This window comes from Brachybacterium sp. AOP43-C2-M15 (assembly GCF_052446295.1).
GTDB lineage: Bacteria > Actinomycetota > Actinomycetes > Actinomycetales > Dermabacteraceae > Brachybacterium.
On record NZ_JBQSWB010000009.1, the window covers coordinates 55,801 to 111,575 of the forward strand.

At 71.6% G+C, this 55,775-nt stretch carries 49 protein-coding genes and 2 tRNA genes; 26 read left to right on the plus strand and 25 right to left on the minus strand.

Annotated features, from left to right (window positions below):
* Window positions 1-12: 12 nt before the first annotated feature.
* Entirely contained in the window at window positions 13-1,449 is a 1,437-nt protein-coding gene (locus ACT3SP_RS11335; RefSeq protein ID WP_444587396.1) for a tagaturonate epimerase family protein, read from the minus strand.
* Window positions 1,450-1,692: 243 nt separating this feature from the next.
* On the opposite strand from ACT3SP_RS11335, the gene ACT3SP_RS11340 reads away from it, so the two are divergent.
* The 3 genes from ACT3SP_RS11340 to ACT3SP_RS11350 all read left to right on the plus strand — a co-directional run bounded on the left by ACT3SP_RS11340 (window position 1,693) and on the right by ACT3SP_RS11350 (window position 3,163).
* Window positions 1,693-2,382, plus strand: a complete 690-nt coding sequence (locus ACT3SP_RS11340) for a DUF1801 domain-containing protein (RefSeq protein WP_444587397.1) — start codon at window positions 1,693-1,695, stop codon at window positions 2,380-2,382.
* 76 nt (window positions 2,383-2,458) lie between these two features.
* On the plus strand, window positions 2,459-2,935 hold the full coding sequence (locus tag ACT3SP_RS11345; RefSeq protein WP_444587398.1) for a peroxiredoxin: 477 nt from the start codon (window positions 2,459-2,461) through the stop codon (window positions 2,933-2,935).
* 139 nt (window positions 2,936-3,074) lie between these two features.
* Window positions 3,075-3,163 (plus strand) — tRNA-Ser (locus tag ACT3SP_RS11350).
* A gap of 204 nt (window positions 3,164-3,367) precedes the next feature.
* Here ACT3SP_RS11350 and ACT3SP_RS11355 read toward each other — a convergent pair.
* Window positions 3,368-5,263, minus strand: coding sequence for an ABC transporter ATP-binding protein (locus ACT3SP_RS11355; protein ID WP_444587399.1), 1,896 nt, complete (start codon window positions 5,261-5,263; stop codon window positions 3,368-3,370).
* A gap of 239 nt (window positions 5,264-5,502) precedes the next feature.
* Between ACT3SP_RS11355 and soxR the strand changes: the two genes are divergently transcribed.
* The gene (soxR, locus tag ACT3SP_RS11360) at window positions 5,503-5,952 is read left to right on the plus strand and encodes a redox-sensitive transcriptional activator SoxR (protein ID WP_444587400.1); all 450 of its coding nucleotides are present in this window, start codon (window positions 5,503-5,505) and stop codon (window positions 5,950-5,952) included.
* Window positions 5,953-6,085: 133 nt separating this feature from the next.
* Here soxR and ACT3SP_RS11365 read toward each other — a convergent pair whose 3' ends face one another.
* The gene (locus tag ACT3SP_RS11365; protein ID WP_444587401.1) at window positions 6,086-6,655 is read right to left on the minus strand and encodes a TetR/AcrR family transcriptional regulator; all 570 of its coding nucleotides are present in this window, start codon (window positions 6,653-6,655) and stop codon (window positions 6,086-6,088) included.
* Window positions 6,656-6,751: 96 nt separating this feature from the next.
* On the opposite strand from ACT3SP_RS11365, the gene ACT3SP_RS11370 reads away from it, so the two are divergent.
* The 3 genes from ACT3SP_RS11370 to ACT3SP_RS11380 all read left to right on the plus strand — a co-directional run bounded on the left by ACT3SP_RS11370 (window position 6,752) and on the right by ACT3SP_RS11380 (window position 9,792).
* Window positions 6,752-7,807, plus strand: coding sequence for an ABC transporter permease (locus ACT3SP_RS11370; RefSeq protein WP_444587402.1), 1,056 nt, complete (start codon window positions 6,752-6,754; stop codon window positions 7,805-7,807).
* 161 nt (window positions 7,808-7,968) lie between these two features.
* Window positions 7,969-9,120, plus strand: a complete 1,152-nt coding sequence (locus ACT3SP_RS11375) for a macrolide family glycosyltransferase (RefSeq protein WP_444587403.1) — start codon at window positions 7,969-7,971, stop codon at window positions 9,118-9,120.
* Between the two features lie 198 nt (window positions 9,121-9,318).
* The gene (locus tag ACT3SP_RS11380; protein WP_444587404.1) at window positions 9,319-9,792 is read left to right on the plus strand and encodes a DUF6069 family protein; all 474 of its coding nucleotides are present in this window, start codon (window positions 9,319-9,321) and stop codon (window positions 9,790-9,792) included.
* A 314-nt stretch (window positions 9,793-10,106) separates the two neighbouring features.
* Here ACT3SP_RS11380 and ACT3SP_RS11385 read toward each other — a convergent pair whose 3' ends face one another.
* Window positions 10,107-10,907, minus strand: coding sequence for a GntR family transcriptional regulator (locus ACT3SP_RS11385; protein WP_444587405.1), 801 nt, complete (start codon window positions 10,905-10,907; stop codon window positions 10,107-10,109).
* A 335-nt stretch (window positions 10,908-11,242) separates the two neighbouring features.
* On the opposite strand from ACT3SP_RS11385, the gene ACT3SP_RS11390 reads away from it, so the two are divergent.
* The 5 genes from ACT3SP_RS11390 (at window position 11,243) to ppc (ending at window position 17,471) form a co-directional block, all read left to right on the plus strand.
* On the plus strand, window positions 11,243-12,160 hold the full coding sequence (locus ACT3SP_RS11390; protein WP_444587406.1) for a transporter substrate-binding domain-containing protein: 918 nt from the start codon (window positions 11,243-11,245) through the stop codon (window positions 12,158-12,160).
* A gap of 84 nt (window positions 12,161-12,244) precedes the next feature.
* Window positions 12,245-13,024 (plus strand): ectoine/hydroxyectoine ABC transporter permease subunit EhuC, encoded by a 780-nt coding sequence (ehuC, locus tag ACT3SP_RS11395; protein WP_444587407.1) that lies wholly within the window; start codon window positions 12,245-12,247, stop codon window positions 13,022-13,024.
* Window positions 13,021-13,680, plus strand: a complete 660-nt coding sequence (ehuD, locus tag ACT3SP_RS11400) for an ectoine/hydroxyectoine ABC transporter permease subunit EhuD (RefSeq protein ID WP_444587408.1) — start codon at window positions 13,021-13,023, stop codon at window positions 13,678-13,680. Before ehuC ends, ehuD begins: the two co-directional genes overlap by 4 nt.
* A complete protein-coding gene (gene ehuA / locus ACT3SP_RS11405; protein ID WP_444587409.1) occupies window positions 13,673-14,461 on the plus strand; it encodes an ectoine/hydroxyectoine ABC transporter ATP-binding protein EhuA in 789 nt (262 codons plus the stop codon). Before ehuD ends, ehuA begins: the two co-directional genes overlap by 8 nt.
* 181 nt (window positions 14,462-14,642) lie before the next feature.
* A complete protein-coding gene (ppc, locus tag ACT3SP_RS11410) occupies window positions 14,643-17,471 on the plus strand; it encodes a phosphoenolpyruvate carboxylase (RefSeq protein WP_444587410.1) in 2,829 nt (942 codons plus the stop codon).
* 236 nt (window positions 17,472-17,707) lie between these two features.
* Here the strand turns inward: ppc and ACT3SP_RS11415 are convergent, their stop codons facing one another.
* Genes ACT3SP_RS11415 through ACT3SP_RS11425 form a run of 3 tightly spaced genes read right to left on the minus strand, consistent with a single transcriptional unit; the run spans window position 17,708 to window position 19,890 of the window.
* A complete protein-coding gene (locus ACT3SP_RS11415; RefSeq protein WP_444587411.1) occupies window positions 17,708-18,295 on the minus strand; it encodes a GNAT family N-acetyltransferase in 588 nt (195 codons plus the stop codon).
* Window positions 18,292-19,398 (minus strand): App1 family protein, encoded by a 1,107-nt coding sequence (locus ACT3SP_RS11420; RefSeq protein ID WP_444587412.1) that lies wholly within the window; start codon window positions 19,396-19,398, stop codon window positions 18,292-18,294. Before ACT3SP_RS11420 ends, ACT3SP_RS11415 begins: the two co-directional genes overlap by 4 nt.
* Before the next feature lie 6 nt (window positions 19,399-19,404).
* Window positions 19,405-19,890 (minus strand): GNAT family N-acetyltransferase, encoded by a 486-nt coding sequence (locus tag ACT3SP_RS11425; RefSeq protein WP_444587413.1) that lies wholly within the window; start codon window positions 19,888-19,890, stop codon window positions 19,405-19,407.
* Between the two features lie 156 nt (window positions 19,891-20,046).
* Between ACT3SP_RS11425 and ACT3SP_RS11430 the strand changes: the two genes are divergently transcribed.
* Window positions 20,047-20,565, plus strand: coding sequence for an arsenate reductase/protein-tyrosine-phosphatase family protein (locus ACT3SP_RS11430; RefSeq protein ID WP_444587414.1), 519 nt, complete (start codon window positions 20,047-20,049; stop codon window positions 20,563-20,565).
* 87 nt (window positions 20,566-20,652) lie between these two features.
* Here the strand turns inward: ACT3SP_RS11430 and ACT3SP_RS11435 are convergent, their stop codons facing one another.
* From ACT3SP_RS11435 to ACT3SP_RS11460, 6 genes are all read right to left on the minus strand, one after another.
* Entirely contained in the window at window positions 20,653-21,639 is a 987-nt protein-coding gene (locus ACT3SP_RS11435) for a hypothetical protein (protein WP_444587415.1), read from the minus strand.
* A 536-nt stretch (window positions 21,640-22,175) separates the two neighbouring features.
* Window positions 22,176-23,813 (minus strand): phosphoglucomutase (alpha-D-glucose-1,6-bisphosphate-dependent), encoded by a 1,638-nt coding sequence (pgm, locus tag ACT3SP_RS11440; RefSeq protein ID WP_444587416.1) that lies wholly within the window; start codon window positions 23,811-23,813, stop codon window positions 22,176-22,178.
* Window positions 23,814-23,931: 118 nt separating this feature from the next.
* The gene (locus ACT3SP_RS11445; protein WP_444587417.1) at window positions 23,932-24,786 is read right to left on the minus strand and encodes a hypothetical protein; all 855 of its coding nucleotides are present in this window, start codon (window positions 24,784-24,786) and stop codon (window positions 23,932-23,934) included.
* Window positions 24,787-24,934: 148 nt separating this feature from the next.
* Window positions 24,935-25,963 carry an anion permease gene (locus ACT3SP_RS11450; protein ID WP_444587418.1) on the minus strand — a complete coding sequence of 343 codons (1,029 nt, stop codon included), beginning with the start codon at window positions 25,961-25,963 and terminating at the stop codon, window positions 24,935-24,937.
* Window positions 25,964-26,599: a DUF47 domain-containing protein gene (locus ACT3SP_RS11455; protein WP_444587419.1), complete on the minus strand. Its 636-nt coding sequence runs from the start codon at window positions 26,597-26,599 to the stop codon at window positions 25,964-25,966.
* Window positions 26,600-26,878: 279 nt separating this feature from the next.
* Complete coding sequence (locus ACT3SP_RS11460; protein WP_444587420.1) at window positions 26,879-27,505, minus strand: hypothetical protein; 627 nt, start codon at window positions 27,503-27,505, stop codon at window positions 26,879-26,881.
* A gap of 96 nt (window positions 27,506-27,601) precedes the next feature.
* Between ACT3SP_RS11460 and ACT3SP_RS11465 the strand changes: the two genes are divergently transcribed.
* Window positions 27,602-28,258 (plus strand): PH domain-containing protein, encoded by a 657-nt coding sequence (locus tag ACT3SP_RS11465; RefSeq protein WP_444587421.1) that lies wholly within the window; start codon window positions 27,602-27,604, stop codon window positions 28,256-28,258.
* A 31-nt stretch (window positions 28,259-28,289) separates the two neighbouring features.
* On the opposite strand, the gene ACT3SP_RS11470 is transcribed toward ACT3SP_RS11465, so the two are convergent.
* Window positions 28,290-28,976, minus strand: coding sequence for a hypothetical protein (locus tag ACT3SP_RS11470; RefSeq protein ID WP_444587422.1), 687 nt, complete (start codon window positions 28,974-28,976; stop codon window positions 28,290-28,292).
* Between the two features lie 211 nt (window positions 28,977-29,187).
* Here ACT3SP_RS11470 and ACT3SP_RS11475 point away from each other — a divergent pair, with 211 nt between their 5' ends.
* From ACT3SP_RS11475 to ACT3SP_RS11490, 4 genes are all read left to right on the plus strand, one after another.
* Complete coding sequence (locus ACT3SP_RS11475; RefSeq protein ID WP_444587423.1) at window positions 29,188-30,210, plus strand: LacI family DNA-binding transcriptional regulator; 1,023 nt, start codon at window positions 29,188-29,190, stop codon at window positions 30,208-30,210.
* A 107-nt stretch (window positions 30,211-30,317) separates the two neighbouring features.
* Complete coding sequence (locus tag ACT3SP_RS11480; protein ID WP_444587424.1) at window positions 30,318-31,112, plus strand: 6-phosphogluconolactonase; 795 nt, start codon at window positions 30,318-30,320, stop codon at window positions 31,110-31,112.
* Window positions 31,113-31,115: 3 nt separating this feature from the next.
* On the plus strand, window positions 31,116-32,165 hold the full coding sequence (locus ACT3SP_RS11485) for an N-acetylglucosamine-6-phosphate deacetylase (RefSeq protein WP_444587425.1): 1,050 nt from the start codon (window positions 31,116-31,118) through the stop codon (window positions 32,163-32,165).
* A gap of 35 nt (window positions 32,166-32,200) precedes the next feature.
* Complete coding sequence (locus tag ACT3SP_RS11490; RefSeq protein ID WP_444587426.1) at window positions 32,201-33,364, plus strand: ROK family protein; 1,164 nt, start codon at window positions 32,201-32,203, stop codon at window positions 33,362-33,364.
* A gap of 150 nt (window positions 33,365-33,514) precedes the next feature.
* Here the strand turns inward: ACT3SP_RS11490 and ACT3SP_RS11495 are convergent, their stop codons facing one another.
* From ACT3SP_RS11495 to ACT3SP_RS11510, 4 genes are read right to left on the minus strand one after another with little or no spacing between them, the layout of a single operon-like run.
* Window positions 33,515-34,903 (minus strand): ABC transporter substrate-binding protein, encoded by a 1,389-nt coding sequence (locus ACT3SP_RS11495; RefSeq protein ID WP_444587427.1) that lies wholly within the window; start codon window positions 34,901-34,903, stop codon window positions 33,515-33,517.
* 10 nt (window positions 34,904-34,913) lie between these two features.
* Window positions 34,914-35,870 carry a carbohydrate ABC transporter permease gene (locus ACT3SP_RS11500; protein ID WP_444587428.1) on the minus strand — a complete coding sequence of 319 codons (957 nt, stop codon included), beginning with the start codon at window positions 35,868-35,870 and terminating at the stop codon, window positions 34,914-34,916.
* A 12-nt stretch (window positions 35,871-35,882) separates the two neighbouring features.
* Entirely contained in the window at window positions 35,883-36,821 is a 939-nt protein-coding gene (locus tag ACT3SP_RS11505) for a carbohydrate ABC transporter permease (RefSeq protein WP_444587429.1), read from the minus strand.
* 34 nt (window positions 36,822-36,855) lie between these two features.
* On the minus strand, window positions 36,856-37,077 hold the full coding sequence (locus ACT3SP_RS11510) for a hypothetical protein (RefSeq protein ID WP_444587430.1): 222 nt from the start codon (window positions 37,075-37,077) through the stop codon (window positions 36,856-36,858).
* A gap of 248 nt (window positions 37,078-37,325) precedes the next feature.
* Here ACT3SP_RS11510 and ACT3SP_RS11515 point away from each other — a divergent pair, with 248 nt between their 5' ends.
* Window positions 37,326-38,537, plus strand: a complete 1,212-nt coding sequence (locus ACT3SP_RS11515) for a pyridoxal phosphate-dependent aminotransferase (protein WP_444587431.1) — start codon at window positions 37,326-37,328, stop codon at window positions 38,535-38,537.
* Window positions 38,538-39,157: 620 nt separating this feature from the next.
* Window positions 39,158-40,084, plus strand: a complete 927-nt coding sequence (locus ACT3SP_RS11520) for an endonuclease domain-containing protein (RefSeq protein WP_444587432.1) — start codon at window positions 39,158-39,160, stop codon at window positions 40,082-40,084.
* A gap of 303 nt (window positions 40,085-40,387) precedes the next feature.
* Here ACT3SP_RS11520 and ACT3SP_RS11525 read toward each other — a convergent pair whose 3' ends face one another.
* From ACT3SP_RS11525 to ACT3SP_RS11540, 4 genes are all read right to left on the minus strand, one after another.
* Window positions 40,388-41,854 carry an FAD-dependent oxidoreductase gene (locus ACT3SP_RS11525; protein ID WP_444587433.1) on the minus strand — a complete coding sequence of 489 codons (1,467 nt, stop codon included), beginning with the start codon at window positions 41,852-41,854 and terminating at the stop codon, window positions 40,388-40,390.
* 232 nt (window positions 41,855-42,086) lie between these two features.
* A complete protein-coding gene (locus tag ACT3SP_RS11530; RefSeq protein ID WP_444587434.1) occupies window positions 42,087-43,082 on the minus strand; it encodes a transglutaminase family protein in 996 nt (331 codons plus the stop codon).
* Window positions 43,075-45,261, minus strand: coding sequence for a circularly permuted type 2 ATP-grasp protein (locus ACT3SP_RS11535; RefSeq protein ID WP_444587546.1), 2,187 nt, complete (start codon window positions 45,259-45,261; stop codon window positions 43,075-43,077). Before ACT3SP_RS11535 ends, ACT3SP_RS11530 begins: the two co-directional genes overlap by 8 nt.
* A gap of 143 nt (window positions 45,262-45,404) precedes the next feature.
* The gene (locus tag ACT3SP_RS11540) at window positions 45,405-46,082 is read right to left on the minus strand and encodes an AIM24 family protein (protein WP_444587435.1); all 678 of its coding nucleotides are present in this window, start codon (window positions 46,080-46,082) and stop codon (window positions 45,405-45,407) included.
* A 212-nt stretch (window positions 46,083-46,294) separates the two neighbouring features.
* Between ACT3SP_RS11540 and ACT3SP_RS11545 the strand changes: the two genes are divergently transcribed.
* From ACT3SP_RS11545 to ACT3SP_RS11555, 3 genes are all read left to right on the plus strand, one after another.
* Window positions 46,295-48,406 (plus strand): protein kinase domain-containing protein, encoded by a 2,112-nt coding sequence (locus tag ACT3SP_RS11545; protein ID WP_444587436.1) that lies wholly within the window; start codon window positions 46,295-46,297, stop codon window positions 48,404-48,406.
* 136 nt (window positions 48,407-48,542) lie between these two features.
* Complete coding sequence (locus tag ACT3SP_RS11550) at window positions 48,543-49,367, plus strand: thioredoxin domain-containing protein (RefSeq protein WP_444587437.1); 825 nt, start codon at window positions 48,543-48,545, stop codon at window positions 49,365-49,367.
* 92 nt (window positions 49,368-49,459) lie between these two features.
* A tRNA-Thr gene (locus ACT3SP_RS11555) sits at window positions 49,460-49,531 on the plus strand.
* A 103-nt stretch (window positions 49,532-49,634) separates the two neighbouring features.
* Here the strand turns inward: ACT3SP_RS11555 and ACT3SP_RS11560 are convergent.
* Both ACT3SP_RS11560 and treS read right to left on the minus strand, forming a co-directional pair.
* Window positions 49,635-50,816: a variant leucine-rich repeat-containing protein gene (locus ACT3SP_RS11560; protein WP_444587438.1), complete on the minus strand. Its 1,182-nt coding sequence runs from the start codon at window positions 50,814-50,816 to the stop codon at window positions 49,635-49,637.
* A gap of 139 nt (window positions 50,817-50,955) precedes the next feature.
* Window positions 50,956-52,746, minus strand: coding sequence for a maltose alpha-D-glucosyltransferase (gene treS / locus ACT3SP_RS11565; RefSeq protein ID WP_444587439.1), 1,791 nt, complete (start codon window positions 52,744-52,746; stop codon window positions 50,956-50,958).
* Between the two features lie 208 nt (window positions 52,747-52,954).
* On the opposite strand from treS, the gene ACT3SP_RS11570 reads away from it, so the two are divergent.
* Window positions 52,955-53,605: a hypothetical protein gene (locus ACT3SP_RS11570; protein ID WP_444587440.1), complete on the plus strand. Its 651-nt coding sequence runs from the start codon at window positions 52,955-52,957 to the stop codon at window positions 53,603-53,605.
* Between the two features lie 25 nt (window positions 53,606-53,630).
* Here the strand turns inward: ACT3SP_RS11570 and ACT3SP_RS11575 are convergent, their stop codons facing one another.
* Window positions 53,631-54,308: a uracil-DNA glycosylase gene (locus tag ACT3SP_RS11575; RefSeq protein WP_444587441.1), complete on the minus strand. Its 678-nt coding sequence runs from the start codon at window positions 54,306-54,308 to the stop codon at window positions 53,631-53,633.
* 95 nt (window positions 54,309-54,403) lie between these two features.
* Between ACT3SP_RS11575 and ACT3SP_RS11580 the strand changes: the two genes are divergently transcribed.
* Both ACT3SP_RS11580 and ACT3SP_RS11585 read left to right on the plus strand, forming a co-directional pair.
* On the plus strand, window positions 54,404-54,832 hold the full coding sequence (locus tag ACT3SP_RS11580) for a DUF3263 domain-containing protein (RefSeq protein ID WP_444587442.1): 429 nt from the start codon (window positions 54,404-54,406) through the stop codon (window positions 54,830-54,832).
* Between the two features lie 61 nt (window positions 54,833-54,893).
* Window positions 54,894-55,493 carry a LytR C-terminal domain-containing protein gene (locus ACT3SP_RS11585; protein ID WP_444587443.1) on the plus strand — a complete coding sequence of 200 codons (600 nt, stop codon included), beginning with the start codon at window positions 54,894-54,896 and terminating at the stop codon, window positions 55,491-55,493.
* Window positions 55,494-55,775 lie beyond the last annotated feature (282 nt).

Sequence of the window (55,775 nt, forward strand, 5' to 3'; positions counted from 1 at the left end):
CCGGGGCGGGTCTCAGCGGGGCGCGGGCACCGCCGAGAAGGGAGCGAGGTGGCGGCCGATGTGCTCGGCGAGGATCGCGCCGTGACGGTCCTGGTGCGCGGCGAGCACTGCCAGGACGCGGTCGTGGATCGAGGACCCCGCGGCGTCCGTGCCGTTCAGCGAGTCGCCGTAGCCCACGTGCAGGATCTGGCGGGCGTCGTTCGAGCGGATCAGCTCGCGCAGGTCCGCGCCCTCGAGGGAGGCGGGGGTGCGGCTCTCCTCGGCGGAGACCTGGTAGCTCGCCCGGGCACGGACGTAGGAGGCGCGCGAGATCCCCCAGATCGCGGAGAACAGCTCCGGATCCTGCTCGGCGACGACCTCGAGCCCGCACAGGTAGCTGGTGCCGGACGTCTTCAGGTGCACCAGGCCCTCGGTGGCCTCGACGCACAGCGGGTAGATGGAGAACTTGTCCGAACCGGTGTGCAGGGAGATCTTGTACCCGCCGAACTGCTCGGCGATCGCGTGGTGCGCCTCGAGGTTCCTCCGCAGCTCCTCGGCGTCGCCGAGGAACTCCACGCCCTTCTCGAAGCCGTCCACGTAGCGCGGGGCGAAGCTCGACCAGGTGACGCCCAGGCGGCGGAGCTCCGCGGCGAGGTAGAAGTGCTCGAAGAAGGTCGTCTCCCAGGCGGTCTCGTCGACCGCGATCTCCACGTCCACCTCGTGCTCGGCGCGCTCGAGGAGGTGGTGGTGCAGTCGCACCGCCTCCACCACGGCGCGGCCGTACTTCACCGCCGCGGTCAGGACGTCCTGCTCGCCGACGGTGATCTGCTCTCCGCCGAGGTCCAGGGTCCTGCCCGCGTAGCGCGCCTCGAGGGACGCCAGGTCGTCCTCGAGCAGATCCCAGGGGAGGGCTTCGGCATCGGCCCGGGTGACGCCGGCGGTGACGTCGGCGACCGCGTCGCCGGGATCGAGGGTGAACATCACGAAGCCCGCCTCGAGCCCGCGGTCGATGCCCTCGGTGGTCTTGATGTGATCGCAGTCGGCGCCGAAGCCGCTCTCCCACCCCGCCTCGAGCAGCCCGAAGACGGCATCGTCCATGACGGAGCGGGCGCTGCGCCCCAGGCGGTCCATCTCGCGGATCGACTGCTGCGCGAGGACCGGCATCACTCCCGTGCCGTGCTCGGCGAAGGCGCGCGCCTGTCCCGGGGTCGCCAGGCCCATGCGGTCACCGGTGCCGACCGAGGTGCGGTGGTCGCTGATCCGTCGGGGACGCAGCACCGGGAACGCCGCCTGCAGCGCCACGGCGTTCGCGGTGCTCAGCGGTCCCGTGAGCAGGTGGCCCTCGCCGTGCGCGACCGCCGTGCCCTCGAAGGGGGTCAGGTCCTCGGCCGCGGGGGCGGTCACCTGCAGGGAGCGGGCGGTGCCGTCGACGCGGATGCTCGCCTCGAGGGCGTCGGTGCGCAGGGTCATCTTCTTCTCCGTCCGGAAGGGTGAGGGACCTCGACGTCCGCGGCGGCCACCCCTCCTCGTGCGACGTCCACGATGGCACAGAATCCCGCCGCGGGGAAGCCCTTTCCGGGAGGTGGTGGCCGGCAGTCGGCCAGTCCCGGCGCGGGCCGGCCGTCGCACCGTCGGCGCAGCACGCGCCCCGCCGATCGATCACCTGTCCGCGCACGGCCCTCCGACGCGGACGATCTCGTCTACGCTCCGACCATGAGCGACCTCGGCACCCTCATCGGAGATCTCCCCGGCATCGGACGGCCCGCGGCCCGCGCTCTCGCGGAGCAGGGCCTGCACACCGTCGGCCAGCTCGCGGATCGCGACTGGTCGCAGCTCGCCGAGCTGCACGGCGTGGGACCTGCCGCCGGTTGCCGGCTGCAGGCGGTCCTGGCCGAGAACGGCGCCACGCTGCAGAACCCGCCTGCGCCGCGGGAGCGTCGGGAGGTGGTCACGCGGGGCGCGACCGGCACGCAGGCGAAGGACATCAGGACCCATGCCACCGCGGTGGATCCGGCGGAGTACGTGGCGGGCCTCGACCCGCGCCGCAGCCGGGAGGGTGCCGTGCTGCTGGAGATGTTCGGCGAGGTCAGCGGCGAGCAGGCGACCATGTGGGGCCCCAGCATGATCGGCTACGGCGAGGTCCACTACCGCTACGCGACCGGCCGCGAGGGCGATACCTTCCAGATCGGCTTCAGCCCTCGCAAGGCCGACCTCGCGCTCTACGGCATCCAAGGATTCCCCCGCTCCGAGGAGCTGCTCGATCGGCTGGGCAAGCACCGCCGCGGCGTGGGCTGCGTCTGGGTCAGGAAGCTCGAGGACATCGACGTCGAGGTGCTGAGGGAGCTCGTCGCCCATGCCTGGGAGAGCGGTCCCGACGGCGGGTCCCAGGGCGCCGAGGTCTGAGCGGCGGCGGTCGGTCACCGCGCTCCGCCCCGGCACCGCTAGGCTGGGCAGCTGCCCCGTCGCCCCGAGGAGGACCATGTCGCCCGCTCCCGTGAAGCTCGCCGTCGGCGATGCCGCCCCTGATCTCGACCTGCCCGCCGCCGGAGGGGGCCGTGTGGATCTCGCGGCGCTCCGCGGCGCCCCGGCGCTGCTGTGGTTCTACCCCGCGGCCAACACCTCGTTGTGCACGAAGCAGGCCTGCGACCTGCGCGACAACCACCGGATGTTCCTCGACGCCGGATACCGCGTGGTCGGGATCTCGCCGGACCCGGTCGAGGAGCTGGACCGCTTCATCGCCGAGCAGGACCTGCCCTACACCCTCGCCTCCGACGAGTCCCACCAGGTCATGGAGGCCTACGGCGCCTGGGGCGAGAAGAACATGTACGGGAAGCTGGTGCAGGGCACCATCCGCTCGACCTTCGCGCTCGACGCCGAGGGCGTGCTCACCTTCGTCAAGTACCGCGTGGGCACCCCGAAGCACATCGCGCTGCTGCAGGAGAAGCTGGGCCTCTGAACCGGGCCCGGCGCGGAGCAGGGGTCGCTCGCGGGGAACGTCCTGCGGAGAATGTGACGTGATCTGCGCGCTCCCGCTTTGGCGCACCCCTCGCGCTCCCGTATGCTGTATCGGCGTGCCGGGCGAGAGTCCGGTGCCAGGAGACGTGGCAGAGCGGCCGAATGCGCTCCCCTGCTAAGGGAGTAGGCGACCAAAATCGCCTCGGAGGTTCAAATCCTCTCGTCTCCGCCGACGGAAGGGCCCCGGGCTCGCGGTTCGCCGCAGGCCCGGGGCCTTCGTAGCTCCAAGACGCGATGAAGATCGGGCCCGGGGTCGCCAGCAGGTGGGACCGGCCTCGAGATCTGTGACGCTTCCGGACATCGTTCGGAAGACGCGTGCGGAGGGTCGCGACGGCGACTGATCCCGCAGCGGGGCAGGCACGTGCTGTTGCCCTTACGGGAGGGCGGGCACTGACTGCGTCGCGCCCGTGATCGTCGCGAACTGAGTGCGGTGGAGCTCCTCGTAGCGACCGGCGGCCGCCAGCAGTTCGCTGTGGCTCCCGGACTCGATGATCTGCCCGTCCTCGACGACCAGGATCTGGTCCGCTGCGCGGATCGTCGACAGGCGGTGGGCGATGACCACGGCGGTCCGTCCGGCCAGTGCTTCGGTCAGCGCCTCCTGGACCGCCGCTTCCGAGCTCGAGTCCAGGTTCGAGGTGGCCTCGTCCAGGATCACCACCTGTGGTTGGGCGAGCAGGACACGCGCGATCGTCATCCGCTGCCGCTCCCCGCCGGAGAAGCGGTATCCGCGTTCGCCGACGACGGTGTCCAGCCCGTCCGACAGCGCCGACACCAGAGGTGCCAGGCGGGCACGCTCCAGGACGTCCCACAGTTCTTCGTCCGTGGCCTCCGGTCGGGAGATCGACAGGTTGGCGCGAACGGTGTCGTGGAAAAGGTGGCCGTCCTGGGTGACCATGCCGACGGTGCGCTGCACCGAGGCGGCAGCGGCCTCGCGCACGTCCAGGCCACCGATGCGGATGGCACCCTCATCCACGTCGAACAATCGCGGGATCAGCGAGGCGATGGTCGACTTGCCCGCCCCGGAGGAGCCGACCAGAGCCACCGTCTGCCCGGGATCGACCCGGAAGGAGATGCCGCGCAGCACCTCGCTGCCCGCTCGCGGGTCCAAGATGGCGACCTCCTCCAAGGAGGCCAGGGAGACCTTCTGCGCCGAGGGATAGGCGAAGCGGACGTCCTCGAGCTCCACGGAGACCGGGCCCCGAGGCAGCTCCTGCGCGTCGGGAGCATCCCGGATCAACGGCGGCAGGTCCAGCACCTCGAAGACCCTCTCGAAGCTGACCATCGCGCTCATCACCTCCACGCGGGCGTTGGCCAGCGCGGTCAGCGGCGCGTAGAGCCGGGTCAGCAGGAGCGCCAGCGCCACCACGGCCCCTGCCTCCATCCGTCCGGTCAGCGCGAAATAGCCGCCGAGCCCGTAGACCAGGGCGAGGGCCAAGGCCGAGACCAGCATCAGCGCGATGTAGAAGACCTCCTGGACCATCGCGCTGCGCACGCCGATGTCCCGCACCCGAGCGGCGCGCGAGGAGAACTCGGCGGACTCCCGGGCGGGGCTTCCGAACAGTTTGATCAGCGTCGCGCCGGGCGCGGAGAAGCGCTCGGTCATGCGGTTGCTCATGGTGGCGTTGTGGTTCGCGGCCTCGCGCTGCAGCCGGGCCAGGCGTGCCCCCATCCGGCGGACCGGCAGCACGAAGATCGGGAGCAGCAGCACGGTCATCAGAGTGATCTCCCAGGAGAGGCTCACCATCGCGATGACGGCGAGCAGCAACGTCACCACGTTGCTCACGATCCCGGCGAGGGTGTCGCTGAAAGCGCGCTGGGCGCCCAGGACGTCATTGTTCAGACGGCTGACCAGGGCGCCGGTGCGGGTGCGGCTGAAGAAGGCCACCGGCATCGCCTGGACGTGGTCGTAGACCGCGGTGCGCAGGTCCAGGATCAGGCCCTCTCCGATGGTGGCCGACAGCCATCGCTGGACGATGCCGAAGGCGGCCTCCGCCAGCGCCACCGCTGCGATGATCAGGGCGAGGACGAGGATGAGCGAGAGCCCGGCGGCGCCGGTGATGGCGTCGATCACCCGTCCGGCCAGCAGCGGCGTCGCGACGGTCAGTGCCGCCGTGATCACGCTGACCACCAGGAACCAGGCCAGACGCCGGCGATGCGGGCGGGCGAACCGGGCGATGCGTCCCAGGGTGGCCCGGGAGAACGGCTGGCGGTCCTGCTGGGCGTTCATCGTCGAGTACAGCGATTGCCACGCGGCGGTCTCCATGCTCATCGGAAGGCTCCCTTTCGGTCGGAGACCCTCAGCCTCCGACGTCAAGTGAACTTGATGTCAAGAGGAGGAGGTGCCGTGCGTACCGTCCGCATTTCGGGGGAGGGGTGTGCCGATCGCGGCGGCGTACACACTCGGTGCGTGTGTCATCGGGATCGCTGGCCCCGGGTCGGAAAGCGGGGTCGCGTAGGGTCGACGACGTCATGCGAACGTGATGTCAGCCCTCGAGGGAGAGCTCGGTCATGCCCCAGGTCCACAAGGAGGTGCTCTGGCTGAAGCCCGGGCAGATCGTCGAGCGCGCCGCCGTCGCCGTCTCGACATTGCATTACTACGAGAGCCTCGGTCTGATCCGCAGCCGGCGCACCTCGGGCAACCGTCGTGAGTATCGGCGCGAGACCCTGCGAATCCTCGCGTTCATCCGTGCCTCCCAACGGGTCGGCATCAGCCTGGAGCGGATCAAGGAAGCTCTGGACTCCCTTCCCGACGAGCAGGTCCCCACCGCCAAGGACTGGGCGCGCATCTCCCGGCAGTGGCACGACGAGCTCACCGATCGCATCGAGCACCTCATCGCCCTGCGCGACCGGTTCTCCCAATGCATCGGCTGCGGATGTCTGTCTCTGAAGTCCTGTCCGTACTCCAATCCGGATGACGTGCTCGGTGCCTCCGGGACGGGCCCGCGGCGTTTCCCCTGACCCCGATTGCTGGCGGGGCCACCGAGCCCGATCCGTCCCTACTCGCTGAGCTCACCGTCACGTGGTCGCTCCGATCACCCTGGTGGTCCCGGCCATCGAGTCATCCGAGGCCACCGCACGCCGCACCTCGTCGTCAGCGCCGCCCGGCGCGCAGTCCGTCGATGAAGACGTCGACGATCCACGTCCGAGAAACAGGAGCCGGGTCAGCGGTGAACTCCGGCAGGGGGCGTGAGACGACCGCGATGCCGACGATGAATCGTCGGGGATCCAGGGTCGCAGGGGCGTAGCCGTGCGAGATCGCCCGGTCCAGGACCCGCTGCAGCGGCTCCAGGTCCCGATCCTGCGCGAACCGGACGAAGGCTTCCTCGCGCTCGGCGGCCCTGGCGAACTCGGAGGCGCTGGACACCAACGGCGCGATCATGATGTCCGCGAGACCGTGCACGACCCCGTGCCAGGCGGCCCAGGGGTCGCTCTCCCAGAGTTCCTCGTGCTCGCGAAGCACGGCTCGCCCCGCCGTGTCGAGGTGATCGGCCAGCGCCCTGAGCAGGACCTCGCGGTCGGGGAAGTGGCGGTGCATCGTCGCCACGCCCACGCCGGCGCGGGCAGCGATCACGCGGAAAGCGACCTCCACCCCCTGCTCCTCGAACAGCTCCTTCGCGGCGTCGAGGATGGCCTCTCGATTGGCCATGGCATCTGCCCTCATCGTCGTGCTCCTCACTGCATTGCGCTCACGTAAGTGGCACACTACACTCCACTTGTATCTGGAGCACAACGCTCCGTTTACTGAAGGGTGAGAACCATGTCGGTACCCACCGACCCCCGACCGCACCGTGAAGACCGAGGCTGGCGCGCGCTCCTCGCGATCAGCGCCGGCGTGCCGATCATCATCGCGCTGATGCTGTTCGCCTTCCTCGCGCCGACCCTCAACTCCGGCCCGGAGGACCTGCCGATCGCCGTCACCGGTCCCGACGCGGCCCTGACCCAGCTGGATGACAGCATCGAGGAGCAGTACGCGGGAGCCGTCGAATTCGACCGGCTCGATGACGCCGCGGCCGTCGAGTCGGCCATCGGGAGCCGCGAGGCGGTCGGCGGCATCGTGGTCGAACCAGCAGATGGGTCGATCACGATCTATACCGCCAAGGGGAACGGGGCGCCGTACGCAGATCTCCTGCACGCCGTGGCCGCTGGGCTTCAGGGGGCCGGCCAGAGAGTCGAGACCGTCGAGCTCGCGCCTGTGACCGCGGAGGATCCGCACGGCGCGGCGCTGGCTGCCCTGGGGCTGCCCCTGGCCTTCGGCGGGATGGCCTCTGCCGCGATCCTGATCCTGCTGCTCAAGAGGCGGCCGTGGCACATCCTGGCCGGCTCTCTGGCCATCAGTCTCCTGTCCGGATTCGTCGTTGCCGCGATCCTGCAGTACGGCTACGACGTGATCGACGGCAGCTACGTGATGGCCGGCGTCGCGATCTCCGCAGGGGTGGCGGCGACCTCCCTGTTCGTCACCGGGCTGGGATCGCTCATCGGCCCGCCAGCCGTCGGCATCGGCGCGATCCTGACCATATTCGTCTCGAATCCGCTCTCGGGGCTGGCCACCGGGTGGTGGTGGCTGCCCCGGCCCTGGGGAGCCATCGGCCAGTACCTGCCCATCGGTGCCGACGGCCACATTCTGCGCTCCGTCGCCTTCTTCGACGGAAGAGGCGCAGGCGGGGCGTGGGCAGTGCTGATCGTCTGGATCACGATCGGCATCACCTTGAACCTCTGGGGAGGCGTGCGGCTCGAACGACGCACGGCTGTGGCAGCTCGCGGGCAGGTCTGCTCACGTGCCGAGCATGCCCCGAGGGTCGAGGCGGCCCGGTGACAATCCCCGTGGCTCTCGGCGACGGGGTCACGGGGCCACGATCCTGAATCCACCTGCTGGACCTGCAGAAGGCCTGGTCACATGCAGAAGCCAGGTCCTGAATGGTCACGATGTCCGCACACAGAACTGTTGATCGAGGAGAACCCATGAGTCACATACTGATGTCCACCACCGCCCAGCACGGGCACGTGAATCCGGTCCTGCCGGTGCTCGCCGAGCTGGTCGCTCGGGGTCACCGCGTCACCTACCCGGTCCCGGATCGTTTCTCTGATGCCGTCGCCGCCACCGGTGCCACTGTTCTGCCGATTCGGGCGGACCACCCCGGACCCATGGTCGGCGAGGAGTTGGCCGAGGGCGGCGTCCTGGCGGGCAGGCAACGGCTCCTGGTCGAGGCCCGCAGTGCATACGCGCAGATGACCGCGGAGCTGGACGGCGACATGCCGGACATCGTCGCGTACGACAGCACCGGCTGGGCCGGAAAAGCTCTCGCTCGCCTCCACGACCGTCCAGCGATCGAGCTCGCCCCGCACGTGGTCCCTTGGGAAGGCTTCGCGGAGCAGTACGCCGCGCACTACGACTTCTTGGACGCACCGAGCGGCCGAGCCTGGCAGCACGACATGAATGCCTGGCTCGCCGAGATCGGCGTGAGCATGGGCAACCAGGAGTTCCTCGGATCGCCAGATCGGTCGGTGGTGCTGATACCGGCAGCCATGCAGCCGCATCTGGACCGTGTCGACCAGGAGCGCTATACGTTCGTCGGGCCGGTGATCGGCGACCGGTCACGCCAGGGCACCTGGCCCGAGCCCGACCGGCCACTGCTACTGGTGTCGCTCGGATCCACTTTCACCGACCGCCCCGGCTTCTGGCGGGACTGCGTCGCTGCGATGCATGGGACCGGTTGGCTGACGGTGCTGGCGATCGGCTCGAACGTCGACCCCGCCGACTTGGGCGACCTTCCCGAGGACGTCATCGCACGGCAGTGGGTCCCCCAGCTCGCCGTGCTGGAGCACGCCTCGGCCTTCGTGACCCATGCCGGCATGGGAGCTTGCTCCGAAGGGCTCTGGCACGGTGTCCCGATGGTCGCAGTGCCCCAGGCGACGGACCAGATCGTCAACGGACCCCGCCTCGCCGAGCTCGGCGTGGGAGAGCTTCTTCCCGCAGGGGAGCTCACTCCCTCCCGACTGCGCGACGCGGTACGACGGGTCTCGTCGTCAGAGATCATCGCGAACAGCTGCGCCGAACACCAGCGAATCGCCAGAGGGGCCGGCGGAGCGGCAGCCGCCGCCGACGAGATCGAATCGTTGGTGCGGTGATGAGGTGGAGCGCGTGCGGATCCTGCCTGGAGGGAGAGTCGAGAAGCGATCGGCCCGGCGGCAGTCCGGCTTCTCGGCGACGCCGCCGACCACGTGCTGGGCGCCGGACGATCACCCCCGCCGGAATCCTTGACGTCAAGTGGACTTCATGTTTCACACTGGTCGAATCCAGTGACATTCGACGTCAAGGAGCAGTCCATGTTTGCAAGAAAATCCCCGGCGGTGGAGGGTGGAAGCCTCCGACCTCCGACCGAGTTCTCCTCATGCGCCGGGCTGATCTGGTGGCAAGCTGCACTTCTGGGCGCGTTCGTCACCCTCGTCGTCAATCTGGTCATCTGGAGTGTTGCGCGAGCAGCCGGAGTGCAGTTCTCGTTGTATTACGAGGATGGGGTTCCGTACCCGATCGCCGGTGACTCCGTGGCCGTGATGTCCGTGGTGCCGATGTTTGTGGGGATCGCTGTCGTCGCGTTGATCGCCCGGTGGTGGACATGGATTCTCCGGGTGGCCCAGGTGGTGGGCGCCTCGCTGGCCGTGGTCACCATCGGTGGCGTGTTCAGCGGCGACGCGGGAACCGCCATCGCCCTGGCGTCGATGCACCTGGTCTCCGCGGCCGTCGTGGTTCTTGCCCTGGAAGCGATGCGGCGGTGCGCCCTCACTCGCCGACACGACTGAGCTCACCACCGTGAGCTGCCGCCTGGGCGCGGGCCGTTCGCGGTCTGCCCGGCCCTTCGTGAGGAGCTCACGAAGAGGGTGGATGCTTCTGATTCGTCGCCGATGAGCGTCTCCGCTCGGCGCGGAGAAACGATGTCCCCAAGCTGGGCATCCGAGTGAGCCAACGCGAATCAATGATGTTCGGGTGCACGTGCGGCATAAAAGCATGCGCCAGGTTCGGTCGATATGTCGAGCAACGCTACAGAATATGCCCTTAGGGTGTGCCCTTCGGCGCTTTTCCCGCTGGCGATCGCCCCGGCCGGAGCCCCGCGCTCTCAACCCAGGGGAGAGCTCTCACCGAGCATGGTCCACTCCGGGCCGTCGGACTCCAGCAGGTCGGGGTCGCGCACCAGCTCCTGCTCCGCCTCCCCGGAGCGCACCCTGCTCGCGAGCTCCTGCAGGGTCTCGCGCAGCACGGCGCGGGCCCGGGAGGCGTCCCCCGCGGACAGCGCCGTGAGGAGCGACTCGTGCACGTCCGTGATGTCGGCCCGCACCCCGAAGCCGCGCGGGTCCGAGAAGCTGCCCATGCGGGTGAGGATCACGATCGTGTGCATCGCCGAGACCAGGAAGCGGTTGTGGGCGATCTCGGCGATCTGCTGATGCAGGTCGAGATCGGCGTTGCCGGCCTCGATGACCTCCTCGGCCGCGAGAGCCCGGCGGGTCCGCTCGAGGGTCGCCCACAGCGGGGCGAGCAGGACGTCCGCGTCGGCGCCCTCCCCGTCACGGCGCAGGGCCGAGACCTCGTCGGCCACGATCGAGGCGGCCTGCATCTCGATCCCCAGCCGGTAGTCGATGAAGTCGGACATGGTGCCGGGATCCATCGTGGTCACGAACAGCCCGCGACCGGGGATCTGGGTGAGCAGCCCGTCGCGCACCAGGCGCTGGCACGCCTCGCGCAGCGAGGAGCGCGAGATACCCATCTGCTTGGAGACCTGGACCTCGGGAACACTGTCCCCGGGGCGAAGGTCGCCAAGGAAGATCGCGTTGCGCAGCTCGAGCTCGGCCTGGTCGATGATCGACGGCCGACGGATCGGCTGCATCATCGGCAGCCGGACGCCGTCCTGGCGAGAGTGCATCGCAACCTCCTGTGCTCGTGCGCGATGTGCGCGCGTGGCGCCATCCAATCATCCGTCCTCGACGGGCTGCGAGCATCACGCCGGGAAGTCGTCGCCGTCACAGTTGCGCACGCTGCCGGGCCGCCGCAGCGCGGGCGAGGAGGTCTCCTTCACACCGTCGATCGGGGCTGCACTGGGTCACGACCCCATCACGAATCCTCCCGACCTGCCCGGAATGCCGTGGAGTAAGCGCTAGCGTGGGCGTGATCCGAAGTGCTGATCGGCGGATTGTCCGACACGATCCACGCGTGTCGGCCTCCGCGGACCACGACTCACAGATGTCAAGGGAGCACCCCATGCAGAACCGCCGCAGCTTCATCCGACGGAGCGGCCTCGTCCTCTCGGCCGCCGCACTGGGCGGCGGGCTCGCCGCCTGCAGCCGCACCACCTCCGGCGGCGGTGAGGGCGGCAGCGACGGCGGCGGGGGAGACCTGCTCAGCCGACTGCAGGACGCCGGCAAGATCGTCGTCGGCTTCGCGGGCGAAGCCCCCTACAGCTTCGACGAGGGCGGCGACGTCACCGGTGCGACGGTGGCCCTGCACCGCGAGATCTTCGGCGAGCTGGGCATCGCCGAGGTCGAGGGGCAGCTCACGGACTGGAACTCGCTGATCCCGGGCCTGAACGCCCAGCAGTTCGACGCGGTCAGCGCCGGGATGTCGATCCTCCCGGAGCGCTGCGCCGAAGCAGCCTTCAGCGAGCCCGAGTTCCAGTACACGACCGCGCTGATGGTTCCCGAGGGCAACCCCGAGGGCCTCGTGGACATGGATTCCTTCGTCGACTCCGGCCTCACCGTCGCGACCATGAGCGGCGCGGTCGAGAGCACCTACGCCTCGGATCTCGACCTCGACAGCATCGAGGTGGGCGGCCCGCAGGACGGCGTGGACGCGCTGAAGTCCGGCAACGCCGACGCCTTCGCCCTCACCGCGATCTCCCTGAACTACCTCGCCGACAACACCGTGGACGGGGTCGAGGTCACCGAGAGCTTCGTGCAGGAGATCGACGGGGTGGCCCAGTTCGGCGCCGGCGGCACCGTGTTCCGCCAGGACGACACCTCCCTGCTGGACGCCTACAACGAGAAGCTCGCCGAGATCATCGCCGATCCGGAGCGCTACCTGTCCATCGTGGGCGACTTCGGCTTCACGGAGGAGGAGCTGCCGCCCGAGGACATGACCGCCGAGATCCTCTGCTCGGGCGATCTCTCCTCCCTGCAGTGATCGCAGCGTCCCCCGCGACCGTCGGCCGGCACGTCCCCTCGTGGGGCGTGCCGGTCCGGTCCCTGTCCGAGAGGTGATGCCCCGATGGACGGAGTGATCGGCTTCTTCCTGGATCTCGGGCCGAACTTCCAGATCCTGCTCGAGCGCTCCCCGCAGGTGGTCGACGGCGTCAAGGTCACGGTCCTCGCCACGCTGCTCGGCGCCCTGCTGGCCCTGCTGATCTCGTTCGTGTTCGGGATCGCGCAGGTCGCGAAGAACGTCGTGATCCGTGTGTCGGCGCGCATCTTCGTGGAGTTCTTCCGTGGCACCTCGCTGGTGGTCCAGCTGTTCTGGCTCGCGTTCGTGCTCCCGCAGCTGCCCTACCCCTTCGGGTTCCGCCTCGAGCCGCTGCTGATCGGCATGCTCGCGCTGGGGCTGAACTACGGGGCCTACGGCGCCGAGGTGGTGCGCGGCTCGATCAACTCGGTGCCCAAGGGGCAGTACGAGGCGATCAGCGCCCTCAGCCTGAGCCCGGTGCGGGGCATGTTCCGGGTCGTGATCCCGCAGGCCTGGGCCCTGATGCTCCCCTCGCTCTCGAACCTGTGGATCCAGCTGCTCAAGGGCAGCGCGATCGTCAGCTCGATCACGCTCTACGACCTCTTCTTCCAGGTCGAACAGATCCGTGACCGCACAGGCACCTGGTTCGCGTACCTCTTCGCACTGCTGGCCTACTACCTCGTCGCCTGGGTGATCGTGATCGTCATGAACGGCCTCGAGATCCGGGCCAAGCACAAGATCGGCCGCGGCCCGGCGCTCTCAGCCTCCTGGCGCTCGCTCTTCCGGGCACCCGGTGGCCGTGCCGTCAAGGAAGGGGTGGCCGTATGACCCCGACCAACACCTGGTGGTCCTGGGACCACGCCTTCGAGGTGCTTCCGAAACTGCTGCTCGAGGGTTTCAAGATCACGCTGTTCGCCACCGTGATGGGCACCCTCATCGCCCTGGTGCTGGGGCTGATCGTCGCGATCATCCGGCGCAGCGCGCCCGCGATCATCGCCACCCCCTTCACCTGGGTGGTCGAGTTCATCCGGATGACCCCGCTGGTGGTCCAGCTGGTGTTCGCGAACCTCGTCCTCTCTCCGTACATCAACTCGACGCTCGCGATCGGCATCGGCGTGCTCGGCGTCCACTACATGACCTACATGGCCGAGGTGTACCGCGCCGGCATCGACTCGGTGCCCAAGGGCCAATGGGAGGCCGCCACGGCGCTCTCCCTGCCGCAGACGCGCACCTGGCGGGCGGTCGTGATCCCCCAGGCGATCCGCAACACCTTGCCGGCACTGGGCAACTACGCGATCTCGATGTTCAAGGAGACCCCGTTCTTCTTCGTCATCTACATCCCCGAGCTGGTGCGGGTCGCCCAGACCTACGGCGGGCAGACCTTCCGGTTCACGGAGTCGATCACGCTGGCCGGCTTGATCTTCCTCGTGGCCAGCTACCCGACCTCCCTCCTGATCCGACGACTGGAGAAGAAACTTGCCTGAGAACACAGCCGGTCCCGGCGACGCCCACATCGAGTTCCGCGACGTGGTCAAGCGCTTCGGCGACCACACGGTGCTGAACGACCTGAACTTCACCGTCTCGAAGGGGGAGCGCGTCACCCTGATCGGGCCCTCGGGCTCGGGCAAGACCACGATCCTGCGCCTGGTGATGACTCTCGAGGAGCTCACCGGCGGCTACATCCACGTCGGCGGGGTCCCGCTGCAGTACGAGGAGCAGGGCGGCAAGCGGGTGCGGATCCCCGACAAGCGCCGTCGCCTCACCACCACCAACATCGGGATGGTCTTCCAGCACTTCAACCTGTTCCCCAACATGACCGTGATGGAGAACATCGTCGAGGCACCCGTCCACGTGATGGGGCTCGGCCGGGCCGAGGCGGAGACGAAGGCCGAGGCATTGCTGGACAAGGTGGGGATGGCCTGGAAGAAGGACGCCCGCCCCTCGGAGCTCTCCGGCGGCCAGCAGCAGCGCATCGCGATCGCCCGCGCCCTGGCGATGGATCCCGAGATCCTGCTGCTGGACGAAGTCACCTCCGCCCTGGACCCCGAGCTGGTGGGGGAGGTGCTCGGCGTGCTCAAGGACATCGCCGCCGAGACCGACATCTCGATGCTCATCGTCACCCACGAGATGCAGTTCGCCCGGGACGTCTCCGACCGCGTGATGATGTTCGACCAGGGCTCGATCGTCGAGGAGGGTCTGCCGGACGCGATCTTCTCCGAGCCCACGCACCAGCGCACCAAGGACTTCCTGCGCGCAGTGCTCTGAGAGGCACGCCGGGCCCTCGCGGCCCCGGCTCCCGCCCTCGACCCCCTCAGTCCGCAGACTGTCGCGGCGCAGGCGCTCGTGGCGCCCGCCTGTAGTCTGTGCCCGTTCGTTCCGCGCCGACGCGGTCGCCCTGCAGTGCTGTCGGCGGCCGCCCGTCGGCGTGCCGACCCCAGGAGGCCCCGTGCCCGATTCCGACGCCATCGTCGTCCCGACCCTGACGAGTGAGTTCCCCGTCGTCGGCGACGACCCCCATATCGACGCCCCGCTGCGGGCGACCGTCCGCCGCCTCTCGACCTTGCTGGGACGGGCGCTCGCCGACCAGCACGGCCAGGAGATGCTCGACCTCGTCGAGCAGGTCCGCAAGCTCACCAAGGAGGCGAAGTCCGCCGACTCCGAGGCCAGCGCCCAGGACGTCCAGCGCCGCCTCGCCGACCTCCCGATCGAGCAGGCCACCGCCCTGACCCGGGCGTTCGCCCAGTACTTCCTGCTCGCCAATGCCGCGGAGCAGGTCTACCGCGTGCGCGCCCTGGATGCGCGCCCGCTGGCCGACTCCTGGGTGCCGCGCACCATCAGCGCCGTGCACGAGGAGATCGGTGCAGAGGGCCTGCAGGAGGCCGTGGACTCCCTGGACGTGCGTCTGGTCTTCACCGCGCACCCCACCGAGGCATCCCGCCGCGCCGTGCTCACCAAGCTCCGCCGCATCTCGGACCTGCTCGGGGAGGAAACGGAGGAGGGCACCCCCGAGCGTCGCCGTCAGGACCGCGACCTCTCCGAGCTCATCGAGACCCTGTGGCAGACCGACGAGCTGCGCCGCCAGCGCCCCACCCCGCAGGACGAGGCGCGCAACGCCCTGTACTACCTGCGCCAGATCTTCCGCCAGACCATGCCCGAGATGCTCGACGACCTGCGCGAGGAGCTGCGCGCCCACGGCGCGGAGCTGCGCGAGGGCCATGTCCCGCTGCGCTTCGGGTCCTGGATCGGCGGCGACCGTGACGGCAACCCCTTCGTCACCGCAGAGGTCACTCGCGAGGTGCTGCAGCTGCAGGCCGAGACCGCGATCGGCTACGCCATCGAGGTGATCTCGGACCTCATCCTCGAGCTCTCCGTCTCCAGCGAGCTGACCGGGGAGGACGAGCAGCTGCGGGCGAGCCTCGCCGAGGACCTCACCCACGACTCCGACCTCGATCCGCTCCAGCAGGAGCTGTACCGCGAGGAGCCCTATCGGCTGAAGCTCGGGGCGATGCGCGCCAAGCTGCGCGCCACCGTGGGCAGGATCCGCAGCGGCGAGCCGCACGTCCACGGCCGCGACTACGGCGACCACGAGGAGCTGCAGGACGACTTCCGGGTGCTGCGCGACGCGCTGCGTCGCCACGGGGGCGAGCGCGCCGCCGACGGCGCCCTCGCGATCGCCCAGCAGGTGCTCGCGGCCTCGGGCCTGAACCTCGCCGCCCTCGACGTGCGCGAGCACTCCGAGAAGCACCACGAGGTGCTGGCCCGCCTGTTCGACCGCGTCGGAGAGCTGGACCGTCCCTATGCGGAGCTCAGCCGCGAGGAGCGCACCACGGTGCTGAGCCGTGAGCTGGGCAGCCGTCGGCCGCTGGTGGGCGCGGCGATCACCGAGGACGAGTCGATCCTCGACGACGCCACCCGCACCACCTACAACGTGTTCCGCGAGATCCGCGGCGCGCACCGCCTCTACGGCACCTCCGTCATCGAGACCTACATCATCTCCATGACCCACGGCGCCGACGACGTGCTCGCCGCGGCTCTGCTGGCCCGCGAGGCCGGTCTGCTCAGCATCACCGGCAGCGAGGACCACCGCGCGGACATCGGCTTCGTGCCGCTGCTCGAGGAGGTCTCCGAGCTGCGCCATGCCGGGGAGATCCTCGACCAGCTGCTCAGCGACCCGTCCTACCGGGAGGTCGTGCGACTGCGCGGCGACCGCCAGGAGGTCATGCTCGGCTACTCCGACGGCAACAAGGACGCCGGGGTCATCACCAGCCAGTGGGAGATCCACCAGGCCCAGCGCTACCTGCGCGACACCGCCGCGCGGCACGGCGTGACCCTGCGCCTGTTCCACGGCCGCGGCGGGTCCGTCGGCCGCGGCGGCGGCCCCACCTACGATGCGATCCTGGCCCAGCCGTACGGCGTGCTCGAGGGTGAGATCAAGTTCACCGAGCAGGGCGAGGTCATCTCCGACAAGTACATGCTGCCCTCGCTGGCGCGGGAGAACCTCGACCTGTCGCTGGCGGCCGTGCTCGAGGGGTCGGCGCTGCACACCTCGCCGCGCACGACCCCCGAGCAGCTGGAGCGCTTCGGCGAGGTGATGCAGTCCGTCTCCGACGCGTCCTTCGCGCGCTATCGCACCCTGGTCGACGACGAGAACCTGCCCGAGTACTTCGTCTCGGCCACCCCGGTCGAGCAGCTGGGCGATCTGAACATCGGCTCCCGTCCGTCGAAGCGGACCACCTCGTCCAAGGGCCTGGACGGCCTGCGGGCGATCCCGTGGGTGTTCGGCTGGACCCAGTCCCGCCAGATCGTGCCCGGCTGGTTCGGCGCGGGCTCCGGACTGAAGGCCGCGCGCGAGGCCGGGCTCGAGCCCGACCTGCACGAGATGTACCGCAACTGGCACTTCTTCCGCACCGTGATCAGCAACGTCGAGATGACGCTCGCGAAGACGGACATGCAGATCGCCGCGCACTACGTGCACTCGCTGGTGCCCGAGCGCCTGTGGTACCTGTTCGACCGGATCCGGGAGGAGTACGAGCTCTCGGTGGCGGAGATCGAGCGGCTCACCGGGGTGCTGGACCTGCTGGACAACCAGCCGGTCCTCAAGCGCACCCTCGCGGTGCGCGACCGCTACCTCGACCCGATCTCGTACATGCAGGTCGCGATGCTGCAGCGCTCCCGCGCCGCCACCGAGCGCGGCGAGGAGCTCTCCCCGGAGCTGCAGCGGGCGCTGCTGACCACGATCAACGGTGTCGCCGCCGGCCTGAAGAACACCGGCTGAGCCGAGCCCGCCCCGACCGCCCGGGCGGCTCTGCGCCCGGGCGGTCCGGCGGCCGGTGCCGTCGACCGCAGCTCTCGCCGACGTTCTGCCGGAGTCCCGGGAGATCGGGGGCGGCGGCACGCCGGAGCGGCCGACTCTGGGTCGCCGGGTCCGGCGTCACCGGGTCCGGTCGTGGCGGGAGCCGGCGGGGGAGCAGGCATCGGTGCTCGTCCTGCGAGCGCGGTCCTCGCGGCAGGTCACTCCGTGCGCAGCGGACGCTCCATGATGTCCATGCCCAGGTCTGAGACCTTCAGCCGGTCGGCCTCACCCGCGAAGGGGACCGAGCGGCCGGTGCGGGTGAAGCCGTGCCGCTCGTACCAGGCGTGCAGCTCCGGGCGCGACTGCAGCACCTGGATCATCAGCAGGCCCACGCCGTCCTCGCCCAGCAGCTCCGCCTGCGCCTCGAGCAGGCGCCCGCCGAGGCCGCGGGACTGCGCGGAGGGATGCACGGCGAACAGGCCCAGCTCGGCGCGGACAGGTCCTGCTCCCTCCGCGGGCTCGCGCCGCGTGTAGCAGCAGCCGAGCACCTCCCCGTCGGCCTCGGCGACCAGCAGGGTCACCGCGGGGTCCGCGAGCATGGCGCCGACCTCGTCGGCGTCGGTGCGGTGCCCGTCCACGAGATGCGCCTCGGTGGTCCACCCGCCCTCCCCGCGATAGGCGAGCTGGACCAGGTCGACGAGGGCGGGCACCTCCGATGCGCGCGCCGGGCGCAGGAGGATCCGATCGCCGTGGGGCGCGGTGTTCGCGGCGGTGTGCTGTGCGGCGGTGTCCTGCGAGGCGGTCATGAGGGGATCCTTCCTGTGCGCTGGAGCTCGGCGAGCAGTCCGTGCCCGTCGGGCGCTGCGAGGGCGAGCGGGGAACCGCTGCCACCCAGGGACGCCTCCAGGGGCCGACGGGTGCCGTGCGCGAGCAGCTGCTCGGGCTCGGTGAGCTGGCGGATGAGGACGGACTCGACGAGGTCCGGGTGGCGAGCGGCGAACTCGGCGTAGAGCGAGGGGTCGTGCTGGCCGTCGTCCCCGACCAGGATCCACCGCATGCCGGGGAACTCCGTGGCCAGGCGCTCCAGGGCGCGCTGCTTGTGCTCCGGTCCGGAGCGGAAGAAGCCCGTGTTGGTGGGCCCCCAGTCCGTCAGGAGGAGGGGGCCGTCCGGGTACCCGTTGCGATACAGGAAGCGTTTGAGCACCGGGAACACGTTCCAGGCGCCGGTGGAGAGATACACGACGGGCATCTCGGGATGCACCCGCGCGAGGCGCTGGTAGAGCATCGGCATGCCCGGGACCACCTGCCGGGAGGACTGGTGGATGACGAACGCGTTCCAGAAGGCGAGCAGAGGGCGCGGGAGCCAGGTGACCATGACGGTGTCGTCGATGTCGCTGACCATGCCGATCTCGGCCTCGGGCGGGACCACGGTGATGTCCGCGGTGACCTCGTTGCCGGGGAGGGTCCACAGCACCGCCTGGTGCCGTCCGGGGGGCAGGGAGATCTCGAGCGAGGCGTCGACGATCCCGGCGCGGTCGGCGCGGACGGTGAACTCCTGATCACCCAGGAGGACGTGCACGGTGCGGTGAGGAGCCACCTGTCCGGCGAAGTTGCGCCAGCCGCGCACCGCCATGGTGCGCATGTCATGGACGGGCTGGTCGTGGAAGTCCGCGGGGGTGCCGGGGGAGGCGTAGAGGACCTTGGCCAGCACCCGCACCCGCTCGCTCGTGCCCACGCCCTGGAAGGGCTGCAGGCGCAGGTCCCAGCGGAGCCTGCGCAGACTGCGGCCGACGACGGCGTTCTTGACGTCCTCGGCACGGGCCGCCCAGTGCGGGCGGTCCGTGCCGTTGCGGGTGGCGACCGATCGGAGGGCGTCCCGGGCGGACGAGAGCCGGGAGGGGAGGTGCACCGGGCCTCAGAGGCCGCGGGACATCTTCAGCCAGGCGCCGTCGGGATCGTCCTCGACGACCTCCCAGCGATCCCCGGTGTCGACGAAGCCGAGGCTCTCGTACAGGGCGCGGGCGCCCTCGTTCTTGGGGCCGACGTACAGCGTGATCGTGTCCGCGGAGTCCTCGCGAGCCCATTCGAAGACCGCTTCGGCGAGCTTGCCGGCGATGCCGGAGTGGCGGGAGTTCGGGGTGACCCACATGGCCTGCAGCTCGCGCTCGTTGGCGGGGGAGTCCTCCTCGTGACGCACCGCGACCACGGCGACCGGGTTGCCGGACTCGACGGCCAGGAACCAGGCGGCCTCGCGCACCCGCTTCTTCCAGACCTTGTCCTCGTAGGTGGACTCCTTCTCCCAGCTCTGCCCGAAGGCGTCAGGATCCGTGCTGAGGGACCGGAGACGGATCTCGCGCACGAGCGACCAGTCGTCGTCGTGGGCGCGGATGATTTCGGCCATGGGTGTCCTCCTGAGCCGTCGTTGCGTGGTCACGGGCGATGTGCCCTGGCGATCATGCTCTCGCGTTGCCCCGGGCACCGCATGCACTACCGCCTCCAGTGTACGTTCCCGCGCAGTTCCGCGTGCAGAGGGTCTGGACGTTGACACAATGGGGACATGTCGCCCATTCGCCTGCTCACCGTCTGCACCGGCAACGTCTGCCGCTCCCCGGCCGCCGCCGTGATGCTGCGCGCCGCGATCCAGGAGGAGGGCCTGTCCGAGCGGTTCGTGGTCGGCTCCGCGGGCACCAGCTGGGAGGCCGAGGGGATGCCGATGGACGACCGCGTCGAGCTGGCCCTCGAGCGCGCGGGCTATGCCCGGCCGTTCGAGCACACTGCCCGCACGATCCATCTCACCGAGCTGCTGGCCTGGGATCTGGTGCTGCCGATGACCGCTGACCACGCCCAGCGGATGGCGCGGATGGTGGAGCAGGCCCCGGAGGGCTCGGCGATCCCCGAGGTGCGGATGTGGCGGCGCTTCGAGCCGGGGATCGACCCCTCGGCCGCGGCGACGGAGATCGCGGTCGAGGACCCGTGGTACGAGGGCCAGGGCGCCTTCGACCGGACCATCCTGCAGATGCGGCTGTCGGTGCCGGGGATCCTCGCGCGTGCGCAGGAGCTGTTCGACGCCCGCTGATCCGACGCCCGACGCTCTCGAGGGCGTGGGGATGTCGACGGCGTTCGGAGCTCGATGGCGATGGGCCCCGGGGGGCGGTGTCGCCGTTCAGCCCTCGGAGTCGTGCCCTCCGGTGGAGCGGCGGTTGTGCCAGGTGGCACCCACGAAGCCGGCGGTGGTGAGGAAGCCGATGCCCAGAGTGATCACGAGCACCTGGCGCAGCTTGCCGAAAGCGGTGTCGGAGTCGTCGGAGATCGCGTTGAACAGGCGGACCACGGGGCCGCCTTCCTGCGAGGCGACCGTGGGCTCAGGGGTCGGCTCCGCCGGCGGGCTCGGCTCCTCGGCGTCCACGGCACCGATCTCGGTGGTCTCCGCGGTCTCGGTCTCGGGCGAGGGCTGGGCCGCCGGCTCCTCGTCCGCGGCCGACTCCGGCTCGGGCTCGGCGGGGGGCTCGGGAGCCTGCTCGCGCTGCTCCTCCTGCTCGGGCTGCGGGGCGGGCTCCTGCTGCTCGGGCTCCTGGTCCGCGCTCAGCTCGGTGTCGGAGTTCGTCTCCTCCTCCGACGGGGTGGTCTCCTCGGGAGTGGTCGGCGTGGTCTCCTCGGGAGAGGTGGTCGGCTCGTCGGTGGGAGTCTCGGGCGCGGTCGGGGACTCGTCCTCGTCGGGGTCCTCGGTCGGGGGCGGCGTCGGAGTCTCCTCCTCGCCCTCCTCGCCTTCGCCCTCGTCGCCTTCGCCCTCGTCGCCTTCGCCCTCGTCGCCTTCTCCCTCGTCGCCGCCTCCGTCGCTCGGCGCCGGGGTCCGGTCGATGCCTTCGCCGACGTCAGTCGGGTCCGAGCGCGCCGGGCCGGTGCTCGTGCCAGAGGGCTCTCCCGGGTTCGCTTCGTCGGTCCCCTCGGTCGGGTCCTCGGTGGGGTCGTCCTCGTCCTCGGTGGGATCGTCCTCGTCGGGGTCCTCGTCCTCGTCCTCGTCGGAGTCCTCGGTCGGGTCGGTCGTCGAGTCCTCGGTCGGGTCGGTCGTCGAGTCCTCGGAGGGGACTGGCCCACTCGGCGTCGGCGTCTGATCGCCGTCGCACGTATCGTCCCCGCGCGCTGGAGCCACGAGCCTCGGGGTCAGCTCGGCCCCTGCGGAGTGTTCGCATTCCTCGCCCGGCGCGGAGGGTGAGGAGTCGCCGACCTCGGCGAGGGCGGGTGCGGCGGCGAAGGGGATCGAGATGGCGAGAGCCGCGGATGTGGCGCAGAGTCGTGAGCGCAGGCGCATAGGCGCGGTCCCCCCTCTCCTCGTCGCGAGCATCTCGGCGGCGTTCGGTGTCTGTCCGGTGGGTCCGACGGAGCACAATACCCTACCGAACCTTTACCCTCGACCCCATGTTTCATCGCTGCAGGGATGTACGCAAGGGCAGTGTGGACGGAGACACCCTGGAGTGACGTACGCGATGTTGACCGTCATTTTACTATTGGTTGACTTGTGACCTGCATGGACGTCGTTCGCGGGAGGGGCTCGCGGGCGGCCCGGAGCGGTGTTCGGGGCGCTGGATCACGTCTCGAGGCGGTGCCGGATCCGCCGTGAACGCTCCCGGAGGCCCGTCGCCGACCCTGCGGGCGGCGATGCGCCGCGTTCCCTCGACGCTCCGAGGCTCAGTCGGCGAGGGCGTCGTCGACGAGCGACTTCGCCGCCTCCTGCACCTGGGCGAGGTGCTCCTCGCCCTGGAACGACTCGGCGTAGATCTTGTAGATGTCCTCGGTCCCGGAGGGGCGGGCGGCGAACCACGCCGACTCCGTGGACACCTTCAGCCCGCCGATCGCGCCTCCCGCGGGCGCCTCGGTGATCGCCGAGACGATCGGCTCACCGGCCAGCTCGGTCGCCGTCACCTGTGAGGGGCTGAGCGCCTTGAGCTTGGCCTTCTGCGCGCGGTCCGCCGGGGCGTCCACGCGGGCGTAGGCGCTCGCGCCGAACTCCTCGACCAGCTCCGCATGCAGCGTGCTCGGCGAGCGGCCCGTCACCGCGAGGATCTCCGAGGCGAGCAGCGCCAGGATGATGCCGTCCTTGTCGGTGGTCCACACCGAGCCGTCCCGGCGCAGGAAGGACGCGCCCGCGCTCTCCTCGCCGCCGAAACCGACGGACGAGTCGACCAGGCCCGGCACGAACCACTTGAAGCCCACCGGCACCTCGTACAGCTCGCGGCCCAGCGACGCGACCACGCGATCGATCAGGCTCGAGGAGACCAGGGTCTTGCCGACCTTCGCCGTGGCGGGCCACTGGGGCCGGTGCGCGAACAGGTAGCGGATCGCGGTGGCGAGGTAGTGGTTGGGGTTCATCAGCCCGGCGTCGGGGGTGACGATACCGTGGCGGTCCGCGTCCGCGTCGTTGCCGGTGGCGATGTCGTACTCGTCGCGCTTCTCGAGCAGGGAGGCCATCGCCCAGGGGCTCGAGCAGTCCATGCGGATCTTGCCGTCGTGATCCAGGGTCATGAACGACCAGCGGGGATCCACCTCGGGATTGACCACGGTGAGGTCGAGGTCGTGCATCTCTCCGATCTCGGCCCAGTAGTCGACCGCCGCGCCGCCCAGCGGGTCCGCGCCGATGCGCACCCCGGCCCGCCGGATCGCGTCGAGGTCGACGACGTTCGGCAGGTCCTGCACGTAGGTGTGGAGGTACTCGTAGCGGTCCGCGTCCTGGAGGGCCTTCTGGCGGCCGTGCCGGCTCACGCCGCGCAGGCCGTTCTTCAGCAGCTCGTTGGCGCGGTCGGCGATCCAGGAGGTCGCATCGGTGTCCGCCGGACCGCCGTGGGGAGGGTTGTACTTGAAGCCGCCGTCGCGGGGAGGGTTGTGGCTGGGGGTGACCACGATGCCGTCGGCGCGGCCGGGGTCGTTCGCGGCCCGGCCGCGGTTGTGGACCAGGATCGCGTGGGACACGGCCGGGGTGGGGGTGTAGCCGTCCAGCGAGTCGACCTGCGCGGCGACGTCGTTGCCGGCCAGCACCTCGAGCGCGGTGTCGAAGGCGGGGCGGGAGAGGGCGTGCGTGTCGCGGCCGATGTACAGCGGGCCCCGGATCCCCTGGGCGGCGCGGTACTCGACGATCGCCTGGGTGGTCGCGGCGATGTGGTCCTCGTTGAACGCGATGTCGAGGGAGGAGCCGCGGTGCCCCGAGGTGCCGAAGGCGACGGCCTGGTCGGGGTCCGAGGCGTCGGGATGGAGGTCGTAATACGCGTCGAGGAGCGCGTCGACATCGACGAGATCCTCCTCAAGTGCCTTCTGGCCTGCACGGGGGTGCATGATCACCACTCCATCCTCGAGTCGGGGTCCTCACCGACACTCTAGGTCAGCCCGGCCCGCGGGACGCGGGATCCGTCGAGCACTGAGACGGTCCGTGCCGGGAGGGTCACGATCGTGCTCAGGAGCGGCGCGAACGCACCAGCAGCACGATGCCGACGATGGTGAGGATCAGACCGACCAGGCCGGCCACCACGGCGACGATCCCGCCGATCAGCAGCGGCGCCACCATCGAGAAGGCGCTGTACGGGCCCAGATAGGCGGGGGCGTCGGTGCCGGTGCAGGTGAGGGTCATCGTGGTGTCCTCGCCGGCGAGGGCCCCCATGCTCTGGACGTACTGCGATCCGTCCGGGAAGGTGACCGTCGACGAGCTGGGCACCGTGGTCACGGACGCGCCGTCGGCGCCCTCGGCGGTGCAGGACGCCGAGTCCGCGTCCTCCTCCGGCACGTACACCAGGAGCATCTGATTGCGCGCGATCTCGACCTCGGCGGTGCCTCCCTCCATGACGATCGGACCGGAGGAGAGATCGTCGGTGAGGGAGGTCGCCGTCCACACCAGGCCGACGACGAAGGCGATCGGGGCGACCAGGAGCAGCAGCACCAGGCCGATGACCAGGGGCAGCACGCCGCGGGTACGTCGAGGCGCGGGACCGTCGCCCGTGCCCGTGACGTAGTGGACGGCGGCGGGGTGGACGGAAGCGGGCAGGGGGCCCGTCCGCGGCTGGTCGGAGCCGGGGGAGGAGTCCCCGAACGACGGGGACGACGGGGCGCCGTGGCCCCAGCCCTGCTGGTTCCCCCAGCCCTGTTGGTTCCCCCAGCCCTGCTGGTCGCCGAAGCCCTGCTGTTCTCCCCGGTCCGCGCCGCTCGGCCCGGTCGTGCCGGGGTCGGACCCTCCGAGGGCGGGGGAGGAGGGCCCCGGCAGTCCGTAGCTCGGACGACGGCGCGGTGCCGGCGTCGTGGACTCGCCGTCGGACATCAGGACTCCTTCTCGGTTCGGATCGTCCCGGGACACTGATCTCCCGGGTCGCCCCGGGGTCTCTCCAGGTCGCCCCAGGACGTGGTCGCTCCAGGATAGGGGGCGAGCCTCCGAGGTTCCCGAGTCCGCGCCCGCCCCGGGGACCGGATCACGAGCCCGTGACGGCGAGCAGCACCCCGGTCAGGGCCGCACCCGCCACCGCGGAGACGAGCGGCGTGGCCAGCCAGGTCAGGATGATGGCACGGGCGACGGGCCAGCGCACGGTCCGCAGGCCCTCGGCGGCGCCGGCGCCGGCGACGCTCGCGGCCAGCGCGTGGGAGGTCGAGACCGGCGACTGCAGGCCGAACACGCCCAGCGACATGGTCACCGCGGCCGAGGTCTCCGCCGCCAGGCCCTGGGCGACGGTGAGGTCGGTGAGGCGGCGCCCGAGCGTACGGATGATGCGATGGCCGCCCATCAGGGTGCCGGCACCGAGCGCGACCGCGACCGCGACCATCATCGCCACGGCGGTCGGGGCGGGAGCCGCGAGGAAGGGCGTCCCGCCGGCCGTCGCGATCACGATCACGGCCAGCGGGAGCCGGGAGTCGGCCAGTCCGTGCCCGGCGGCGACCGTGCCGGCGGTGATCGTCTGGGCGAAGCGGAGGTGCTCGCGCCGCAACCGCTCGTGCCGGCCCAGCAGCAGCACCCCCTGCATCAGCAGGAAGGCGAGGCCGGCCGAGAGCAGCGGGCCGACGAGGGAGATCGCCAGCAGGTATCCCATCAGCTCCCAGGACGCGGCCGCTCCGATCGCCGCAGAGGCGCCCAGGGTCGCCCCGAGGTGGGCGTGCCAGGTGGAGGAGGGCATCCCGTACCACCAGGTCAGAAGGTCCCAGGCGATGGTCGAGAGCATGATCGCGATCAGGACGAGTCCGAGGCGGTCGGGCACCCCGGCGGTGACCTCGGCCAGCTGGGCCATCCCCAGCAGCTGGACCGCCCACGGCGCGGTCACCGCCAGCACGGCCATCCCCAGCAGCGCCCCCAGCAGGTTCAGGATCGCAGCCATCGCCAGGGCGGTCGACTCGCGAAGGGTGCGGGTCGCGATCGTGGTGGAGATCGCGTTGGAGGCGTCGTGGAAGCCGTTCACGTAGGCCATCGCCAGCGCCAGGACGACGACGATCACCAGCAGCGTGGTCGACACTCAGGCGTCCTTCACGCGCAGCAGATCGGTGATCCGTGCGAGACGCTCCTGCAGCGTGAGGGTCGCCCGGATCGACTCGGCGACGTCGTGCAGGGGAAGCAGCTCCTGGGTCGCGCCGCCGCGCTGGTAGAGCTCGCCGAGCGCCTGTCGCACCAGGCGGTCGCCCTGCCGCTTGAGCTTGCGGACCTGTTCGTAGTAGTCGTCCAGCGCGCCGACGTCGGAGAGCTTCCAGCTCGCGGCCGCCGTCAGCTCGGCGGCTCGCTCGATGCCCTTGGCGGCGTCCAGCAGCGGTGTGGGGAGGGTCCCCAGCTTCGCGATGAGCAGGAGCTCGCTCGTGTGCTCCATGGTGTCCACCGCATCGGCGATCGTCAGCGCGAAGTCGTAGAGCAGCTCTGCTTCGAAGGGCGTGATCAGCGACTGGGCGAGCCGGTGGGCGATGCGGCGGCAGAGCTCCTCGGCGACGGCGGCCTGCTCGTGCAGGCGCGGGGCGATGCGGGAGCGCTCGCGGTAGCCGTGGCCGAGCAGCTTGGAGTGCGTGTCCGACGCCTGCACCAGCAGCTCGGAGAGCTCGGCGAAGAGGTCGTACAGCGGGCGCTCGGTGCGCTGAGGGAAGAGGCGGGAGAGGAACCGCGCCATCTCGGGTCGCCTCCTCGCGCCGCGAGGCGCCTGACGCCGCGGGACCCCGATGCGGAGGGTGCGGACCTGAACAAAGAGCTGGGGCGCCGGACCGGGATGCGCCTGTCGGCGCGAAGGCCGCTCGAAGCGGCAAATGTTGGAGCCCGGGGCAACCTCGGCCCGGCGCCCGACCATCGTAGAGCACGCCGGCGGCACGGGGGCAAGTCCGTGCGGCGACCCCATGGCATGGGCCTCATCGGGCGCGGGCCTCACCGGGCGCGGACGTCGTCGGCCCGGATCTCAGTCCAGTCGACCGGCCTCCGCGTGGCGGCCCGCGGCGGTGAGCTCCTCACCGGTGCGCAGCAGGCGCTCGGCCTGTCGGGTGCGGTCGTCGTCGGCGTCCTCGTCGGCGAGATGGGCGGTGCCGTGCGCGACGATCGTGGCGACCGCGCCGGCACGGCGCAGCGCCAGGCCGAGGTCGCCCGTGAAGGCGCCCCGCAGGATGTGGTCCAAGGTCCGCTGGACCTGCTGGACGTCCGGCGGCTCCGCGAAGCCCGAGAGATAGCGGAGCCCGGGGATCGTCCGGGACCCCGCCCGATAGCGGAGCACCACGTCGTCCCCGTGGCGCTGCGTCCAGGTGTGCAGCACGTACAGGCGCCAGAGGGCCCCGGGCAGGGTGGTCGCGGGCGCGGAGGACCACAGCGCGGCGAGGTCCGAGAGCCCGTCCTGCGCTGCCAGGGAGACCACCCGCTCGACCACGTCGGCGTCGGAGCTGTGGAAGACCCCGTCCAGCAGTGCCCGGGCCGAATCGTGGGCGAGGTCGGTCGACGTCGCGGGATCCGGCTCGCCGGGGATGGTCTCGGCGACCGAGGCGTACAGCGGAGCGGGCCGACGGAAGCGTGGGGCGGGCGAGCCGTGCGAGGACATGCTCCGCACACTACGCGCCACCCCGGGCCCCGTGCACCGCCCTCGCCCCGCCCAGCCGGCACCCCGCATTCCGGCACCCCGCATTAGTGTGTGGCCATGACCATCCCACGGCAGATCGGGCCCGAGACCGGACCCCGCACCGCCCTGCCCGACTACGGCCGCAGCACTGCGACGGTCGAGCGCATGGTCTCCGACCTCCGTCGTGGCGCGGACGGTCGGGACGCTCCGGCGGCCACGGTCCGTGCACTGTTCCCGGCGGCGGCCACGCGTGACACCCTGCTCCGCGCCGTCGCCGCGGCGGTCCTGCTGGGCGGAGCGCTCGTCGCCGTCGTGGTGATCGTGCTGCTCGTCCTCGGTCTCGACGACGGGCGCTCACCGGGGGTCGCGCTGCTGATCTCGATGCTCGCGCTGGGCGGGATCGCCCTGATCCTCCTGCTGCTGGGGATCCGCTTCGGCGCGGTGGCGCTGGGCACGGCCCGCTCGCGGGTGGAGATCTCCGAGGAGGGCCTGCACGTGGTGGGCGGTCTCCGCTCCCGTCGTGTGGCCTGGAGCGACATCCTCGCGATCGAGTCCCGGGTGGTCCATCCCGTGCACTGGCTCACCGCGGCGCTGCGGCTGCACGACGGCACCCGCGTGGTGATGCCCGCCTTCGACCGGCACATCTGGCACTGGACCCAGCCCTCCGGGCAGGACATCCGCGCCCTGCGCACGGAGCTGCACCGGAGGGAGAGGGCCGCGCGGCCGACGTTCTGAGCCCCGGCCCGTCGGCCGGAGGGCGGAGCGTTCAGGCGGCCGCGCCGGGAGCGCGGCTGGCCCCCTCGACCCACAGGGCACGGGTCGCCTCGGCCACGCCCTCCGCGTCGACGTCGGAGACGCCCAGGACGCCGTCCTCGTCCAGGGGGAGGTGGCCCGCCTTCCAGCGGCCGTCCTGCTCGACGTGGAACATCAGCGGCACCGGGTCCTGCGGGGCTGCGAGGTCCGTGCGGCGCAGCGACACCGTGCGCTCGTTGCCGCCCTCGAGGAAGGCCAGGACGATGTCGCTGACCGAGGCGGGCACCTGGTCCGGGCTGGGCAGCGCGGTGACCACGAAGGAGTCGAGCTCGTCCTGCGTGAGCATGATGATCGCCTCCTCCGCCTTGATGATGAAGGCCATGCGCATCGCCTCGCCCTCGGCCAGGGCGATGCCGAGCCAGCGGTCCGCGGCGGTGAGCGCGGTCGCGACGACCTGCCCCTCCTCGCCGAGCAGCCACTGGCCGTCCTCGGAGCGCTCGACCTTCCCCCGGGCCCGCAGCCCGGAGGTGACCGCCGCGGTGACGAACTCCTGCGCGGCCTCGGGGGCGCTGCGCAGCCCCACCTGCTCACGGGTGATCCGGCCGTTCTCGGTGTCGCGCAGGCCGAGCATGAAGTCGATCTCGTACGCGGTGTAGATCGTGGCCTGCTCGTCGGTGCCGGTGGTCGCGGACTCGCTCATGGATGTTCCCCCTGGGTTCAGCGGTCCGGGCATCGAGGGCGATCCCCGGAGATCGTGTCACCGGAAGCATGGCAGATGTGCGTCGGGCGCTCCACCCGTTCGCGGGACGGACCTCCTGGTCCCCGTGCTCCGGATGCGGGGTTCGGGCCCTGCGGCACAATGAGGGGGTCGACGGTCCGTGGGGGCCGAGGCGGGGATCGGGAGGCGAATGATGCGCAGGACGACGATCTACTCCATCGCGGACAGCCTCGGGGTCTCGCCCTCGACCGTCTCCCGGGCCTTCTCCCGGCCGGAGATGGTCAAGCAGTCCGTCCGTGAGCGGATCCTGGAGACCGCTCACGAGCTCGGCTACTCGCCGAACCGAGCGGCCCGGGGTCTCGCCACCGGGCGCACCGGGGTCATCGGGATGCTGGTCCCGGACGTCGAGAACCCGTTCTTCCCGCCGCTGATCCGCGCAGTCCAGGACGCCGCCCGGGAGCAGGACGCCGAGCTGCTGCTGATCGACTCCGAGCTCAGCGCGAGCGCCGAGCAGGATCTCGTCGCGAGGATCCGGCCGCAGGTCGACGGGCTGATCATCGCCTCGGCACGCCTCCCCACGAAGCGCCTGCACGAGCTGCTCAAGGGAGTGCCCACCGTCATCATCAACCGCGCGGTGCGCTCGCTGCCCGGCGTGGTGTGCGACAACACCGACGCCCTGCAGGTGATCGCCGAGCACCTGCGCGAGGACGGGCACTCCCGCTTCGCGATCCTCCGAGGGCCGGGCGCCTCCTGGGCCGCCTCCAGCCGCGCCCGCGCCATCCGCACCTGGGCGGAGCGCGCGGGGGCCGACGTGGTGGAGCTGGGCCCCTTCGAGGCGCAGTTCGAGGACGGCCGCGGCGCCGCCTCCCAGATCGTCGACTCCGATGCCACCGCCGTCTTCGCCTTCGACGACCTGATGGCGGCCGGGGTGATCGCGGGCCTCAGCGAGCTGGGGGAGCGCGTGCCTGCCGACCGCAGCATCGTGGGCTGCGACGACGTGCTGCTCGCCCGCACCATGACCCCGGGGCTGACCACCGTCGCCGCGCCCTTCGCCGAGCTGGGACGGGCGGCGGTCGAGGTGCTCGGCGAAGCCGTCGCCGGTGGGGCTCCGCGGACGGTGACCCTCCCGGGCGCGCCGGTTCTGCGCGGGACCGTCGGCCCCGCTCCCGCGCACCTCCCGGCCCGCCTGCAGGCCGCGCCGGTCGACCATCCCTGAACCGGGTCGACCCGGCCCGTCCCCCGTCCGTCCCTCGGGGCTCCCGAGCCCCGTGCTAGTGTGCAACCGATTGCAGATTCGTGCATGCGGACCGAGGAGGGACCCCCATGTCGCCCATCGCCCACGCCACGCGACCGCGCGTCGTCGTCAGCGCGGCCGCGCAGGAGGCCGGCAGCGCCGCCGGCCGCGCCGCCGCGGACGCCCTGGCCGGGATCCTGTCGAGCGCGGAGAGGGCGCGGGTGGTCTTCGCGTCGGCCCCCTCGCAGGAGCAGATGCTCCGCACCCTCGGCGAGGACCCCCGCCTGGACTGGACCCGTGTGGACTCCTTCCACATGGACGACTACCTGGGGCTGGATCCGGCGCATCCCGCGGCCTTCGGGACCTGGCTCGCCGATCGCCTGCCGGCGGAGGCGCGGCCGGGCCTGGACCGCATCCGCGCCGACGCCGACCCCGCGGAGGAGGCCGCGCGCTACGGGGCGGCGCTCGCCGCCGCACCCATCGACCTGGTGTGCCTCGGGATCGGGGTCAACGGCCACATCGCCTTCAACGAGCCCGGCGACACCGACTTCGGGACCTCCGACCCCGTGCGCCTGGTCGCGCTCACCGAGGCCTCGCGGCGGCAGCAGGTCGACGAGGGGCTCTTCCCGGAGATCGAGGCCGTGCCCACCACCGCGCTCACCCTCACCGTCCCGGCGCTGATCTCGGCGCGGACCCTGGTGTGCACCGTCCTCGGCGAGGCGAAGGCCGCGGCCGTGGCGGCGACGCTGGCCGGACCGGTGCGCTCCGAGGTGCCCGCGACCGCCATGCTCGAGCACCCCGACGTCGTCATCCATCTCGACGAGGCCGCAGCCTCGACGCTGCCCGAGGAGCTCCGAGCCACCCTCGTCGCGACCAGGGGCTGAGCAGTGACCGAGAAGGGCGCCGCCGAGCCCGTGCTCGAGCCCGGACTGGTCGATCTCCAGGTCAACGGCTACGGCGGGCACGATGTCAACGCCGACGACGTCGGCGTCGACACCCTCGTCGATCTCACCCGGGCGCTGTGGGCCCGCGGCGTGACGACCTATCTGCCCACCGTCGTCACCGCGAGCGAGGAGAAGATCCTCCATGTCCTCGAGGTGATCGCCGCCGCCCGTCGGCACGATCCGCTGCTGGCCCGCTCGATGGCCGGGATCCACGTCGAGGGTCCCGCGCTCGCGGCCGACGACGGCCCTCGGGGGGCCCACGACCGTGCGCACCTGCGCGACCCGGACATCGGGGAGCTCGATCGCTGGCAGCGGGCCGCCGAGGGGGCGATCCGCCTCGTCACCCTCGCCCCCGAGCGTGCCGGCGCGCCGCAGTACATCGCCGCCGCCACCGCCCGCGGGGTGCGGGTGTCGATCGGGCACTGCACCCCGTCGCCCGAGGAGGTGAGGGCCGCGGTCGCCGCCGGCGCGACCCTGTCCACCCATCTGGGCAACGGCACCCACCGGATGCTGCCGCGCCACCCCAATCATCTGTGGACCCAGCTGGCCGAGGATCGCCTCGTCGCGATGCTCATCGCCGACGGCCACCATCTGCCCGTCGAGACCCTCACGGTCATGATCCGCGCCAAGGGCCCTGCACGCTGCGTGCTGACCAGTGACTCCGCGGCGCTGGCCGGAGTTGCGCCCGGCCGCTACACCACCCCCGTCGGCGGCGAGGTCGAGGTGGAGCCCGACGGTCGTCTGAGCCTGCCGGGCACCGGTCTGCTCGCGGGCTCCGGGGCGGACCTGCGCGAGTGCCTGGACTGGGCCCGAGGGGCCCTGCCCGTCGACCCGGCCGACCTGCTCGCGATGGCGAGCAGCGTCCCGGCCGGTCTCCTCGGCCTCGCAGAGCGGTGCGCCGACAGAGGGGACGACGGAGGGGACACGGTGCTGCTGGAGGCGGGGCGCGTCCTCGAGACCCGCCTCGCGGGCGCTCTCGTGCACCGCGCCTGAGACGGCCGACGGACCGACCCGGATAAACTCGCAGGATGCAGGGTGATGAACGCACAGGGACCGGCGCCGCGGCGGCGTTCGCTCTCGGCGGGGAGAGCGCCCGCGCGGTCTACCGGGACCTGCTGCGCTTCGGTCCCCGCTCGCGCAGCGAGCTGTCCTCCCGGCTGGGCCTCTCCGCGCCCACGGTCACGCGCGTCACCCGCGAGCTGCTCGAGCGCGAGCTGCTGCATCCGCTGACCGCCGTCCCGCGCGCCAAGGGCCGCCCCCATGAGCCGCTCGACATCGAGGAGAACCGCGGCCCCCGGTTCATCGGGGTGAAGGTCACCGCGGACGAGGTCCACGCGGTGGTGACGACGGTGCGCGCCACCGTCCTCGAGGAGCTGACGCTGCCCCTGGAGGACACCTCGCCGGGGCACGTGCAGGAGACCATCCTGGTGGCCGTCCAGGCGATCCTCGCCGCGCACCCTCCCGTGGCCGGGATCGGTGTGGGACTGGGCGGGCTCGTGGCCGCGCGCCGCACCGTGGTCTCCTCCCACCTGCTGGGCTGGTCGGAACCCGTCGAGCTCGCCGCCGCCCTCGAGGCCCACGTGATGCTCCCGGTGGTGGTCGAGAACGATCTGATCGCGATGGTCGACGGCCTGCACTGGTTCGGGATCGGCCGGGCGTACGCCTCCTTCGCGGTGCTCACCGTCGGCGCCGGCGTCGGGATCGCCACGGTGATCGACGGACGCGTGGTCCGCGGGCGTCACCACATGGCCGGGCTCACCGGTCGGCTTCCGGTCGGGACCGGGCCGGACGGCGCCCCGGTCGCGATCCGGGAGATCGCCAGCACCGCCGCGGTGGTCCGTCGCGCCCGCGAACTCGGGGTGCTCGCCCCCGCGGACGGCATCGAGGAGCTGCGCGCCCTGATCACGGCGGGGGACGACGGGGCGCTCGGGGTCGCGGAGGAGATGGCGCGCGCGCTCGCCGTCGCGGCCGTCGCCCTGCTGGCCGTGACGGACCCCGAGGCGATCATCCTCGGCGGCGAGACGGTGGACCTGCTGCGCGCCACCGCGCCCGTCTTCGAGGAGTCCCTGCGCGCGGGCATCGCCGGCGGCCAGCGCGACCTCGTGGTGCGGACGCTCAGCGGCGCCTTCGACGAATGGGCCCGCGGAGTCGCCGTGATCGCGGTCCAGGAGTTCGTCGGGGTCGAGCCCTGAGGCACGACCCCGACGGCCCTGACGATGCTGTCGGCCCCGACGATTCTGTCTACCCCGACGACCCCGACGAGTCCGACGAGCCTTGGGAGCTCGACGCTTCTGTCGATCCCGACGATTCTGTCGACCCCGACGAGCTCCGCCCCGGACCGCTCACCCGAACAGCGCGTTGACCCGGTCGTTGTAGGCGACGAAGCCCGTGCCGTCGAGCTGCCGCATCCAGCACTGGTCGAAGGCGGCCTGCATGATCGTCTCGATCGCGGCCGAGTTCTCCACCAGGGGATACAGTCCCGTCTCGCCGTTCGCCACCCGGTCCGTGAAGGGGGTGACGTCCAGGCCCGCCTCGGCGTAGCTCTCGATCGCCGCCTCGGTGCCCGCATCGGTGGCCGGGAAGAACGGCGCCCGCTCCCCGATGATCCGCTGCGCCTCGTCCGAGGCGAGGAAGGCGATCAGCCGGGCCGCCTCCTCCTTGCTCTCCGACTGCGCGGAGATCGAGTCCCCGAGGCCGTTGAACATCGAGATCGGGGACCCGGCGGGGCCGGTCGGCAGCGGGGCGATCCCCAGCTCCATGCCCTCCATGTTCGCGAAGGTGGAGATCATCCAAGACCCTGCCGTGGCCAGAGCGGCGGAGCCGGACTGCAGCTGGGTCTGGGCGGGGGAGGAGTCGCCGAAGGTTCCGAAGGGCGGGAAGAAGCCCTTGTCGACGAGGCCGAAGTACCAGTCCATCGTCGCGACGAAGCGCTCGTCGTCGTAGGCGAAGCGGGTGCCCCAGGTCTCGGCGTCGGTGAAGGTCCAGCCGGTCGAGAGGGCGAAGGGCGACCAGCTGGTCTGGCCCGTGTAGTCGGTCCCCGCGTCGGCCGCGAGGCCGTACCGGGCGATGCTGGTGGGGTCGAAGCCCTCCTCGTCGCCGCGGACCCCGTTGGTGTCGAGCGTGAGCCGCGCGAGCATCCGCTCGAAGCTGCCGCCGTCCTCCGGGTTCCAGTCCAGGTCCTCGAGGTCCTCAGGCGCGAGTCCTTCCTCCTCGAGCATCGTCCTGTCGTACATCACCGCGATGGTGTCGTAGTCCTTGGGGATGCCGTAGCGGGTGCCGTCCGGGGCGCTCCACAGCTCCTGGAGCCCTTCCTGGAAGCGATCGGCGGTGAGGTCCTCGAGCGGAGCGAGTCCGTCCAGCGGGGCGATCACCCCGAGCTTGAGGAACTCCGGGTAGCGGGCGAGGTGGTCGGCGAAGGCATCGGGCCCGGCCTCGGCGACGAAACTCGCCGTCAGCTTCGTCCAGTAGTCGTCCCAGCCCAGCTGGGTGATGCGCACGAAGACGTCGGGGTTCTGCTCCATGAAGCGGTCGATGGCCGCGGAGTAGGCGGGCAGCTGGTTCGCGTCCCACAGCCAGTAGTCGATCTCCGTCGCGCCGGCCGGCGCGGCGCTGGTGCCGCAGGAGGTGAGCGCGACGGTGCCCGCGGCTCCCGCGGCGAGCGTCGCCGAGGCCTGCAGGAGACGGCGCCGGCTCAGGCCGGCGCCAGGGGTGGAAGGGGTGGGGTCAGTCATCTGGGGCACCTCACTTGATCCCGCTGAAGCCGATGGAGTTGACGATCTTCTTCGCGAACAGGGCGAAGAGGATCAGCATGGGCGCCGCGGCGACCAGGGTCGCCGCCATCAGGCCCGACCAGTCCGGTCCCGTGCCGGGCGCCTGGGCGCGGAAGACGCCGAGCGCGACGGTGAGCACCCGGGACTGATCGGTGTAGGACACCATCAGCGACCAGAAGTATTCGTTCCACGCGGTCATGTACGTCAGCAGCGCCAGGGTGGCCAGCGGGGCGCTGGCCATCGGCAGGATCAGGGTGAAGAACACCCGGATCTTGCCGGCGCCGTCGATCAGCGCGGCCTCCTCGACCTCGCGGGAGATGTTGTTGAAGAACTGCCGCAGGAAGAAGATCGCGAAGCTCGAGATGAACAGGGTGGGCAGCATGATCCCGAGCAGCGTGTCGACGAGGCCCAGGTTCTTGATCAGGATGAAGTTCGGCAGCAGGGTGAAGATCTGCGGGATCATCAGCGAGCCCAGGAAGACCATGAACACCGTGTCTCGGCCCCGCCAGCGCAGGCGGGAGAAGGCGTAGGCCGCCATCGCGCAGGAGAAGGTCTGCACGATCGTGATGGTGGTCGCGACGAGCACCGAGTTCAGCAGGTAGCGCCAGAAGTTGATGGAGGCACCGGAGCCGCCCTGGGAGATGGCGGTCTCGACGTCCTGCAGGCCGAAGACCCGCTCGAAGCCGCCGGTGTTCATCCCCACCGGGAGGAGCGATCCGGGATCCGTGGCCAGGGCGTTGTTGGCGGACAGCGCCGTGCGCAGCATCCAGTAGAACGGGAACAGGGTGATCAGCAGGAAGATCACCATCACCGCCCACGCGACGATCTTCCCCCAGGGGACGGCGCGGCGGGCGCGGGGGACGACGGGGCGGCCCGGGGAGGCCCCGGTGGTGGGGGCGCCGTCGATGCTCTGCGAGGTCGTGGTCATCTCGGTCTCCTCTCAGTCCAGGTCCGACTGGCCGGCACGGCTCAACCAGTACTGCGCGAAGGTGATCACCATGAGGATCACCAGCAGCGCCACGGACAGCGCGGAGGCGTAGCCGAACTGGTACTGCGCGAAGGCGTTCTCGTAGATGTACATCTGGAGCACCTTCGAGGCGTCGGCGGGTCCGCCCTGGGTGGTCACCGACACGGTGTCGAACACCTGGAAGGAGCCGATGATCGTCATGATCAGCACCAGGGCGAGGATCGGCCGCAGCAGCGGCAGGGTGATGCGGCGGAACATCGCGATCTCGCCCGCGCCCTCGGTGCGGGCCGCCTCGTAGTAGATGGCCGGGATCGACTGCAGCCCGGCGAACAGCAGCAGGGCCGTGTAGCCCATGTGCCGCCAGACGTTGACCAGCGCGACCGTCGGGATCACCCAGGTCTCCGAGGCCCAGAAGGAGATCGGGTCGAAGCCGATCCACTGCAGGAAGATGTTGAAGACGCCCAGCTGCGTGTCCAGGATCCACAGGAACACGATGGCGGCGACCACGTTGGAGACGAGGTACGGCGCGAGCACGAGCGAGCGGAGCACGGTGGACTGCGTCAGGCGCTGCATGAGCACCGCGATGACGAGGGCCACGACGGTCTGCACGCCGATGTTGATGGCCACGTACAGCACGGTCACCTTCAGCGAGTTCCAGAAGATCGGGTCGCTGAGCAGCCTGCTGTAGTTCTCCAGCCCCACCCACTGCGGCGGCGTGAGCGTGGTGTACTCCGTGAACGAGTAGTACAGGCCGGTCAGCAACGGCCAGACCAGGAACACCAGCAGGCCGACGGACGCCGGTGCGATGAACACGAGCGCGAGCTTGGTGTCGTCCTTCCGGCGTCGACGTGGCGCCGAGGCCGGGGCGCGAGACCTCGATGGGCTCGCCGCGGGAGGGGCAGTGGTGGACATCGTCGTCCTTTCTCCGAAGGGATGAGGGGAGCGCTCAGCGCTCGAAGGCGATGACCTCGAGCAGGAGCGCGGTGCCAGGTGCCGGTGCCGGGGCTGGGGTCGGGGTCGTGGCGGCGGTCGTGGCGGCGTGTCGCGTGCGCGACGGCGCCGCGCCCCGGCAGGGGAGGGCGGGGTGGTGGGCGTCGGCGGTGCCCCGCGCGAGGCGGGACTCGGTGGTGCGCAGAGGGATCCGTCGCAGGGCAGGGTCGTCCGGCATCGTCGCTCTCCCAGCTCGTCGGCACCGCACGGCGGGGCCGGCGGCCGGGGCATGGCCCCCGTGTCGATTTACTTACGGCATGAAAGTAAGCCTGCGCGGCCGCTCCCGTCAATGCCGTTCCGCCATCTCCTCCGCCGCGGGCGGTCGCAGTCGCACGGACGGCACGGTCGGGGAGCGGGACACGTCATCGTGCACCCTCCCCGCCCCGCTACGCTGTCGCTCTACCCGACCAGGCCAGGAGCCCCCGAATGATCTTCACCCAGTCCTCGAAGCTGCGCGACGTGTGCTACGAGATCCGAGGACCGGTGCCCGCCGAGGCAGCCCGCATGGAGGCCGAGGGGCACAAGATCATCAAGCTGAACATCGGCAACCCCGCCCCGTTCGGCTTCGAGGCGCCCGACGAGATCCTCGTGGACATGATCCGCACCCTGCCCACCGCGCAGGGCTACTCGGACTCCAAGGGCATCGTCTCGGCCCGTCGCGCCGTCGCGCAGTACTACCAGACCAAGGGCATGCCCGGTATGGAGCTGGACGACATCTACCTCGGCAACGGGGTCTCCGAGCTGATCCAGATGACCTGTCAGGCCCTCGTGGACGACGGTGACGAGGTGCTCGTGCCTGCTCCGGACTACCCGCTGTGGACCGCCTCGGTCGCGCTCGCCGGCGGGCGCGCCGTGCACTACCGCTGCGACGAGGAGCGGCAGTGGTGGCCGGACGTCAGCGACATCGCGGACAAGGTCACCCCGCGCACCAAGGCGATCGTGGTCATCAACCCGAACAACCCCACGGGCGCCGTCTACCCCGAGCACGTGCTGCAGGAGATCGTCGAGGTGGCGCGCAAGCACGGGCTGATGATCCTGGCCGACGAGATCTACGACAAGATCCTCTACGACGACGCCGTGCACCATCACATCGCGAAGCTCGCGCCGGACCTCCTGACCATCACCTTCAACGGGCTCTCCAAGGCGTACCGGGTGGCCGGGTTCCGGGCCGGCTGGATGGCTCTGTACGGCCCCCAGGAGAACGCGACGAGCTTCATCGAAGGGCTCGACGTGCTCTCCAACATGCGGCTGTGTCCCAACGTCCCCGCCCAGCACGTGGTGGCGACCGCGCTCGGCGGGCACCAGAGCGTGAACGATCTGCTGCTGCCCGGTGGGCGCCTGCGCGAGCAGCGCGACGTCGCCTACGAGGGACTCAGCGCCATCGACGGGGTCAGCGTGGTCAAGGCGCTCGGCGCGCTCTACATGTTCCCCCGCATCGACCGCGAGATGTACCGCATCGAGGACGACGAGCAGTTCGCCTTCGACCTGCTGCGCTCCAAGAAGCTGCTGGTCAACCACGGTACCGGGTTCAACTATCCCGAGCCTGACCACCTGCGGCTGGTGACCCTCCCCGCGGTCGACCTGCTCGCCGACGCCGTGGACCGCATCGCCGACCACCTCGCCTCGATCCGCCGCTGAGGCCGCGAGCCGGCCCCTGCCCCCGAGGTCGCGTCGCGTTAGCTCGGGCTCATCGGCTCGCGTCGCGCCGGCTCGGGCTCGTCGGCGTGCGTCGCGCTGACTTGGGCTCGTCGGCGTGCGTCTCGCCGGCTCGGGTCTGGCCGGCTCGGGTGGCACCGGCTTGTGCCTCGTCTGTGCGCCGCGGAGCAGCTTCCGCGTCTCTCGTCCCGGTGCGCGGGCCCTGTCCTCGCCCGTCCGGCGTTCGCCCGTCGCCCGTCGCCCGTCGGCGCGCGGGGCCGGGCCGTCCATTCCTCCGATATCCATCAGCGGCGGGGGCAATAGGGGGAACGGGCGCGCGCGTCGCGGTCCGCGGCCTCACCGTTCGCGCGTCGCGGTCCGCAGTCTCATCGTTCGCGCGTCGCGGTCTGCAGTCTCACGGTTCGCGCGCCGTGGACCGCAGCTCCACCTCGTGCGCGTGCGGGACAGCGTCGCCCGTCGAGCGACGCGGCGCGATGCATGCGCCCACCGGCGGGGCCTTACGAGCTCGGTGCGGCGCGCGATCCGTCCTCCACAACGACGCTCCGTCCACATCGAGTGCCCTGCGCGCCCTCCCGTCATCCGGCTCGCCCTACCGTCCGCTCATGGCCACCGAGTTCACCGTCCCCGGCAGCAGGCGCCGCGTCGTGGTACCCGCCCACCGTGTCTTCACGCGACACGGGCTGCGGCGGATGGGAGTGAGCGAACGCCGGCTCGCGTCGGCCGAGTTCCTGCGTGTCCTGCCGGGATGCTACGTCCGACGGGATGCCCCCGCGAGCCTGCGTGCGATCGCTCGGACGGCACAGCGCCGCGTGGTGCCCGGAGCGGTGGTCTGCCATGTCACGGCCGCGGAGCTGCTGGGTCTGCCGCTGCCCGTCCGCCTGACCTGGGACGGGGGTGCGGCGATCCATGTCCGGGTGGAGGCCGGGGCGAAGCGCCGCTCCGCGAAGGGATTGGTCGTCCACGTCCGCGCGGGACGGCCGACGATCCCTCACGGCGGGCTCGTCCTCGACTGGCCGGTCGACGTGCTCCTCGATCTCGCCGGTCTGCTCCCGCACGATGACCTCGTCGCCTGCGTCGACGCCCTCGCGTCGCGGAGGCGCGAGGATCTGCGCCTCCCGGTGGAGACCATCCGCGCCGAAGCGCTCGCGCTGCGGGGGCCCGGTGTCCGTGCGCTCCGGGCCGCGGCCAGGGATGCGCGCGACTGGGTGGACTCCCCGCAGGAGACACGGTCCCGCCTGCTGCTGCAGCGCGCCGGGTACGAGGAGCCCGTGACGAATCACCGCATCGTCGATCCGGTGACGAGCAGGGAGTACTTCCTGGACCTCGCCTACCCGGAGCGAATGATCGCGATCGAGTACGACGGAGCGCAGCACTTCACGCCGGAGCAGGCACGGGCTGACCACGGCAAGGATGCGGTGCTGCATCGCGAGGGCTGGACGGTGCTCCGCATCGTGGCCTCCGACCTGCGTGACCCGGCACCTTTCCTGGCACTGCTGGACGACGCGCTCGGTGGCACGAATCCCCGCTGACCATCACGGCGTGCGCGCTGTTCCTGCGGTGTGCTGCTGGTGGTCGGGGCACGTCGGCTGGGTCTGCGGTGTGCTGCTGGTGGTCGGGGCACGTTCGCTGCGTCTGGACTGCCCCGCTCGCCGGTGGCCACGGCACGCTGACCGATTCCCCCGATCTCGTTCACCGGTGGGAGATATCGGGGGAATGGGCGGGCGGTGTGTGAGTGTCACGTGCGCGATGCGGCGATCACGCCGGGGGTGAGGCGCGGGCCGGGCCGAACCGCGCTCCGGGCCGACCCGCGCTCCGGGCCGACCCGCGCTCCGTCAGGCGTGGGAGGGCTGGTTCGCGCCGTCCCGGGAGACCCTCACCATCTCCTCGCGCTCGACGACCTTGATGCGGGCGCGGGGCTCGCCGTCGGCGTCCACCGCGGCGGCGCCGAGGGCCTTCTCGTGGTCGTCCAGCGCCGTCCAGCCGTCCCAGGTCGTGTACTGCACGCCGCGGTCCTCGAGCAGGCGCAGGATCGCGTCCTCCTCGCGCTCCGGCGCGGCGGAGAGGGTGCCGGAGGCGATGTCCTCGAGCAGGCTGGAGATGGTCTCGATGGCGTCGGACTTGGTGGCGCCGATGAGACCGACCGGCCCGCGCTTGATCCAGCCGTTGGCGTAGACGCCGGGGATGACGGTGCCGTCGGCCTCGGTGACGCGGCCGGCGACGTTGTGGATCACGCCGCGCTTCGCGTCGTAGGGGATGCCGGGCAGCTCGGAGCCGTGGTAGCCCACGGCCCGGTAGACCGCGCCGAGCTCGTAGTCGACGAGCTCGCCGGTGCCCTCCACGCGACCCTCCGTGTCGAGCCGGGTGCGCTCGAAGCGCATCCCCGTGACCCGGCCGTCCTCCCCGAGGACCTCGACGGGGCGGTGCCAGAAGTGCATGTGCAGGCGACGGCGGACGGGGCCTCCCTCGCGGTCGGTGGGCTCCTCGCCGGCGGCCTCGCGGCGCTGCTGCTCCTCGAGCCAGCCGACGAACGTCTGGACCACCTGGTCGGTGCGCTTGTCCGCCTTGATGGCCTCCCACTCGGCGTCGGTGATCTGCTCGAGGTCGCGGGGGTCCATGACGACCTGCAGGCCCTGGGGGTGGGCGAGCTCGCGGGCCTCGAGGGGCGAGAACTTGGTCTGGGCGGGGCCGCGCCGGCCGAAGACGTGCACGTCGGTCGTCGCAGCGGCCCGCAGGCCCTCGTAGACGTTCTCGGGGATCTCCGTGCGCAGCAGCTCGTCGGCGCTCTTGGAGAGCACCCGGGCCACGTCCAGTGCGACGTTGCCGTTGCCGATCACGGCGACGCTCTCGGCGTCCAGGTCCCAGGTGCGGGGGTAGTCCGGGTTGCCGTCGTACCAGGCCACGAAGTCGGCGGCGCCGTGGGACCCCTCGAGCTCGATGCCGGGGACCGGGAGGTCCGCGTCCTTGAGGGCGCCGGTGGCGAAGACGACTGCGTCGTAGTGGGCGCGAAGATCCTCGGCGGTGAGGTCGGTGCCGAACTCGACGTCGCCCAGGAAGCGGATGTCACCGCGCCCCAGGATGCGGTGCAGCGCGGTGATGATGCCCTTGATGCGGGGGTGGTCCGGGGCGACGCCGTAGCGGATCAGGCCGAAGGGCGCCGGGAAGCGGTCGAACAGGTCGATGCTGACCTCGAGCTCCCCGTTCTTGACCTGCGGCGTGCGCAGCAGGGTCTCAGCGGCGTAGACGCCGGCGGGGCCGGAGCCGATCACGGCCAGACGGAAGGGCTGCTGGGAGGAGGACATCTCACCTCGGTCTCGTGGCGCGAGGGCGCCGGGTCGGATGCGGTCCAGGGCGTCGCGGTTCACACGCCGCACTCCGCGCTACACAGATTTCCGCACCACTCTATACGCGAAATTCGCCCTGCCCGCGGCGGCTGTGAGCAGGACGACGCGGTGAGGGAGGGGCGCTCGCGCCGGGCGCTCGTGACGGGCAGCTCGCGATGGGCGCTCTCGCCGGGCGCTCGCGACGGGCCGTTCACTCCGGGCTGCCGCCCGGGGGCTCGGGCACGACGCCGACGGAGACGCCGAGGGTGCTGGTCGCCCCGGGAGGGCCGACGACGATGCCCTTCAGCGGGGGCACGTCGGCGTAGTCGCGGCCCCAGGCGGTGGTCACGAAGCGCTGGTCCACGAAGGTGCGGTTGGTGGGATCGATGTCCACCCAGCCGGTGCCGGGCACGAGCACGCTGAGCCAGGCGTGGGAGGCGGCCGAGCCCACCATCTCGCCGACCGGGGCGGTGCCCAGTGCGCCCTCGGCCGTCGGCGCCGTGCGCAGGTACCCGGAGACGTACCGGGCGGCGAGCCCCGCGGCGCGCACCGCGGCGACCCCGACGTGCGAGAAGTCCTGGCACACGCCGTGCCGCTGCGCGAGCACCTCCTCGAGGGTCGAGGTGACGGTGGTGGCCTGCGAGTCGTAGGTGAAGTCGGTGTGGATCAGGGCGGTGAGGTCCGCGAGGCACTCGCCGATCGCACGGCCCGGCCGGAACACCTCCGCGGAGATCTCCTGCGCCGCCGCGATCACGGGCACGCGGGGGGAGGGGTGGACGAAGTCGAGCCCCGAGTCGGGCAGCAGCGATCCCCAGTGCTCCGGGGTGCACTGCTCCCAGGGGCGGGACATCGGCTCGATCGGGTAGCGGCGCTCGGCGACCGTGACGCGGGCGTGGGAGTGGACGTCGAGCTGGGTGTGCTGCTCGTCGACCAGCAGGTACGTCGAGGAGTTCCCGTAGAAATCGGTGTGCGCGGTGAGCCGGGCGGGGGTCGGGTCCACCGCCACCTCGTGGGAGAGGACCCGTTGGTGGGGGGTGGCCCGCGGCTCCACGTGGGCGCGGCCGTAGTTGCGGGTGACCGGCTTCGCGTAGCGGTACGAGGTCAGGTGGTGGACCCGGTAGTGGACGGCCTCGGCGGCGGGCGCGTCCTCGTCCCGTAGCGGGAGCAGAGGGCGCGAGCGGGTGGCTGCTCGGGAGCTCTCAGACATCGTCGATCCCCCAACGTGAGGTGGATTCGGAGGGGCGGAAGTAGCGGTTCTCGAGCGCGGTGGCGAGCTCGCGCAGGGACTCCACCGCGGCGTCGGCCTCGTCCAGCAGCGCGGTGGGGGCGCCGTCGACGGCGTCGGCCCCGTCCCGCGGACGCAGCAGCTCCTGCGGCTGCCAGGACGCCAGGCGGGAGCGGAGGGAGGTGAGCGGGGCGCGCAGCTCGGGGGAGGGGGAGACCTCCGGCAGCCGGTCCAGGGCGAGCCCCAGCCGATCGAGCTGGAAGGCGATCGACCGCGGGAGCGTGGTGTCGTCCAGCAGCAGCTCCACCAGCAGCTCGGGCTGCACCGCCGCGTGGTACGAGCGCCGGTAGGAGGCGCCGGACTCGGTGATCAGCGCGACCGCACCGGCGATGCGGGCCTCCGCGGCGCGGGTGCGGCGCCTGCCCAGCGTCGCGCGCAGCAGGGCCAGCAGGCTCATCGTCCGCTCGATCTTGCGCCCCACCTCGGTGAGGTCCCAGCCCAGGTTCCGCGGCATCGAGTCGGCGACCGCTCCGGACAGGGTCAGGCAGCCGTCGACGATGTCCGTCAGCCCCTCTTCGAGCGGTGGGGCGTCGCTCCCGCCCAGGTTGCGCAGTCGGCCGTTCATCCGGGCGATCACGGGCCAGATGTCGTCGGAGATGAGGTCCCGCAGGGTGCGGGTGGTCTGGGCGAGAGCGGCGAAGGACTGCGCGAGCGAGCCGGGACGTCCCCGGTCGGTCAGCAGGCTCTCGACCTCGGAGTGGACCGCCTCCCGGTCCCGCAGGTCCAGGTCCAGGAAGCCCGGATAGGTGGTCGTGGCCTCGGTGATCGCGCTCAGCAGCACGGCCTGTGCGGTGCGGGCCGCGGAGCCGCTCTCGGAGTCCAGGTCGTTGACGGTGTCCAGCACGGTGCGCAGCAGACGCGCGGTGGAGTCGACCCGCTCCAGGTAGCGGCCGAACCAGAACAGGTCCGAGCCGATCGAGCGGGTCATCGCGGGATAGGCGGTGAGAACTCCGGGAGCGGCGGCCGACGGCGCCTTCGGCTCGGAGCTCTCGCCCTCGCCGTCGGCGTCCGTCCCGCCCGCGACCGCGGCGGTCTCGGGCACCGTGACCCACACGTCCTTGATCGCCGCGGGGCCGTCGTCGGCGGTGGTGGCGATCCCACCGGGCAGCACCTCGAAGCCGTCCTCGGCGGCCATGACCAGCAGTCGGAGCCGCACCGGACGCTCGACCAGGTGGTCGCCGCCCTCGGGGTCCAGGCCCAGCCAGCCGGTCAGCTCGGCCCCCTCGGCGGCCGGCCGCAGGAGCAGGTCCTCGTGGAGCAGCTGACGGCACAGGTCCGGCAGGGCGGCGCGCAGGTCCGCATTCTCCAGCAGTCCGGCCCCGAGGGGGTTGAGGATCTCCACGTCGCCGCAGCGAGCGGCCTCGACCAGCCCGGTCACCCCGCCCAGCGGCGTCGGCCCCAGATCCAGCGGGTCCACCAGCTGCGAGGGCACCAGGCGCAGCAGCGCGTCCACGGCGTCGCCGGGATCGGAGTCCAGTCCGGGAAGGCGCAGGGTGAGCGTGCCCGAGCCGGTGCGCAGGTCGCCGACGGAGACCACGGGCGCTCCCAGCAGGTTCGCCAACCAGCTGTGGTCGAAGGCCTGCAGCGGACCGGCGGAGTCCTCGGTGAGGACCACCGTGCGTCCCGCACGGCCCTCGGCGCGCGTGCGATGGTGCAGCGCGGTGCGGACCGTGTCGAAGAAGGGGTGCAGCCGGCGCAGCGGGGTCGAGCGGTAGAGGGTCGGCGCGCAGCGGGAGAGCACCCGGCGCAGCTCGAGGGTGGTGCCCGCGCCGTCGGGCACGTCCACGGAGTCCTCGAGCACCACCCAGGTCCCGTCGGTCGTGCGCGCCACGGTGCTGGTCAGGGCGAACAGGTGGTGGGCGCCGCGGGCCGGGATGCCGACCGCGGTACGCAGGTAGGCGGGGTCCTGCAGCAGCTGAGAGACGGGGGCGACGTCCGTCGCGAGCACGGTGCGGGGGCCGTAGAGATCCGCGTGCAGCGCGTCCAGCAGGCGCACCCGCTGGATCAGCCCTGCGGAGAGCTGCGCCCATGCCTCGGCGTCCAGCACCACGGGCACGGGATCGATGGCGGGGGAGGCGGCGGAGACGTCGCCGGCGAACATCGCCGCCGCCGAGCTCGCCGCCCGGCGTCGACCCACCGGGCCGAGAGCGTCGAGCTCGTCGACCAGGGCCTGCGGAGGTGTGGAAGTCACCAGGTCATCGTAGACGTGGCGACGGGTCCCGGGGTGCTCGCGGCGGCCGACGCTCAGGACGACGTGACGGTCGGCATCCCCTCGGACGGCTGGACCACCACGAAGCCCGGGCCGTGGAAGCCGAGCTGGAAGGACTCGCCGGAGCCGCGCCCGATCAGCGAGCCCACCTTGAAGTCGTTCTTGATCTGCGGCTGGAGGTTCGCGGACCAGCACACCGCGGCCTGCGGGTCCACGTAGGTGGGCTGCCGGGAGCAGTCCAGCAGCAGCGGCGGGCCGTCGGAGGTGAGCGCGACCATGCCCTGGCCCTGCAGGAACAGGTTGAACAGTCCGCCGGCCATGAAGCCCGCCCCGCCCAGGGACCGGATGTCCCACTGGATGGAGCTGTCGAAGGCGAGCATGTTCCGCGTGTTCAGGGTGAGGGCCTCACCCTCGAGCTGGATCAGGAAGATCTGGTTGTTCTGCCGCGCGTAGAAGATCTCGCCGTGACCGCGGGTGCGCATCAGGTTCGAGCCTTCGCCGGTGGCCATCTTCTTGAGCATCTTCATGCCGCCGCCGGAGCCCTGGTAGGAGAAGTCCATCTGCCCCTGGTAGGCGACCATCGCGCCGGCCGCGGAGATGATCTCGGGGGACTGCGGGTCCAAGGCGCAGCGCAGCATCTTGGGGGACTGCAGGGTCCACCTCTCGGCCGTCTGGCGCTCCTGGTGGGAGGCATCGAACAGAGTCGATCGCATGGTGACGGGGCCCTTCCGCTCCTGGGGACGCCGGAATGGCGCGTCCCGACCTCGCGGCGCCCACCGTGGCGCGGCCCGATCGTCTCACGCCGGGTCCGCTCCGGGGAACGGCGGCCGACGGGGCTCCGACGCCGTCGCGCTCCGGTGCGGACCCTGTGCGGGTGCGGTGAAGCCTGCGCGCCCCCGGTCGCGGGCCTCGTAGCATGGCGGGCATGGACCGGTCCCGCACGCCCCGCAGCACCCCCCGCGACCCGCGGCTGGTGGCGCTCGCCGAGGACTCCGGATACGAGGTGCTCGACAGGATCGGCGCCGGCGGCATGGGGATCGTGTACCGGGCGCACGACGCCGACGGGAACGAGGTGGCGATCAAGCTGCTGCGCCACGAGATCGCGGACGACGCGCACGCACGGGAGCGCCTGGCCCGCGAGGTGGCCGCGCAGAAGCTCGTGCGCAACGACAACATCGTGCGGATCCTGGACGCGGAGCTCGAGTCCTCCGACGCCTTCGTGGTCACCGAGTTCGTCCCCGGCCCCACGCTCGAGGACGCCGTGCGCACCCACGGCGGCCTGCATCCCGAGGCGGTGCGCGAGATCGGTCTGGTGATGGGGGAGACGCTGCGGGCCATCCACGCGGCGGGCGTGATCCATCGGGATCTCAAGCCCAGCAACATCATGCTGCGCGGCGCCTCCGAGGAGGATCTCACCGGGTTCGACCCCGACGGGGACCGGCTGGACCCGGTGATCATCGACTTCGGAATCGCCATCGCAGCCGAGACCTCGCGGCTGACCTCGACGGGGCTGGTGATGGGCACCGCCACCTATCTCGACCCCGAGGTGATCCGCACCAACCGCACGGACGAGGCGGCGGACTGGTGGGCGTGGGCGGCGCTGCTGGCCTTCGCCGCGACCGGCCGGGAGCCCTACGGCACCGGACGCGCCGACGTGGTGTTCCTGCGTGCCGAGCGGGGGGAGCTCGACATCGAGGGGGCTCCCACGGAGCTCGCCGCCTGGCTCTCCTCGGCGCTGCAGTCCGATCCCGCGCAGCGACCCGAGCCGGCGGAGCTGCTCGCCCGCCTGGCGGACCTCGACCTCACCCGCTACGACGACCCGGGGGAGACGGAGCTGCTCGGCGCCGGACCTCGCACCTCGGTCCTGCCCGCCGCGGGTGCGGCGGCCGCCGGAGCGGCATCCGCCGCCGGCGGGGAAGCGGCCGGTGCCGGGGACGAGCCCGGTCCCGATGCTGTCTCCGGTGCAGACCTCGGCGCTGCCCCCGGCGCCGGTGCCGATGCCCGTGCAGAGGCCGAGCCCGACGTCGACGCGACCACCGCCCTGCCCTCCGGCCAGGAGCCGGCCACCGAGGTGCTGCCGGCGATGAGCACCCCGGCGGAGCCGCCCACCGCGGTCCTGCCGCCGGTCGCCACCCCGGACGAGCCGGCCACCGAGGCGCTGCCCGTCATCGGCACCCCCACCCGTGCCCTGCCCGTCGTGCCGCCGCAGCAGGACCCGCGCCCTCAGCAGCCGTGGCAACACGACCCGCGGCGGGAGCACGCGCCGACGCGGTCCCCCTCCGCCCGCCCCCCGGTCCAGCAGGCGATGCAGGAGCCCCAGCCGTGGGACCCGCAGGGCCAGATGGCGCCGCAGGGCACCATGGCGCCGCAGGGCACCATGGCGCCGCCGGGCCAGATGCTGCCGCAGGCGCAGGCCGGCCCCTACGGCCCCTGGCCGCAGCCGCCGCCCCGGCGCCCGCTGCTGGTGTGGATCGGGCACCTGCTCATCGTCTCGCTCGCGGCGATCGCGCCGTACGCCTCGCTCGCTGTGCTGCTGCTGCTCGGGGCCCTGGCCCGCACCTGGGAGCGGTCCCACCAGGCCGTGGCCGGCCAGCGCCTGCGGGGATCCACCGGCGCCGGACCGGCCTGGCGGGCGGGGCTCGCGAGCCCCTTCCGCTTCCTGCTGGGACTGCTCGAGATCGCGCTGCAGGCGCTGTTCCCCCTGATCCTCGGTCTGCTGGTGGGCATCGCCTTCGACGCGGGGTGGACGCTGCTGCAGGGCTCCGCGCCGCCCGATGCCGCCGCCTTCGGCCTCGCGATGGCGATCACGCTGCTGATCACCTGGGTGGGTCTGGGCAGCCGCACCACCCGCAACGGCGCGCACAGGATGCTCGACGCCGCGGCCCCGGACATGGTCTGGGGGGCGGTGGTGCTGGGGCTGCTCCTGCTGCTGCTCGGCGCCGTGGTCTTCACTCTGCTGGCCCGGGAGGGGATGGTGGACTACTTCCCCTTCCCGAGCGGACCCCGGCTCGACGACATCGCGCTCTGGCGGCGCTGAGCGCGCCCGTCCCCGAGGGCCCGCATCGCCGCCGCGTGAGGTGCCCCATCCCGTCCCCTGGCTCCCAGCCGCCGACCGTTAAGCTCTCATCGACCTTGTCGCCCACCGCAGCCCCTGATCGGGGCGAGGAGAATCCATGGCCGCGTCCGGTTCGTCCAAGTCAGCGCAGGAGCGCCGCGAAGCGCAGCGGGAGGCCCTGCGCAAGCAGCGTCAGGCCGAGCTGAAGCGCCAGCGCACCGTGCGCACCGTCGTGATCGCCGCGATCACCGTGGTCGCCCTGGTGCTCGCCACCGGGCTCGGGTTCCTGATCTACCGCGCGGTGCAGCCGGAGGGTCCCGTCGCGGTCCCGGAGGGCATGAGCGAGGAGCAGCCGTACCTGTCCGTCGGCGCCCCCGAGGACTCCGGCAAGCCGGTGCTCGAGATCCATCTGGATTTCATCTGCCCCTTCTGCGGCCAGTTCGAGGAGCTCAACGGCGATGACATCGAGCAGATGGTCGCCGAGGAGGAGGCGACCGTGAACTTCGTGCCCCGACGCGGCCTGGACTCCGCCTCGACCACGGGCGACTACTCCTCCCGTGCGGCGAACGCGCTCGTGTGCGTCTGGGACGACGACCCCGACAACGTCATCCCCTTCCAGCAGCTCATGTTCGCCAACCAGCCGGCCGAGGGCAGCGCGGGCCTGGACGACGACCAGATCTGGGCCTATGCGCAGGAGGCCGGCGCCTCGGACGAGGTGCAGTCCTGCATCGGCGAGAAGACCTACCAGCCGTGGGTGCGGCAGGTCGCCGATCCCTACGGGTCGGAGACCGGCGGCGGCACGCCGTACGTGGAGATCGACGGCACCACGCTCGACTCGCAGCAGTGGTCCCAGCCGGGGCAGCTGCGCGAGGCCGTGCTGGCGGCGGGCGGCGAGGCCGCTCCGTCCGACGGCGGCGGCGCCTCCGACGGCGGCGAGGGCTGAGTCCCCGCGCCGCGCACGGAAAGGGCGCGCCCGGGCCCGCGCTCTCCCACTACACTCTCCGGGACCGGTCGATCCGTCGGCCGGTCCCTCCCGCTGGAGTGGCGCAACGGTAGCGCACCTGTCTTGTAAACAGGCGGTTGCGAGTTCGAATCTCGTCTCCAGCTCTCCTCGCCCCTGACCGCGCCTGCGGTCCCCGGGTCACGTCGGGGTCGGCTCCTCCCGACTCCCGACTCCCGGCTCCCGGCTCCCGACCGTCGGCCCGAGGGGTCAGAACGTCTCGTAGCTCGAGCGGCTCACCGTGAACCCCTTGCCGGTCATGATGTTCCAGCAGGTCATTCCGTCGGAGCGGCTCGTGCAGGCCATCTCGCCGTTCGTCGCGCTCTCGCCGTAGTCGAGGGTCTCGGCGGAGTCGCTGAGGGCGGAGGTGCCGCAGTCGGGAGCGGCGTCCTGCTCGGCGACGGCGATCGAGAAGGTGTCGTCCCCGCAGTCCTCGAGATCGTTCTGGGCGTAGTCCTGCTGCTCGAGCGAGCAGGTCGCCGAGTCCTCGTCGAGCCGGCAGACGATGTTGCCGGTGGGGGAGGACAGCTCGGTCATCTCCTGCGCATCGTCAGGGGCGGGCGAGACCGGATCCGCGCTCGTGGTCTCCTCCGTCGTCTCGTCCTCGGCGGTCTCCTCGGTCGGCTCCTCGCTGGGGGCGGCCTCGGCGGACGTGGTCGCGCCGTCGTCCTGGGCCTCCTCGTCGCCGGTGAGCCAGGCGCGGCCCACCAGGGCCATCACGAGCACCAGCAGCAGGGCGAGCACCAGACATCCGCCGCAGGCGAACCAGGCCCGGCGGGAGGGCCCGGAGCCGTCCCCCTCCTCGGGGTCGTGGGGCCGGGCCGGGGGCCCGGCGGCGGAGCTCTCGCCCGCGGCGGCCGCGGGAGCAGGGGACGCCGCCGAGGAGGCGGCCGACGGCACGGGACCCAGCGGCACCACCCCGGCCTCCTCGGAGACGCGCACGGGCGCGGTGCGCGCGGGTGCGGTCGGGCTGTCCTCGGAGGTGGTGCCGGCCCCGCCCCAGACCACGTCGTCGGGGAACTCGCCCCAGGCGGAGACGAGGTCGGGGTCGTCGGGCATGGGCGCGGGTGGGGGCGCCGGGGGAGGGGTGCGGTTCGGGGCAGGATCCTCGGGCACCGGGTCCATGGCCGCGGTCGGCTCCTCGACCCCGGCGTCCTCGACTCCCGCCCCGTCGGCTGCGGCGTCCTCGGGCCGCGCCTCCCGGCTGTCCTCGTAGGCCCGCTTGGCCCAGGGGTCGGTGGCCAGGATCCACTGGCGCGCCACCTCGGGCGTCGAGGGGTTCAGCACGAGCAGCCGGTGCAGCTGGGGATGCTTCCGGGCGAGCTCGAGGAGGCGGTCCGGGTCGGTGCTCGGATCCTCGGCCTCCTGCGCCGTCGAACGGGGCTCTCTCACCGCGCTCTCCCTTCGTGGCCTCGTGGTCGGTCACGCGCGCTCGGTGACCGGCCGCCCGCGCGTCGGACGCGGGCGGTGCGTCGACCCCCGAGGATGGCACATCCGCTCGCCGCACCCGCACGGCGCGACGCTCCTGCGCTCAGGAGCCCGCGGGGTCCTCCGCGATCACCGGCAGCGCGGTGGTGACCGTCATCGGCTCGCCGTCGGGGTGCAGCGGCCGGACCTTGAGCCAGTAGTAGCCGTGCGTCCCGAGCGTGACGGTCAGCGTGCCGTCCTCGCCGACGGCGGGGAACTCGTGGCCGCCGAACAGGTCGCGCACCGTGCGCCGGGCCAGCCCGCCCAGATCCAGGGTGGCCGTCACCGGCTGGGCGGAGAGGTTGAACACGCACAGCAGCGTCTCGGCGTGGAACTCCGCCTCCTCCCCGTGCTCGGCGCCGTCATAGGTGCGGGTGAAGGCCAGTGCCCGGTCCGAGTCCGTCGGCACGTTGCGATAGGCGCCCATGCCGAAGGCCTCGTGCTCCTTCCGCACCGCGAGCATCCAGCGCACGAAGTGCAGCAGAGAGCTCGAGTGCGCCATGTGCGCCTCCACGTTGGTGGTGGCGTAGTGGTAGACCAGCGACTGGATGACCGGCAGGTACAGCTTCCCGGGGTCGGTGATCTCGCTGAACCCGGCGTTGCGGTCCGGGGTCCACTGCATCGGCGTGCGCACCGCGTCGCGGTCGTCGAGCCAGATGTTGTCGCCCATCGCGATCTCGTCGCCGTAGTAGAGGAACGGCGAGCCGGGCAGGGACAGCAGCAGGGCGTGGATGATCTCCAGCTCGCCGCGGGAGTTGTCCAGCAGCGGCGCGAGGCGCCGACGGATGCCCACGTTCGCCCGCATCCGCGAATCCGGCGCGTACCAGCCCAGCATCGCCGAGCGGTCCTCGCCGCTGACCATCTCGAGGGTCAGCTCGTCGTGGTTGCGCAGGAACGTGCCCCACTGCGCGCCGGAGGGGATCTCCGGGGTGTCCTCCAGGATCTCGACGATCTGGCGGGCGCTGCCCTCCCGCAGGGCGTAGAACAGCCGCGGCATCACCGGGAAGTGGAAGCACATGTGGCACTCGGGCCGCTCCTCGGTGCCGAAGTACTCCACCACGTCGGCCGGCCACTGGTTCGCCTCGGCGACGATCACCCGGCCCGGCCAGCGCGCGTCCACGAAGGCGCGCAGCTCCGCGAGGAAGTCATGGGTGGCGGGGAGGTTCTCGCCGTCGGTGCCCTCCTCCTCGAACAGGTAGGGGATCGCATCGGCCCGGAAGCCGTCGATGCCCTTGTCCATCCAGAACCGCACCACCTCGAACATGGCCTCGCGGACCTTCGGGTTCTCGAAGTTCAGATCGGGCTGGTGGGAGAAGAAGCGGTGCCAGTAGAACTGCCGACGCACCGGGTCGAAGCTCCAGTTGGACTCCTCGGTGTCCACGAAGATGATCCGGGCCTCGGAGTACTTCTCGTCGGTGTCCGACCACACGAAGAAGTCTCCGTAGGGGCCCTCCGGGTCCGAGCGGGACTCGAGGAACCAGGGGTGCTTGTCCGAGGTGTGGTTCAGCGGCAGGTCGATGATCACCCGGATCCCGCGCCGGTGCGCCTCGGAGACCAGGCGCTCGAAGTCGGTGATCGAGCCGAACTCGGGCAGCACCGCCTCGTAGTCGGAGATGTCGTAGCCGCCGTCGCGCAGCGGCGAGGCGAAGAAGGGCGGCAGCCACAGGCAGTCGATGCCCAGCCACTGCAGGTAGTCGAGCCTCTCGATGAGGCCGGTGAAGTCCCCGGTGCCGTCGCCGTTGCCGTCGGCGAAGGCGCGGACCAGCACCTCGTAGAAGACCGCCTTGCGGTACCAGTGGGGGTCGTAGTCGACCCCCGGTCCCTGCGGAGTGAACTGCGCGGCGTTGAGGGGCATCGGGTCCTCCACGGGGAGTCGGTGACGGGGCGCTCGTCGTGGCACCACAGTAGTGGCGTCCGTACGATGGCGGGGTGCTCCGCGGACGGCGCCGTCGGCGGATCGCGGACGCAGACCGAGGGAGCTCGACCGAGGGGCGAGGGGAATCATGGGACAGCCGTTCGCGGGACCGGGTGGCGCACCGCCGGGCGCCGGCACGCCACCGCCCTTGCCCCCGCCCACGCCTCCGCCGCCGCAGCGCCCGCGGACCGGCTTCTGGATCGCGATCGCCTGCGTGCTCATGCTGCTGGCGCTCGCCTTCCTCGCCGTCACCGGCGGCGTGGTCCATCTCGTGGTCCGCGGGGGATCCTCGGGCGGCGCCGAGGAGACCGAGGAGACCGCCGACGTCGCGGAGACGAGGACGATCGAGCACGAGCACTTCACCTTCGCCTATCCCGCCACCTGGTTCGACCTCAGCGACGGCGAGATCCTCCAGGACAGCGACGGGGTGGCCGAGGTGGCCGATGTCGACATCGACCCCGAGGACTTCGACGAGCTCGCGACCAACAGCCTGACCGTCTACTCCTTCGACTCGGAGTTCCATGCGGTGGTCACCTGCCGCACCCAGGCGACCTGGATCGGCTTCAGCTGGGACGAGTCCGACGATCCGCAGGAGCTGGACGAGGTCACCGTGGGCGGGCGGGAGCTCCCGGCGCATCGCGCCCTGGGCACCCACGACGGTGAGGACGTGGTGGGGGAGATGTACTGCGCCGACGCGGGCGACGAGGTGGTCCAGATCGTCGCGGAGACGCACGGGGCGTCCGAGCTGTCCCCGCAGATCCGGGCGATCCTGGACAGCTGGACCTGGGTCGAGGGCTGAGCTCCGCAGGGCCGCGGCGGCGGGCTCAGCCCGGGACGCGCCAGTCGATCGGTGCCGCCCCCTGCTGCTCGAGCAGCGCGTTCGCGCGGGAGAACGGACGGGAGCCGAAGAACCCGCGGGAGGCCGACAGCGGGCTGGGATGCGGGCTGGCGATGTGCGGCACCTCGCCCAGCATCGGGATCAGCGACTGCGCGTCGCGGCCCCACAGGATCGCCACCAGAGGACCGCCGCGCGCGACCAGCGCCTGCAGGGCGCGGCCGGTGACCTCCTCCCAGCCGCGCCGACGATGCGAGGCCGGGGCGCCGGGGGTGACGGTGAGCACCCGGTTCAGCAGCAGCACCCCCTGGTCCTGCCAGGCGGAGAGGTCGCCGTGGGCGGCGCGCGGGATCCCCAGATCCGACTCGAGCTCGGTGTAGATGTTCGTCAGCGAGCGGGGAAGCGGCCGCACGTCCCGCTCCACGGCGAAGGACAATCCGATCGGGTGGCCGGGGGTGGGGTAGGGGTCCTGGCCGACGATCAGCACCTTCACCTCGGACATCGGCCGGTCGAAGGCACGCAGCACCCTCGCGCCGGCGGGCAGGTAGCCCCGCCCGGCCTCCACCTCGGTGCGCAGGAAGCCCCCGATCTCGTGGACCCGGTCCTCGACGGGAGCGAGGGCCTGGGCCCAGTCGGCGGCGATGGTCTGCGAGAGCGGCGTCGGCATGCCGGCAGTCTCCCATCGCCATCGCGCGCGGGCCGTCGCGCGCGGGCCCGGCGTGCCGCGGAGCTCCGCCCGCTGCCGCGCCGTACGCTCGGGGCATGCACTCCGACCCCGCCCTCCGCGCCACCCGCGACCCTCAGGTCCCCGGGCAGGACGCGGTCGACGGGCAGGACGGCCCGGACCGCGCAGGACGAGGGGCGGAGCGCCCGACGGAGCCGCTGACCGAGGGCGACACTCCCGCGGCGGTGTCCGATCCGTCACTGCCCGGACCGCAGGGAGCGCTGAGCGATCGCGACCGCCGGATCCTCGCGCTCGAGGGGCGCACCTTCCGCTACGTCGGCACCAAGGAGCGGGCGATCCGCGAGGAGATCGGCCTCTCCAAGGTCGCCTACTACGTGCGGCTCAACACGCTGCTCGACGACCCCGCGGCGCTGCGCGCGGCCCCCTCCGTCGTCCATCGGCTGCGCGCCCGGCGCACCTCCGAGGACGGTCCCTCGGCCGCCGACGACACCCATCGGGTCGCCTGAGCGCCGCCGTCCAGGGCGTGTGCTCCACCCCCTGATCCGGTGGAGCAGGTTTAATGGGGCCGTGGCTGATTCCCAGTATCCCTACCCCCCGGACCGATTCGACGACGAGGCGGACTCCGTGTCCTTCCACGGCGCCCATCGCGCCGAGCTGCCGTTCTGGCGGGAGAACCTGCTGTACATCATCATCATCGGCGCCGCCGCGGTGCTTCTGGTGGTGCTCCTCTTCGTCATCGGCGGGATGGGCGGCAACGGCGACGACCGCGCCGAGGACCCCACCACCGCCGCGGAGAGCGAGTCCTCCGAGGAGGCCACCGAGGAGGACGAGGGCGAGGCCGAGGAGGAGCCGGCCGCGGAGCCGGATCTGTCCACCCCTGTCCTGGTGGTCAACGCCGGTGGCATCAACGGGCTGGCCGGCACCTGGCGCGACACCCTCGAGGGCGAGGGCTGGGAGGACGTCAGCGTCTCCACCGCGGACAACCCCCAGCAGGAGCCGGTGGTGTTCTACCGCGCCGAGGACGATGCGGACACCGCGCAGGCCCTCGCGGAGCAGGTGGGCGCCGGGGAGGCGCGACAGAGCGACGAGTACGACGCCGCCGTCACCTTCGTGGCCGTCACCGAGCCCGGCGACGGCGACCAGGGCGAGGACGACGGCGAGGGCTGAGCGGGGCTGAGCGGCCCGCCGGGCGGACGTCCGGCGCGCCGGGACGCCCCAACCCGGCACGATCCCGGACGCAGCGCGCGGCATCCCGCCACGGGGCCGCGCGCTGCGTCGTCCGTGGTGCCGTGTGCTGCGTCGTGACCGCGACCCCGTGACCGCGACCCCCGTGACCGCGACACCGTGTCCGCCGTGAGCGCAGAGTTAGCACTCTCCGCCCCAGAGTGCTTATGATGTTCTGGCACTCGTTGATCGAGAGTGACAGCGCCTCGTGCGACGGAGCTCTCG

Bases quoted from the DNA above. Each gene is read 5' to 3' on its own strand.
- ACT3SP_RS11470 (WP_444587422.1), bottom strand. From the start codon at position 28,976: ATGAGCGAGTCCGCGACCACCGGCACCGACGAGCAGGCCACGATCTAC.
- ACT3SP_RS11425 (WP_444587413.1), bottom strand. From the start codon at position 19,890: ATGGCCGAAATCATCCGCGCCCACGACGACGACTGGTCGCTCGTGCGC.
- ACT3SP_RS11510 (WP_444587430.1), bottom strand. From the start codon at position 37,077: ATGCCGGACGACCCTGCCCTGCGACGGATCCCTCTGCGCACCACCGAG.
- ACT3SP_RS11505 (WP_444587429.1), bottom strand. From the start codon at position 36,821: ATGTCCACCACTGCCCCTCCCGCGGCGAGCCCATCGAGGTCTCGCGCC.
- pgm (WP_444587416.1), bottom strand. From the start codon at position 23,813: ATGCACCCCCGTGCAGGCCAGAAGGCACTTGAGGAGGATCTCGTCGAT.
- ehuD (WP_444587408.1), top strand. From the start codon at position 13,021: ATGACCCCGACCAACACCTGGTGGTCCTGGGACCACGCCTTCGAGGTG.
- treS (WP_444587439.1), bottom strand. From the start codon at position 52,746: ATGCCCCTCAACGCCGCGCAGTTCACTCCGCAGGGACCGGGGGTCGAC.
- ACT3SP_RS11370 (WP_444587402.1), top strand. From the start codon at position 6,752: ATGTCGGTACCCACCGACCCCCGACCGCACCGTGAAGACCGAGGCTGG.
- ACT3SP_RS11365 (WP_444587401.1), bottom strand. From the start codon at position 6,655: ATGAGGGCAGATGCCATGGCCAATCGAGAGGCCATCCTCGACGCCGCG.
- ACT3SP_RS11500 (WP_444587428.1), bottom strand. From the start codon at position 35,870: ATGACCACGACCTCGCAGAGCATCGACGGCGCCCCCACCACCGGGGCC.
- ACT3SP_RS11515 (WP_444587431.1), top strand. From the start codon at position 37,326: ATGATCTTCACCCAGTCCTCGAAGCTGCGCGACGTGTGCTACGAGATC.
- ACT3SP_RS11495 (WP_444587427.1), bottom strand. From the start codon at position 34,903: ATGACTGACCCCACCCCTTCCACCCCTGGCGCCGGCCTGAGCCGGCGC.
- ACT3SP_RS11545 (WP_444587436.1), top strand. From the start codon at position 46,295: ATGGACCGGTCCCGCACGCCCCGCAGCACCCCCCGCGACCCGCGGCTG.
- ehuC (WP_444587407.1), top strand. From the start codon at position 12,245: ATGGACGGAGTGATCGGCTTCTTCCTGGATCTCGGGCCGAACTTCCAG.
- ACT3SP_RS11575 (WP_444587441.1), bottom strand. From the start codon at position 54,308: ATGCCGACGCCGCTCTCGCAGACCATCGCCGCCGACTGGGCCCAGGCC.
- ACT3SP_RS11385 (WP_444587405.1), bottom strand. From the start codon at position 10,907: ATGCACTCTCGCCAGGACGGCGTCCGGCTGCCGATGATGCAGCCGATC.
- ACT3SP_RS11580 (WP_444587442.1), top strand. From the start codon at position 54,404: ATGCACTCCGACCCCGCCCTCCGCGCCACCCGCGACCCTCAGGTCCCC.
- ACT3SP_RS11525 (WP_444587433.1), bottom strand. From the start codon at position 41,854: ATGTCCTCCTCCCAGCAGCCCTTCCGTCTGGCCGTGATCGGCTCCGGC.
- ACT3SP_RS11375 (WP_444587403.1), top strand. From the start codon at position 7,969: ATGTCCACCACCGCCCAGCACGGGCACGTGAATCCGGTCCTGCCGGTG.
- ACT3SP_RS11540 (WP_444587435.1), bottom strand. From the start codon at position 46,082: ATGCGATCGACTCTGTTCGATGCCTCCCACCAGGAGCGCCAGACGGCC.
- ACT3SP_RS11520 (WP_444587432.1), top strand. From the start codon at position 39,158: ATGGCCACCGAGTTCACCGTCCCCGGCAGCAGGCGCCGCGTCGTGGTA.
- ACT3SP_RS11535 (WP_444587546.1), bottom strand. From the start codon at position 45,261: ATGTTCGCCGGCGACGTCTCCGCCGCCTCCCCCGCCATCGATCCCGTG.
- ACT3SP_RS11460 (WP_444587420.1), bottom strand. From the start codon at position 27,505: ATGTCCTCGCACGGCTCGCCCGCCCCACGCTTCCGTCGGCCCGCTCCG.
- ACT3SP_RS11355 (WP_444587399.1), bottom strand. From the start codon at position 5,263: ATGAGCATGGAGACCGCCGCGTGGCAATCGCTGTACTCGACGATGAAC.
- ACT3SP_RS11550 (WP_444587437.1), top strand. From the start codon at position 48,543: ATGGCCGCGTCCGGTTCGTCCAAGTCAGCGCAGGAGCGCCGCGAAGCG.
- ACT3SP_RS11335 (WP_444587396.1), bottom strand. From the start codon at position 1,449: ATGACCCTGCGCACCGACGCCCTCGAGGCGAGCATCCGCGTCGACGGC.
- ACT3SP_RS11415 (WP_444587411.1), bottom strand. From the start codon at position 18,295: ATGACCGCCTCGCAGGACACCGCCGCACAGCACACCGCCGCGAACACC.
- ACT3SP_RS11340 (WP_444587397.1), top strand. From the start codon at position 1,693: ATGAGCGACCTCGGCACCCTCATCGGAGATCTCCCCGGCATCGGACGG.
- ACT3SP_RS11345 (WP_444587398.1), top strand. From the start codon at position 2,459: ATGTCGCCCGCTCCCGTGAAGCTCGCCGTCGGCGATGCCGCCCCTGAT.
- ACT3SP_RS11475 (WP_444587423.1), top strand. From the start codon at position 29,188: ATGCGCAGGACGACGATCTACTCCATCGCGGACAGCCTCGGGGTCTCG.
- ACT3SP_RS11490 (WP_444587426.1), top strand. From the start codon at position 32,201: ATGCAGGGTGATGAACGCACAGGGACCGGCGCCGCGGCGGCGTTCGCT.
- ACT3SP_RS11480 (WP_444587424.1), top strand. From the start codon at position 30,318: ATGTCGCCCATCGCCCACGCCACGCGACCGCGCGTCGTCGTCAGCGCG.
- ACT3SP_RS11455 (WP_444587419.1), bottom strand. From the start codon at position 26,599: ATGGCGCGGTTCCTCTCCCGCCTCTTCCCTCAGCGCACCGAGCGCCCG.
- ACT3SP_RS11530 (WP_444587434.1), bottom strand. From the start codon at position 43,082: ATGTCTGAGAGCTCCCGAGCAGCCACCCGCTCGCGCCCTCTGCTCCCG.
- ACT3SP_RS11380 (WP_444587404.1), top strand. From the start codon at position 9,319: ATGTTTGCAAGAAAATCCCCGGCGGTGGAGGGTGGAAGCCTCCGACCT.
- soxR (WP_444587400.1), top strand. From the start codon at position 5,503: ATGCCCCAGGTCCACAAGGAGGTGCTCTGGCTGAAGCCCGGGCAGATC.
- ACT3SP_RS11465 (WP_444587421.1), top strand. From the start codon at position 27,602: ATGACCATCCCACGGCAGATCGGGCCCGAGACCGGACCCCGCACCGCC.
- ACT3SP_RS11430 (WP_444587414.1), top strand. From the start codon at position 20,047: ATGTCGCCCATTCGCCTGCTCACCGTCTGCACCGGCAACGTCTGCCGC.
- ACT3SP_RS11390 (WP_444587406.1), top strand. From the start codon at position 11,243: ATGCAGAACCGCCGCAGCTTCATCCGACGGAGCGGCCTCGTCCTCTCG.
- ACT3SP_RS11445 (WP_444587417.1), bottom strand. From the start codon at position 24,786: ATGTCCGACGGCGAGTCCACGACGCCGGCACCGCGCCGTCGTCCGAGC.